Origin of the sequence: Mycobacterium sp. 1081908.1 (assembly GCF_001673535.1) — a bacterium.
Lineage (GTDB): Bacteria > Actinomycetota > Actinomycetes > Mycobacteriales > Mycobacteriaceae > Mycobacterium.
Genome location: NZ_LZLY01000020.1, coordinates 1 through 51220 on the forward strand (window position 1 = coordinate 1; position 51220 = coordinate 51220).

General features: G+C 68.8%; 38 protein-coding genes and 1 tRNA gene. 17 read left to right on the plus strand and 22 right to left on the minus strand.

The annotated features are described in order from the left end of the window. Positions 1 to 836: PirG (locus A5655_RS03295; RefSeq protein ID WP_197508579.1), on the minus strand; the 836-nt coding region annotated here is incomplete at its 3' end. A 268-nt stretch (positions 837 to 1104) separates the two neighbouring features. Between A5655_RS03295 and glf the strand changes: the two genes are divergently transcribed. The 11 genes from glf to A5655_RS03350 all read left to right on the plus strand — a co-directional run bounded on the left by glf (position 1105) and on the right by A5655_RS03350 (position 20271). Next, entirely contained in the window at positions 1105 to 2304 is a 1200-nt protein-coding gene (gene glf, locus A5655_RS03300; protein WP_067005613.1) for a UDP-galactopyranose mutase, read from the plus strand. Further along, complete coding sequence (locus tag A5655_RS03305) at positions 2301 to 4193, plus strand: glycosyltransferase (protein WP_067005543.1); 1893 nt, start codon at positions 2301 to 2303, stop codon at positions 4191 to 4193. The genes glf and A5655_RS03305 overlap by 4 nt, the downstream gene beginning before the upstream one ends. Further along, entirely contained in the window at positions 4186 to 4731 is a 546-nt protein-coding gene (locus A5655_RS03310) for a phosphatase PAP2 family protein (protein WP_067005545.1), read from the plus strand. Before A5655_RS03305 ends, A5655_RS03310 begins: the two co-directional genes overlap by 8 nt. Further along, positions 4728 to 5636: a decaprenyl-phosphate phosphoribosyltransferase gene (locus tag A5655_RS03315; RefSeq protein ID WP_067005547.1), complete on the plus strand. Its 909-nt coding sequence runs from the start codon at positions 4728 to 4730 to the stop codon at positions 5634 to 5636. Before A5655_RS03310 ends, A5655_RS03315 begins: the two co-directional genes overlap by 4 nt. Continuing rightward, entirely contained in the window at positions 5623 to 7599 is a 1977-nt protein-coding gene (aftB, locus tag A5655_RS03320; protein WP_304441641.1) for a terminal beta-(1->2)-arabinofuranosyltransferase, read from the plus strand. Before A5655_RS03315 ends, aftB begins: the two co-directional genes overlap by 14 nt. A gap of 344 nt (positions 7600 to 7943) precedes the next feature. After that, complete coding sequence (gene ag85A / locus A5655_RS03325; protein WP_067005559.1) at positions 7944 to 8984, plus strand: diacylglycerol acyltransferase/mycolyltransferase Ag85A; 1041 nt, start codon at positions 7944 to 7946, stop codon at positions 8982 to 8984. A 160-nt stretch (positions 8985 to 9144) separates the two neighbouring features. Next, on the plus strand, positions 9145 to 10023 hold the full coding sequence (locus A5655_RS03330) for an alpha/beta hydrolase-fold protein (RefSeq protein ID WP_369807161.1): 879 nt from the start codon (positions 9145 to 9147) through the stop codon (positions 10021 to 10023). 129 nt (positions 10024 to 10152) lie between these two features. Then, positions 10153 to 11163, plus strand: coding sequence for a cutinase family protein (locus A5655_RS03335; protein ID WP_067005563.1), 1011 nt, complete (start codon positions 10153 to 10155; stop codon positions 11161 to 11163). Positions 11164 to 11439: 276 nt separating this feature from the next. Then, a complete protein-coding gene (gene fadD32 / locus A5655_RS03340; protein WP_067005565.1) occupies positions 11440 to 13338 on the plus strand; it encodes a long-chain-fatty-acid--AMP ligase FadD32 in 1899 nt (632 codons plus the stop codon). An 11-nt stretch (positions 13339 to 13349) separates the two neighbouring features. After that, a complete protein-coding gene (gene pks13 / locus A5655_RS03345) occupies positions 13350 to 18683 on the plus strand; it encodes a polyketide synthase Pks13 (protein WP_067005567.1) in 5334 nt (1777 codons plus the stop codon). After that, on the plus strand, positions 18643 to 20271 hold the full coding sequence (locus tag A5655_RS03350; protein ID WP_231999054.1) for an acyl-CoA carboxylase subunit beta: 1629 nt from the start codon (positions 18643 to 18645) through the stop codon (positions 20269 to 20271). Before pks13 ends, A5655_RS03350 begins: the two co-directional genes overlap by 41 nt. 39 nt (positions 20272 to 20310) lie before the next feature. On the opposite strand, the gene A5655_RS03355 is transcribed toward A5655_RS03350, so the two are convergent. Further along, complete coding sequence (locus tag A5655_RS03355; protein WP_067005569.1) at positions 20311 to 22095, minus strand: acyl-CoA dehydrogenase family protein; 1785 nt, start codon at positions 22093 to 22095, stop codon at positions 20311 to 20313. Between the two features lie 117 nt (positions 22096 to 22212). Between A5655_RS03355 and A5655_RS03360 the strand changes: the two genes are divergently transcribed. After that, positions 22213 to 22446 (plus strand): DUF1918 domain-containing protein, encoded by a 234-nt coding sequence (locus A5655_RS03360; protein WP_067005616.1) that lies wholly within the window; start codon positions 22213 to 22215, stop codon positions 22444 to 22446. A 15-nt stretch (positions 22447 to 22461) separates the two neighbouring features. Here the strand turns inward: A5655_RS03360 and A5655_RS03365 are convergent, their stop codons facing one another. The 3 genes from A5655_RS03365 to A5655_RS03375 form a co-directional block, all read right to left on the minus strand. Then, on the minus strand, positions 22462 to 22929 hold the full coding sequence (locus tag A5655_RS03365) for a hypothetical protein (protein ID WP_231999055.1): 468 nt from the start codon (positions 22927 to 22929) through the stop codon (positions 22462 to 22464). A gap of 223 nt (positions 22930 to 23152) precedes the next feature. Beyond that, positions 23153 to 26401, minus strand: a complete 3249-nt coding sequence (locus tag A5655_RS03370; protein WP_067005573.1) for an arabinosyltransferase domain-containing protein — start codon at positions 26399 to 26401, stop codon at positions 23153 to 23155. Next, entirely contained in the window at positions 26398 to 29724 is a 3327-nt protein-coding gene (locus tag A5655_RS03375) for an arabinosyltransferase domain-containing protein (RefSeq protein ID WP_067005575.1), read from the minus strand. Before A5655_RS03375 ends, A5655_RS03370 begins: the two co-directional genes overlap by 4 nt. 141 nt (positions 29725 to 29865) lie before the next feature. On the opposite strand from A5655_RS03375, the gene A5655_RS03380 reads away from it, so the two are divergent. Beyond that, complete coding sequence (locus A5655_RS03380; RefSeq protein ID WP_067005577.1) at positions 29866 to 31005, plus strand: BTAD domain-containing putative transcriptional regulator; 1140 nt, start codon at positions 29866 to 29868, stop codon at positions 31003 to 31005. A gap of 2 nt (positions 31006 to 31007) precedes the next feature. Here the strand turns inward: A5655_RS03380 and A5655_RS03385 are convergent, their stop codons facing one another. Genes A5655_RS03385 through A5655_RS03395 form a run of 3 tightly spaced genes read right to left on the minus strand, consistent with a single transcriptional unit; the run spans position 31008 to position 32439 of the window. Then, positions 31008 to 31631 (minus strand): maleylpyruvate isomerase family mycothiol-dependent enzyme, encoded by a 624-nt coding sequence (locus A5655_RS03385; RefSeq protein WP_067005579.1) that lies wholly within the window; start codon positions 31629 to 31631, stop codon positions 31008 to 31010. Then, positions 31628 to 32110 carry an SRPBCC family protein gene (locus A5655_RS03390; RefSeq protein ID WP_067005581.1) on the minus strand — a complete coding sequence of 161 codons (483 nt, stop codon included), beginning with the start codon at positions 32108 to 32110 and terminating at the stop codon, positions 31628 to 31630. The genes A5655_RS03385 and A5655_RS03390 overlap by 4 nt, the downstream gene beginning before the upstream one ends. Beyond that, the gene (locus A5655_RS03395; protein ID WP_067005583.1) at positions 32107 to 32439 is read right to left on the minus strand and encodes a helix-turn-helix transcriptional regulator; all 333 of its coding nucleotides are present in this window, start codon (positions 32437 to 32439) and stop codon (positions 32107 to 32109) included. Before A5655_RS03395 ends, A5655_RS03390 begins: the two co-directional genes overlap by 4 nt. 75 nt (positions 32440 to 32514) lie before the next feature. Here A5655_RS03395 and A5655_RS26855 point away from each other — a divergent pair, with 75 nt between their 5' ends. Further along, complete coding sequence (locus A5655_RS26855) at positions 32515 to 33150, plus strand: PASTA domain-containing protein (protein ID WP_082978453.1); 636 nt, start codon at positions 32515 to 32517, stop codon at positions 33148 to 33150. 37 nt (positions 33151 to 33187) lie between these two features. Here A5655_RS26855 and A5655_RS03405 read toward each other — a convergent pair whose 3' ends face one another. The 7 genes from A5655_RS03405 to A5655_RS03435 form a co-directional block, all read right to left on the minus strand. Then, positions 33188 to 36454, minus strand: a complete 3267-nt coding sequence (locus A5655_RS03405) for an arabinosyltransferase domain-containing protein (protein WP_067005585.1) — start codon at positions 36452 to 36454, stop codon at positions 33188 to 33190. Between the two features lie 6 nt (positions 36455 to 36460). Next, the gene (locus A5655_RS03410; protein ID WP_067005587.1) at positions 36461 to 38392 is read right to left on the minus strand and encodes a galactan 5-O-arabinofuranosyltransferase; all 1932 of its coding nucleotides are present in this window, start codon (positions 38390 to 38392) and stop codon (positions 36461 to 36463) included. A gap of 2 nt (positions 38393 to 38394) precedes the next feature. Beyond that, the gene (locus A5655_RS03415; RefSeq protein ID WP_067005589.1) at positions 38395 to 39159 is read right to left on the minus strand and encodes a decaprenylphospho-beta-D-erythro-pentofuranosid-2-ulose 2-reductase; all 765 of its coding nucleotides are present in this window, start codon (positions 39157 to 39159) and stop codon (positions 38395 to 38397) included. After that, positions 39160 to 40524, minus strand: a complete 1365-nt coding sequence (locus tag A5655_RS03420) for an FAD-binding oxidoreductase (RefSeq protein ID WP_067005591.1) — start codon at positions 40522 to 40524, stop codon at positions 39160 to 39162. 31 nt (positions 40525 to 40555) lie between these two features. Further along, positions 40556 to 40921, minus strand: a complete 366-nt coding sequence (locus A5655_RS03425; RefSeq protein ID WP_156764672.1) for a GtrA family protein — start codon at positions 40919 to 40921, stop codon at positions 40556 to 40558. A gap of 104 nt (positions 40922 to 41025) precedes the next feature. Beyond that, positions 41026 to 41505, minus strand: coding sequence for a GreA/GreB family elongation factor (locus A5655_RS03430; RefSeq protein ID WP_067005595.1), 480 nt, complete (start codon positions 41503 to 41505; stop codon positions 41026 to 41028). Between the two features lie 183 nt (positions 41506 to 41688). Beyond that, positions 41689 to 42228 (minus strand): 6-carboxytetrahydropterin synthase, encoded by a 540-nt coding sequence (locus tag A5655_RS03435; RefSeq protein ID WP_197508580.1) that lies wholly within the window; start codon positions 42226 to 42228, stop codon positions 41689 to 41691. A 159-nt stretch (positions 42229 to 42387) separates the two neighbouring features. On the opposite strand from A5655_RS03435, the gene A5655_RS03440 reads away from it, so the two are divergent. Then, a complete protein-coding gene (locus A5655_RS03440; protein ID WP_067005597.1) occupies positions 42388 to 43140 on the plus strand; it encodes an SHOCT domain-containing protein in 753 nt (250 codons plus the stop codon). Positions 43141 to 43164: 24 nt separating this feature from the next. Here A5655_RS03440 and A5655_RS03445 read toward each other — a convergent pair whose 3' ends face one another. From A5655_RS03445 to A5655_RS03470, 6 genes are read right to left on the minus strand one after another with little or no spacing between them, the layout of a single operon-like run. After that, on the minus strand, positions 43165 to 43494 hold the full coding sequence (locus A5655_RS03445) for a hypothetical protein (RefSeq protein WP_067005599.1): 330 nt from the start codon (positions 43492 to 43494) through the stop codon (positions 43165 to 43167). Positions 43495 to 43538: 44 nt separating this feature from the next. After that, positions 43539 to 44369, minus strand: a complete 831-nt coding sequence (locus A5655_RS03450; protein ID WP_067005601.1) for an ABC transporter permease — start codon at positions 44367 to 44369, stop codon at positions 43539 to 43541. Next, positions 44366 to 45280, minus strand: a complete 915-nt coding sequence (locus A5655_RS03455) for a glycosyltransferase (protein ID WP_067005603.1) — start codon at positions 45278 to 45280, stop codon at positions 44366 to 44368. The genes A5655_RS03450 and A5655_RS03455 overlap by 4 nt, the downstream gene beginning before the upstream one ends. Next, positions 45277 to 46086: an ABC transporter ATP-binding protein gene (locus A5655_RS03460; protein WP_067005605.1), complete on the minus strand. Its 810-nt coding sequence runs from the start codon at positions 46084 to 46086 to the stop codon at positions 45277 to 45279. The genes A5655_RS03455 and A5655_RS03460 overlap by 4 nt, the downstream gene beginning before the upstream one ends. A gap of 4 nt (positions 46087 to 46090) precedes the next feature. Next, complete coding sequence (locus A5655_RS03465) at positions 46091 to 46630, minus strand: bacterial proteasome activator family protein (protein ID WP_156764671.1); 540 nt, start codon at positions 46628 to 46630, stop codon at positions 46091 to 46093. 12 nt (positions 46631 to 46642) lie between these two features. Beyond that, the gene (locus tag A5655_RS03470) at positions 46643 to 48613 is read right to left on the minus strand and encodes a DUF6541 family protein (protein WP_067005607.1); all 1971 of its coding nucleotides are present in this window, start codon (positions 48611 to 48613) and stop codon (positions 46643 to 46645) included. 122 nt (positions 48614 to 48735) lie between these two features. Here A5655_RS03470 and A5655_RS03475 point away from each other — a divergent pair, with 122 nt between their 5' ends. Continuing rightward, on the plus strand, positions 48736 to 49932 hold the full coding sequence (locus A5655_RS03475) for a cysteine desulfurase-like protein (RefSeq protein WP_067005609.1): 1197 nt from the start codon (positions 48736 to 48738) through the stop codon (positions 49930 to 49932). Positions 49933 to 50046: 114 nt separating this feature from the next. On the opposite strand, the gene A5655_RS03480 is transcribed toward A5655_RS03475, so the two are convergent. Then, a complete protein-coding gene (locus A5655_RS03480; protein ID WP_067005611.1) occupies positions 50047 to 51015 on the minus strand; it encodes an NAD(P)H-quinone oxidoreductase in 969 nt (322 codons plus the stop codon). A 37-nt stretch (positions 51016 to 51052) separates the two neighbouring features. On the opposite strand from A5655_RS03480, the gene A5655_RS03485 reads away from it, so the two are divergent. Beyond that, positions 51053 to 51139: transfer RNA gene (locus A5655_RS03485), tRNA-Ser, on the plus strand. Positions 51140 to 51220: the final 81 nt, after the last annotated feature.

A 51220-nucleotide genomic window follows, 5' to 3' on the forward strand; every position in this document is an offset into this window, starting at 1 on the left:
GGCGCGGCGCCCGCGGCGCTCTGCTGGATACCTTGCGTGATGGCCGGCATCACCAGGCCCTTGAGCAGGTCGATGGCCTGGTTCGCGCCCAGCTGGTTGGCGGCCTGCATCAGGTCGTTCATCAGGCCGCCGCCCCCGCCGGAGGTACCCCCGGTGCCGCCGGACGCGATCGGCGAAGTGCCGCCCAGCGTCGACGGGTCACCCAGGATCGGGTAGGTGCCGCCGGCGCCCGGGTCCAATCCGGCCGTCGAGTCGATCGGCACCTCGCTGGGCGAAAGGCCAGGACTCGCCACCCCGGGCGTGAGTCCGGCCGGGCTGGTCAGCCCCGGGTTGGCGAGCGCGGGGTTGAGCCCGGCGGCCGGCGTCGTCGGCACCGCGCCCGGAGCGGTGACCCCGGGCGTACCCGGCGTCGTGGGCGGCAGGCCCGGGTTCGCCAACGCCGGGCTCGTCAAGCCCGGGCTGGTCAGCGCCGGACTGGTCAGACCCGGGCTGGTCAAGCCAGGGCTCGTCAAGCCAGGACTGGTCAGCCCCGGGCTCGTCAGGCCCGGGCTGGTCAGGCCAGGGCTGGCCAGACCCGAAGTGGTGGCACCGGTGCCACTCAAGGCGGGCACCGGCGGCAGGTTGATCCCGAACTGCGACAGCCCCTGCGACAGCGCGCCCATCAGCTCGCCGGGCAGGTCGGACATCACCGCGGCCTGCTTGAACTCGTGGTGCTCGGCCGGCTTGCTGCCGGCGGTCGATTCGTAGACCAGGAAGTATGCGCAAGGACTCGCCACTGCCACAGCGGCGACCGCGCTCATGGCTGTCGAAAGCTTGCGTCGGCGTCGATTCGGCACGGAAGTCTCCTCGTATCTGGACAACTATTCGAACTGCTTGTTGTGTCGGCGTGCCGTGCCCGTCCTATCCGGCATGAAGCACACAGAGTCGATGGTACGAGTGAGATTGCTGTGACTAGAGTGCCGATATTGAATCGTGAGGTAATTGGGACTCCGACCGTGACCGCCGATACCGGCCCCGCCAAAGCGGTCGTTATCTGGACCAAGCCCGACGCCGTGGCCTCGCCAAATGGGTAAGGCCCGCGCGGTCGGATACCCTAAGCAACCGATGACAGCTCGTTTCGACCTCCTCGTCGTCGGCTCCGGATTCTTCGGCCTGACCATTGCCGAGCGCGCGGCTACCCAACTCGGGAAGCGCGTGCTCATCCTCGAACGGCGCCCGCATCTGGGCGGCAATGCGTACTCCGAGGCCGAGCCCCAGACCGGCATCGAGGTGCACAAGTACGGCGCCCACCTGTTCCACACCTCTAATAAGAGGGTCTGGGACTACGTGCGCCAGTTCACCGACTTCACCGACTACCGCCACCGGGTGTTCGCGATGCACAACGGGCAGGCCTACCAGTTCCCGATGGGGCTGGGCCTGGTGTCGCAGTTCTTCGGCCGGTACTTCACCCCGGACGAGGCACGGCGGCTGATCGCCGAGCAGGCCGCCGAGATCAACACTGCGGACGCGCAAAACCTGGAGGAGAAGGCGATCTCGCTGATCGGCCGGCCCCTGTACGAGGCGTTCGTCAAGGGCTACACCGCCAAGCAGTGGCAGACCGACCCCGCCACGCTCCCGGCCGCCGTCATCAATCGGCTGCCGGTGCGCTACACGTTCGACAATCGCTACTTCAGCGACACCTACGAGGGCCTGCCGGTCGACGGCTACACCGCGTGGCTGGAGCGGATGGCCGACGACGACCGCATCGAGGTCCGGCTGAACACCGACTGGTTCGACGTGCGCGACCAGCTGCGCGCGGAATCCCCGGACGCTCCCGTCGTGTACACGGGCCCGCTGGACCGCTACTTCGACTATGCCGAAGGCCGGCTCGGCTGGCGCACACTGGACTTCGAGGTGGAAGTGCTGCCGATCGGGGATTTCCAGGGAACGCCGGTGATGAACTACAACGATCCCGACGTGCCCTACACCCGAATCCACGAGTTCCGGCACTTCCACACCGAGCGCGACTATCCGACCGACAAGACGGTCATCATGCGCGAGTACTCCCGCTTCGCCGAAGACGACGACGAGCCCTACTACCCGATCAACACCGAGGCCGACCGCGCCCTGTTGGCCGCGTATCGCGAACGGGCGAAGGCCGAGACCGCGTCGTCGAAGGTGCTGTTCGGTGGCCGATTGGGTACCTACCAATACCTGGATATGCACATGGCCATCGCGAGCGCGCTGAGCATGTATGAAAACACCCTTGCGCCGCACCTGCGTGACGGCGCGCCACTAGTCGAAGAGGAGGGCGCGCGGGCATGAGCGCCGTTAGCCTGCTGTCCCGAATCATCCTGCCCCGTCCGGGCGAACCCCTCGACGTGCGCAAGCTTTACCTCGAGGAGTCGACCACCAACGCGCGGCGTGCGCACGCGACGACGCGCACCTCGCTGCAGATCGGCGCCGAGTCCGAGGTGTCGTTCGCGACGTACTTCAACGCGTTCCCGGCCAGCTACTGGCGGCGCTGGTCGATTTGTCAGTCGGTGGTGTTGCGGGTAGAGCTGACCGGAACCGGACGCGTCGACATGTACCGGACCAAGGCCACCGGGGTGCGGATCTCGGTGGAGGGCCGCCAATTCGTCGGCACCGACGATCAGCCGGCCGTCGTCGAGATCGAGGTTCCCCTCAAGCCTTTCGAGGACGGCGGCTGGATCTGGTTCGACATCACCACCGACACCGCGGTCGGCCTGCTCAGCGGCGGCTGGTACGCGACCGAGCCCGCCCCGGGTACGGCCAACGTGGCCGTCGGCATCCCCACGTTCAACCGTCCCGCGGACTGTGTCAACGCGCTGGCCGACCTCACCACGGATCCATTGGTGGACAAGGTGATTGGCGCGGTGATCGTGCCCGACCAGGGCGTCCGCAAGGTGCGCGACCACCCGGACTTCCCCGCGGCGGCCGCCGGGCTGGGCGACCGGCTGTCCATCCACGACCAGCCGAACCTCGGCGGTTCCGGCGGATACAGCCGGGTGATGTACGAGGCGCTGAAAAACACCGATTGCCAACAGATCCTGTTCATGGACGACGACATTCGCATCGAGCCGGACACGATCCTTCGGGTGCTGGCGCTCGACCGCTTCGCCAAGACGCCGATGCTGATCGGCGGTCAGATGCTCAACCTGCAGGAGCCGTCGCACCTGCACATCATGGGGGAGGTGGTCAACCAGTCGAACTTCATGTGGACCGCAGCGCCCCACGCCGAGTACGACCACGACTTCGCCGAATTCCCGTTGAACGACAACAACGACCGAAGCGCGTTGCTGCACCGGCGCATCGACGTCGACTTCAACGGCTGGTGGACGTGCATGATCCCGCGCCAGGTCGCCGAGGAGCTCGGACAGCCGGTGCCGTTGTTCATCAAATGGGACGACGCCGAATATGGTCTGCGCGCCGGCGAGCACGGCTATCCGACGGTCACCCTGCCCGGGGCCGCGATCTGGCACATGGCCTGGAGCGACAAGGACGACGCGATCGACTGGCAGGCCTACTTCCACCTGCGCAACCGGCTGGTGGTCGCGGCGCTGCACTGGGACGGCGACATCACCGGATTGGTTCGCAGCCACCTGAAGGCGACGCTGAAACACCTTGCGTGCCTTGAATACTCGACGGTCGCGATCCAGAACAGGGCGATCGACGACTTCCTGGCCGGCCCCGAGCACATCTTCTCGATCCTGGAATCGGCGCTGCCGGAAGTGCACCGCATCCGCAAGCAGTACCCGGACGCGGTAGTGCTGCCGGCCGCGAGCGAACTGCCGTCGCCGCAGAACAAAACCAAGGCGATGAAGCCGCCGGTGAACCCCGTTTCCATCGGCTACCGGCTGGCGCGCGGGATTTTGCACAACATGACCGCGGCCGACCCGGAAGCCCACACGCGCCCGGAGTACAACGTGCCGACCCAGGACGCGCGCTGGTTCCGGCTGTGCACGGTGGACGGCGTGACCGTCACGACCGCCGACGGGTGCGGCGTGGTGTACCGGCAGCGCGACCGGCGAAAGATGATGTCGCTGTTGCTGAAATCGCTGCGCCGTCAGCGCCGGCTGCTGAGCCGGTTCGACGAGATGCGCCGGGTCTACCGGGAGGCGCTGCCCGCGCTGTCGAGCAAGCAGAAGTGGGAGACGGCGTTGTTGCCAGCCGGCGAACCCAAACATGGTTGAATCGGCCACCCCGCGCGGTGAGGTGGCCGCGCTGGTGGCCGTCCAGTCCGCGCTGGCGGATCGGCCCGGCGCGTTGGGCGCGGCCCGGGGGCTGTCCCACTTCGGTGAGCACAGCCTCGGCTGGCTGGTTGTGGCCCTGCTCGGTGCGGTGCTGAGTCCGAGCCGGCGCCGCGAGTGGCTGGTGGCCGGGGCCGGCGCGTTCGTCGCGCACGCCGCCGCCGTGCTGGTCAAGCGCGTGGTGCGGCGCAAGCGGCCCCACCACCCGTCCGTCGCGGTGAACGTCGGCACGCCGAGCCAACTGAGCTTTCCCTCCGCGCATGCCACCTCCACCACCGCCGCGGCGATCCTGATGAGTCGCGCCACCGGGCTGCCAAGAGGAATATTCGCCGTGTTGCTAATTCCCCCGATGGCGCTGTCGCGGATACTGCTGGGCGTGCACTATCCCAGCGACGTAGCCTTCGGCATCGCCCTCGGTGCCGCCGTCGCGGGAGTCGCGGACCGCGGCGACAAGAGGTGCCGGAAGAGGTGCGCCGAATGAGCGAAGACGTGGTGGTCGGGCCTCCGGCGAACTTGATCGTCGGGGTGGTCAAGGCGATCCGCCCGCGGCAATGGGTGAAGAACGTGCTCGTCCTGGCCGCGCCGCTGAGCGCGGCCGGTCGCGGCCACCGGTATGACTACGCCCAGCTGGCAATTCAGGTGTCGGTGGCCTTCGTGGTGTTCAGCTTGGCGGCCTCCGCCATCTACCTGATCAACGACGTCCGCGACGTCGAGGCCGACCGCGAACACCCCACCAAGAGGTTCCGCCCTATCGCGGCCGGCGTGGTGCCCGAATGGCTGGCCTATGCCCTGGCCGTGGCGCTCGCGGTGGCATCACTCGGCCTGGCCTGGTGGCTGACGCCCAACCTCGCGGTGGTGATGGCGGTCTACATCGGCATGCAGCTGGGCTACTGCTTCGGCCTCAAGCACCAGGCGGTGATGGACATCTGCTTCGTGTCGTCGGGGTTCTTACTCCGCGCCATCGCCGGGGGCGCGGCCACCGATACCCGGCTGTCGCAATGGTTCTTGCTGATCATGGCGTTCGGGTCGCTGTTCATGGCGGCCGGCAAGCGCTACGCCGAGCTGCAACTGGCCGAGCGCACCGGCGCGCAGATTCGCAAGGCGCTGGAAAGCTACACCGGGACTTACCTGCGGTTCGTCTGGACGTTGTCGGCGACCGCGGTGGTGATGTGCTACGGGCTGTGGGCCTTCGAGCGCGACCACGGCTCGGCCGGCTGGTTCTCGGTGTCGATGGTTCCGTGGACCATCGCGATCCTGCGCTACGCGGTCGACGTCGACGGCGGGCTGGCCGGGGAGCCCGAAGACATTGCGTTGCGCGACCGGGTGCTGCAGCTGCTGGCGCTGGCGTGGATCGCAACACTGGGTGCCGCCGTTGCCTTCGGCTAGCCCCCAACTGAAGGCAATGGGGGCGGGGGTGCTGCGCCGCCGGCCGGTGATCCGGCGGGCCGGCCGGCCGCTGTTCCCCTACGTCACCGCGGTGCGGGTCAGCCTGTGGATCAGCGTGGCGGTGGTGGCCGTCCTGTTCGGGTGGGGCGCGTGGCAGCGGCGTTGGATCGCCGACGACGGGCTGATCGTGCTGCGCACGGTGCGCAATTTGCTGGCCGGCAACGGCCCGGTCTTCAACCAGGGCGAGCGGGTCGAGGCGAACACCTCAACCGCGTGGACCTACCTGATGTACCTGGGCAGCTGGGTCGGCGGGCCGGTGCGCATGGAGTACGTGGCGTTGGCGCTGGCCCTGACGCTTTCGGTGCTCGGCGTGGCCTTGTTGATGCTGGGCGCCGGCCGGTTGTACGCGCCCAGCCTGCGCGGCCGCAGGGCGATCATGCTGCCCGCCGGCGCGCTGGTCTACGTCGCGCTGCCGCCGGCGCGTGACTTTGCCACCTCCGGCCTGGAGAGCGGCCTGACGCTGGCGTACCTCGGGCTGCTGTGGTGGATGATGGTGTGCTGGGCCCAGCCGGTGCGCGGGCGCCCGGGCGGCCCCGTCTTCATCGGCGCGCTGGCCTTCGTGGCCGGGTTCAGCGTTCTCGTCCGGCCGGAGCTGGCCCTGATGGGCGGGCTGGCGCTGATCATGATGCTGGTCGCCGCCCGCAGCTGGCGGCGCCGGGTGCTGATCGTGGTGGCCGGCGGATTCCTGCCGGTCGCCTACGAGATCTTCCGGATGGGCTACTACGGCCTGCTGGTGCCCGGCACGGCGCTGGCCAAGGACGCGGCCGGCGACAAGTGGTCGCAGGGGATGATCTACCTCTCGAACTTCAACGCGCCCTACGCCGTGTGGGTGCCGGTGCTGCTGCTGGTGCCGCTGGGCGTGCTGTTGGTGGTCGCCCGGCGGCGCCCGTCATTCCTGCGCCCGGCGTTGTCGCCGGATTACGGGCGCTTGGCCCGCGCGGTGCAGAGCCCGTCGGCGGTCGTCGCATTCGTCCTCGTCAGCGGGCTGCTGCAGGGGCTTTATTGGATCCGGCAGGGCGGCGATTTCATGCACGCGAGGGTGTTGCTGGCGCCGCTATTTTGTTTGCTGGCGCCGGTCGCGGTCGTTCCGCTCGCCCTTCCCGACGGCCAGGACTATTCCCGGGAGACCGGCTACTGGGCGGCCGGTGCCGCCGCCGCGCTGTGGCTGGGCGTGGCGGGCTGGTCGCTGTGGGCAGCAAACTCACCCGGGATGGGCGACGACGCCACCCACGTCACCTATTCGGGCATCGTCGACGAGCGCCGCTTCTACGCCCAGGCCACCGGGCACGCGCACCCGCTGACGGCCGCCGACTACCTGGACTACCCGAGGATGGCCGCCGTCCTGACCGCGCTCGACAACACCCCGGAGGGGGCGTTGTTGCTGCCGTCCGGCAACTACACCCAGTGGGACCTGGTGCCGATGCTGCAGCCCGCGCCCGGGGACGCCAAGGCGCCGCAAAAGCCGCAGCACGCGGTGTTTTTCACCAACCTGGGCATGCTCGGGATGAACGTGGGCCTCGACGTCAGGGTGATCGACCAGATCGGTCTGGCAAACCCGCTGGCCCAGCACACCGAGCGGCTGAAGCACGGCCGGATCGGGCACGACAAGAACCTCTTCCCGGACTGGGTGATCGCCGACGGTCCGTGGGTCAAGCTGTATCCGGGGATTCCGGGCTATTTGGACGTGAATTGGGTCGCCCAGGCCGTGGCGGCCCTGAAATGTCCCGAGACCCAGGCGGTGCTCAGCTCGGTGCGAGCCCCAATGACCTTGCACCGCTTCGTCTCCAACGTCGTGCACTCCTTCGAGTTCACCAAGTACCGAATCGATCGCGTTCCGCTCTACGAGCTCGCGCGGTGCGGGCTGCCGGTGCCGGCGGCAATCCCGCCGCCTCCGCGCGAGTAGAGGACCCGGAGGCGAAATTTTTTTCCGCCGGTGTCGAATTCGGCTCCGCCGGGGTGTCTCCAGACATTGCCAGCAATCTCACATCTGTGCTCTCACCAGTGCGCACCCGGGGGCAAGCACATGCGGAAACGCGGTTCTCCCCGCCGGAGTTTGGGCCCAAAATCGTTGGGTAGGAGCGTCAAATCGTGGTTTGCCCCAGCCTCTCGATGAGAGGGGACACACCAACGTGTGGTTGACTACACGAGCACTGCTGCGCGCGATGCGTATGCAGTCGGACCCAATTCGGGGATGCGTCCAATCGGAGAAATGCGCCGAAAGGCCGAAAGAAGGATGAGGAAGCAAGGATGACGCTTGTCGACAGGTTTCGCGGCGCCGTGGCCGGTATGCCACGACGGCTCGTGGTGGGGGCCGTTGGCGCGGCCCTGCTCTCGGGTCTGATTGGCGCCGTGGGGGGATCGGCGACCGCCGGGGCGTTCTCGCGCCCGGGTCTGCCGGTGGAGTACCTGCAGGTTCCCTCGGCCGCAATGGGCCGCGACATCAAGATTCAGTTCCAGAGCGGCGGCGCCAACGCGCCCGCGCTCTACCTGCTCGACGGCATGCGCGCGCAGGACGACTTCAACGGCTGGGACATCAACACCCCGGCGTTCGAGTGGTACAACCAGTCGGGCATCGCCGTGGTCATGCCGGTCGGCGGTCAGTCCAGCTTCTACTCCGACTGGTACAAGCCCGCCTGCGGTAAGGCCGGTTGCACCACCTACAAGTGGGAGACCTTCCTGACCAGCGAGCTGCCCGCGTACCTGCAGGCCAACAAGCAGGTCAAGCCGACCGGCAGCGCCGCCGTCGGTCTGTCGATGGCCGGTTCGTCGGCGCTGATCCTGGCGGCCTACCACCCGAACCAGTTCGTCTACGCCGGCTCGCTGTCGGCGCTGCTGGACCCGTCGCAGGGCATGGGGCCGTCGCTGATCGGCCTGGCCATGGGCGACGCCGGCGGCTACAAGAAGGACGACATGTGGGGTCCGTCGAGCGACCCGGCCTGGCAGCGCAACGACCCGTCGCTGCAGGTTGGCAAGCTCGTCGCGAACAACACCCGCATCTGGATCTACTGCGGTAACGGCAAGCCGTCCGACCTCGGTGGCGACAACCTGCCCGCCAAGTTCCTCGAGGGCTTCGTGCGGACCAGCAACCTGAAGTTCCAGGACGCCTACAACCAGGCCGGTGGCCACAACGCGGTGTTCAACTTCGACGCCAACGGCACGCACGACTGGCCGTACTGGGGCGCGCAGTTGCAGGCGATGAAGCCTGACCTGCAGTCCACGCTGGGCGCCACGCCCGGCGCCGGCCCGGCTACCGCCGCGGCCGCGGGCAACCAGGGCACCGGCACCTAAACCGAGCAGCAACGCAACTAGCGGCGGGCGCCTTTCGGGGTTCCCGCCGCTAGTTGTTCGCGGGCTGTGTGATCTGTTTCACTACCCGCGGGACGGGACGCTTGCGTCGCTGGTTAATGTGCAGACAGCGACTAGACGATGGAGGGTGGACATGAGGGTCGTGCGGGGTCTGTCAACGTTGCTGTTCGGAGTGGTGCTGGCCTTGGGGATGACGGGTCCCGTCGGGACGGCCCGGGCGGCGGGCTACGAAACCCTGATGGTCCCCTCGGCGGCGATGGGCCGCGACATTCCGGTGGCCTTCCTGGCGGGCGGTCCGCACATGGTCGTGTTGCTGGATCCGTTCGACGCCGCGCCGGACGTCAGCAACTGGGTCACCGCGGGCAACGCGATGAACACGCTGGCCGGCAAGGGCATCTCGGTCGCGGCGCCCGCGGGCGGCGCCTACAGCATGTACACCAACTGGGAGAACGACGGCAGCAAGCAGTGGGACACCTTCCTGTCCAGCGAGCTGCCCAACTGGCTGGCCGCCAACAAGGGCCTCGCGCCCGGCGGCCACGCCGCCGTCGGCGCCTCCCAGGGCGGCTACGCCGCGATGGCGCTGGCCGCCTTCCACCCCGACCGCTACGGCTTCGCCGGCTCGCTGTCCGGCTTCCTGTACCCGTCGAACACCACCACCAACGGTGCGATCCTGGCCGGCCTGCAGCAGTTCGGCGGCGTCGACGGCAACGGCATGTGGGGGGCGCCGCAGCTGGGCCGGTGGAAGTGGCACGACCCCTGGGTGCACGCCTCCCTGCTGGCGCAGAACAACACCCGGGTGTGGGTCTTCAGCCCGACCACCGACGCCGCCAGCGATCCGGCCGCCATGATCGGGCAGGCCGGCGAGGCGATGGGCAACAGTCGGATGTTCTACCAGCAGTACCGCAGCGTCGGCGGGCACAACGGCCACTTCGACTTCCCCGGCGGCGGCGACAACGGCTGGGGCTCGTGGTCGGGTCAGCTCGGGGCCATGTCGGGCGACATCGTGGGCGCGATCCGCTAGTACGGCACCGCTTGCTGGCCCGGGGCCCCGCCCCGAAACGCCGGTACCGTGTAGGGAGTGCAGCAGGGGGCGGGACGTCCGCTTGCCTGGAACCGAGCTGCGATCCACCAACTCTGCTAGCAGGAGAACATGACGACGAGCGCGCGGCGCAAGCGCCACCGAACCCTCGCCTGGATCGCCGCCCTCGCCGTGGCCGGTGTCGTGTTGCTGGTCGTCGTGGCCGTCATCATGCTGCTGCGCAACCCCGAAACGCCGCCCAGCGCGGTGCCCCCCGGCGTCCTGCCGCCGCCCTCCACCACGACCCACCCCCACAAGCCGCGGCCCGCGTCCCAGGACGCCTCGTGCCCCGACGTGCAGCTGATCAACGTCCCGGGGACCTGGGAGTCCGCCCCGCAGGACGACCCGCTCAACCCGGGGCAGTTCCCGAATGCGTTGCTGCACAAGGTGACCGCGGACATCTCCCAGCAGTTCCCGTCGTCGCGGGTGCAGACGTTCACCACCCCCTACACGGCGCAGTTCCACAATCCGCTGAGCGGCGACACGCAGATGTCCTACAACGAAAGCCGGGCCGAAGGCACCCGCGCGACCGTCCAGGCGATGACGGACATGAACGCCAAGTGCCCGTTGACGAGTTACGTGCTGATGGGCTTCTCCCAGGGCGCGGTGATCATCGGCGACATCGCCAGCGACATCGGCAACGGCCGCGGACCCGTCGACGACGACCTGGTGCTCGGTGTGACATTGATCGCCGACGGCCGTCGCCAGGACGGCGTGGGCAACGACGTCGGGCCCAACCCGCCGGGCGAGGGCGCCGAGATCACCCTGCACGAGGTGCCGGTGCTGTCCGGGCTGGGCCTGACCATGACGGGCGCGCGGCCGGGTGGCTTCGGCGCACTGAACGGCAAGACCAACGAGATCTGCGCGCCGGGCGATCTCATCTGCGCCGCACCGAACGAGGCGTTCAGCGTCGCCAAGCTGCCCGACACCCTGAACACGCTGGCCGGAGGCGCCGGGCAGCCGGTCCACGCGCTTTACGCCACCACCCAGTTCTGGAATCTCGACGGGGCGCCGGCGACCGATTGGACGCTGAATTGGGCCCGCGGGCTGATCGAGAACGCGCCGCATCCCAAACATGGGTGACACAGCGACGACGTAGGCGATCCGTGACGCGATCGGCGGTACCTTGTGATTTGGTCTGCCGCCAGGCGGCCCTTAACATTAAGAGAAATTTAAGAGCAACCAGAACTTCGTTGCGGCCCCTATTGGGGGTCGAGCCGGCTGGGACAGGCACGGACCGGCGCTGCCAGGCGGGTGCGTGCATAGGCGGCTCGTGTATAGAGGACGCGTCGGCGAAGCCGGCCAGAGGTATTGAGTCGGCGAAGCCGACCAGACATGGTTGTGACAGGAGAGGGCGGCATGGCGTACCACAACCCGTTCATCGTGAATGGAAAAATCAGGTTCCCGGACAACACGAACCTGGTTCGTCACGTTGAGAAGTGGGCGAAGGTTCGCGGCGACAAGCTCGCCTACCGCTTCGTCGACTTCTCCACCGAGCGCGACGGTGAGTACCGCGACATCTCGTGGTCGGAGTTCAGCGCCCGCAACCGCGCCGTGGGGGCGCGCCTGCAGCAGGTCACCCAACCCGGTGACCGCATCGCGATCCTGTGCCCGCAGAACCTCAACTACCTGATCGCCTTCTTCGGGGCGCTTTACGCCGGCAGGATCGCCGTGCCCCTGTTCGACCCGAGCGAACCGGGCCACGTCGGCCGTTTGCACGCCGTGCTCGACGACTGCGCCCCGTCGACGATCCTGACCACCACGGAGGCCGCCGAGGGGGTCCGCAAGTTCATCCGCGCCCGCGCGGCCAAGGAACGGCCCCGGGTGATCGCCGTCGACGCGGTGCCGGCGGAGGTCGCCTCCACCTGGCAGGAGCCGGTCGCCGACGAGAACACCATCGCCTACCTGCAGTACACCTCCGGATCCACGCGCACCCCGACCGGTGTGCAGATCACTCACCTGAACCTGCCCACCAACGTGCTGCAGGTGCTCAACGGCCTCGAGGGCAAGGAGGGCGACCGCGGGTTGTCGTGGCTGCCGTTCTTCCATGACATGGGCCTGATCACCGCGCTGCTGTCGCCGGTCCTCGGCCACAACTTCACCTTCATGACCCCGGCCGCGTTCGTGCGGCGGCCCGGCCGGTGGATCCGCGAGATGGCGCGCAAGCCCGACGACGCCCCGGACTGCGAGGTCTTCACCGTCGCACCGAACTTCGCCTTCGAGCACGCCGCCGTGCGCGGGGTGCCCAAGGAAGGCGAGCCGCCGCTGGACCTGAGCAACGTCAAAGGCATCCTCAACGGCAGCGAGCCGGTGTCGCCGGCGTCGATGCGCAAGTTCTACGAGGCGTTCGCGCCCTACGGCCTGCGCGAGACCGCGATCAAGCCGTCCTACGGCCTGGCGGAGGCGACTTTGTTCGTCTCCACGACGCCGATGGACGAGGCGCCCCGGGTCATCTACGTCGACCGCGACGAGATGAACAACCAACGCTTCGTCGAGGTGGCCCCGGACTCACCCAAGGCCGTCGCGCAGGTGTCCGCGGGCGTCATCGGCGTCGACGAGTGGGCGGTCATCGTCGACCCCGACACGGCCACCGAGTTGCCCGACGGTCAGGTCGGCGAGATCTGGTTGCACGGCAACAACCTGGGCACCGGCTACTGGGGCAAGGAAGCCGAGACCAACACGACCTTCCGCAACATCCTCAAGTCGCGGATCAGCGAGTCGCACGCCGAGGGCGCCGCGGACGACGGGATGTGGGTGCGCACCGGCGACTACGGCACCTACTACGACGGCCACCTCTATATCGTCGGCCGCATCAAGGACCTGGTCATCATCGACGGCCGCAACCACTACCCGCAGGACCTCGAGTACTCGGCGCAGGAAGCCAGCCGGGCGCTGCGGACCGGCTATGTGGCCGCCTTCTCGGTGCCGGCCAACCAGCTGCCCCAGGAGGTCTTCGACAACCCGCACGCCGGCCTCAAGTACGACGCCGAGGACGGCTCCGAGCAGCTGGTGATCGTCGCCGAGCGCGCCGCCGGCACGCACAAGCTGGACTACCAGCCCATCGCCGACGACATCCGGGCCGCCATCGCCGTGCGGCACGGCGTCACGGTGCGTGACCTGCTGCTGGTGCAGGCCGGAACCATTCCGCGCACCTCCAGCGGCAAGATCGGGCGCCGCGCGTGCCGCGCCGCCTACCTCGACGGAAGCCTGCGCAGCGGCGTCGGTTCCCCGACCGCCTTCGCGGGCGAAAACGACTGAACCCAGGAACCATGACTGACATAGACGAACCCCAGGAGAATCTGCCCGCCAAGAAGACCGAGATGACGGTCCCCGAGATGCGCCAATGGCTGCGTAACTACGTCGCCAAGGCCACCGGGCAGTCACCCGATTCGATCGACGAGTCGGTGCCGATGGTCGAGCTGGGCCTGTCGTCGCGCGACGCGGTGGCGATGGCCGCCGACATCGAGGACATGACCGGTGTCACGCTGTCGGTCGCGGTGGCGTTCCAGCACCCGACCATCGAATCGCTGGCAACGCGGATCATCGAGGGCGAACCCGAACCGGACCTGACGGGCGACGACGTCGTCGACTGGTCGCGCAAGGGACCGGCCGAGCGCGTCGACATCGCGGTCGTGGGGCTGGCCACCCGGCTGCCGGGCGACATGAACAGCCCCGACGAAACCTGGCAGGCGCTGATCGAGGGCCGCGACGCCATCACCGACCTGCCCGAGGGCCGCTGGGAGGAATTCCTGGAGGAGCCGCGGCTGGCCGAGCGTGTCGCGAAGGCCCGCACCCGCGGCGGCTACCTGAAGGACATCAAGGGCTTCGACTCCGAGTTCTTCGCGATCGCCAAGACCGAGGCCGACAACATCGACCCGCAGCAGCGGATGGCGCTGGAGCTCACCTGGGAGGCGCTCGAGCACGCGCGCATCCCGGCGTCGAGCCTGCGCGGCGAGGCGGTCGGCGTGTACGTCGGCGTCTCCAATCATGACTACGGCTTCCTGGCCATCTCCGACCCGACCGTCGCGCACCCCTACGCGATCACCGGTAACTCGCCGTCGATCATCGCCAACCGGGTGTCCTACTTCTACGACTTCCGCGGGCCTTCCGTCGCCGTCGACACCGCGTGCTCGAGCTCGCTGGTGGCGATCCACCAGGCCGTGCAGGCGCTGCGCAACGGCGAGGCCGACGTCGCGGTGGCCGGCGGCGTCAACGCGCTGATCACACCCGCGGTGACGCTGGGCTTCGACGAGATCGGCGCGGTGCTGGCCCCCGACGGCCGGATCAAGTCGTTCTCCTCCGACGCCGACGGCTACACCCGCTCGGAGGGCGCCGGCATGCTGGTGCTCAAGCGGGTCGATGACGCCCGCCGCGACGGCGACCAGATCCTGGCCGTGATCGCCGGCACCGCGGTCAACCACGACGGTCGGTCCAACGGCCTGATCGCGCCGAACCAGGACGCGCAGGCCGACGTGCTGCGCCGGGCCTACAAGGACGCCGGCATCGATCCGCGCACCGTCGACTACATCGAGGCGCACGGCACCGGCACCGTCCTGGGCGACCCCATCGAGGCCGAGGCGCTGGGCCGGGTCATCGGCAGGGGCCGTCCGGCCGACCGTCCGGCGCTGCTGGGCGCGGTGAAAACCAATGTGGGACACATGGAGTCGGCCGCCGGGGCGGCCAGCATGGCCAAGGTGGTGCTGGCGCTGCAGCACGACAAGCTGCCGCCGTCGCTGAACTTCGCGGGCCCCAGCCCGTACATCGACTTCGACGCGATGCGCCTGAAAGTCATTGACACGGCGACCGATTGGCCGCGCTACGGCGGCTACGCGCTGGCGGGCGTGTCGAGCTTCGGCTTCGGCGGGGCCAACGCGCACGTGGTGGTGCGCGAGGTGCTGCCCCGCGACGTGGTCGAAAAAGAGCCGGAGCCCCAGGCCGAGGCCACGGCGGCCACCGAAGCGGCCGAAGCGCCCACCTTCGAGGCGCACTCGCTGCGGTTCGACGACTTCGGCAACATCATCCCCGACGCCTCCGCGGCGGTCGAGGTGGGGGCACCTCCCGCTTGCGGGGGAGAAGAGCCCGACCTTCCGGAGGTCACCGAAGAGGCACTGAGCCTCAAGGAGGCCGCGCTGGAAGAGCTTGCGGCGCAGGAGCTTCCGCCGCCGGTTATCCCGCTTGTCGTCTCGGCGTTTTTGACCTCGCGGAAGAAGGCCGCGGCCGCCGAGCTCGCGGACTGGATGGAAAGCCCCGAGGGCCAGGCGTCGTCGCTGGAATCGATCGGGCGGTCGCTGTCGCGCCGCAACCACGGCCGCTCGCGCGCGGTTGTGCTGGCGCATGACCACGAGGAGGCCATCAAGGGCCTGCGCGCGATCGCCGAGGGCAAGCAACGGCCGAACGTGTTCAGCGTCGACGGGCCGGTGAGCAACGGGCCGGTCTGGGTGCTGGCCGGTTTCGGTGCGCAGCACCGCAAGATGGGCAAGAGCCTGTATCTGCGCAACGACGTCTTCGCGCAGTGGATCGAGAAGGTCGACGCGCTGGTCCAGGACGAGCTGGGCTACTCGGTGCTCGAGCTGATCCTGGACGACTCGCAGGACTACGGCATCGAGACCACCCAGGTCACCATCTTCGCGATCCAGATCGCGCTGGGCGAGCTGCTCAAGCATCACGGCGCCAAGCCCGCCGCGGTGGTCGGCCAGTCGCTGGGTGAGGCCGCGTCGGCGTACTTCGCCGGCGGCCTGTCGCTGCGCGACGCGACCCGGGCCATCTGCTCGCGCTCCCATCTGATGGGCGAGGGCGAGGCGATGCTGTTCGGCGAGTACATCCGGCTAATGGCCCTGGTGGAGTACTCCGCCGAGGAGATCAAGACGGTGTTCTCCGACTTCCCCGACCTGGAGGTGTGCGTCTACGCCGCGCCCACCCAGACCGTCATCGGCGGCCCGCCCGAGCAGGTGGACGCGATCATCGCCCGCGCGGAATCCGAGGGCAAGTTCGCGCGCAAGTTCCAGACGAAGGGCGCCAGCCACACCTCGCAGATGGACCCGCTGCTGGGCGAGCTCGCCGCGGAACTGCAGGGCATCAAGCCGATGAGCCCGACGTGCGGGATCTACTCGACCGTGCACGAGGGCAGCTACATCAAGCCCGGCGCCGAGCCCATCCACGACGTCGACTACTGGAAGAAGGGGCTGCGCCACAGCGTCTACTTCACCCACGGCATCCGCAACGCCGTCGACAGCGGGCACACCACCTTCGTCGAGCTGGCCCCCAACCCGGTGGCGCTGATGCAGGTGGGCCTGACGACGGCGGACGCCGGCCTGCACGACGCCCAGCTGATCCCGACGCTGGCGCGCAAGCAGGACGAGGTCGAGTCGATCGTCTCGACCCTGGCGCAGCTGTACGTCTACGGGCATGACCTGGATCCCCGGACCCTGTTCACCCGCGCCGCCGGGCCCCAGGACTACGCGAACATCCCGCCGACCCGGTTCAAGCGCAAGGAGCACTGGCTGGACGTGCACGTCGCCACCAGCAGCGGCTCGGTGCTCATGCCGGGCAACCACGTCGCGCTGCCGGACGGCCGGCACGTCTGGGAGTACGCGCCCCGCGGCCTGACGGACCTGGCGGCGCTGGTGAAAGCCGCTGCGGCCGAAGTCCTTCCGGACGCGCAGCTGACCGCCGCGGAGGAGCGCGCCAAGCCGGGCGAGGGCTCCCGGCTGGTGACCACGCTGACCCGGCATCCCGGCGGCGCGTCGGTCCAGGTGCACGCCCGCATCGACGAGTCGTTCACGTTGGTGTACGACGCGCTGGTGACCCGGGGCGGCACCGAGTCGGTGCTGCCGGTCGCGGTGGGCGCCGGCACGGCGATCGCGGCCCCGAGCAACGGGGCCGTCGCGGAGGCTCCCTCCGATGGTCCGGAGGAGGAGGCGCTCGGCGACAGCTTGACCAACCGCTACATGCCGGCCGGATTCACCAAGTGGTCACCGGATTCGGGCGAGACCGTCGCCGACCGGCTGGGCGCGATCGTCGGCGCCGCAATGGGTTACGAGCCCGAGGACCTGCCGTGGGAGGTGCCGCTGATCGAGCTGGGCCTGGACTCGCTGATGGCGGTGCGGATCAAGAACCGCGTCGAGTACGACTTCGACCTGCCGCCCATCCAGTTGACGGCCGTGCGCGACGCCAACCTCTACGCCATCGAGAAGCTGATCGAGTACGCGGTCGAGCACCGCGACGAGGTCGAGCAGCTGGCCGAGCACCAGAAGACGCAGACGGCGGAGGAAATCGCCAGGGAGCAGGCCGAATTGCTCAGTGGCGCCACGCCCGCCTCGGTGGCGGCGCCGGCCCCCGATCCTCAGGCCGAGCCGGCGACGCAAGCGCCCTCGGCCTCCGACGTTCCCGTCCCGCCGCCGCCGACCGACCCGTCGGGCCCGGCCGGCGGCACCAATGGCGCGCAGCCGAACCTGGCCGGGGCGGCCGAGGCGCTCAACTCCGAGGCGGTCGCCAAGGCGCTCAACTCCGACGTGCCCCCGCGCGACGCGGCCGAGCGGGTCACCTTCGCCACGTGGGCGATCGTGACGGGCAAGTCCCCGGGCGGCATCTTCAACCCGCTGCCCAAGCTGGACGCCGACACGGCCGCCAAGATGGCGCAACGGCTTTCGGAGCGCGCCGAGGGTCCGATCACCGCCGAGGACGTGCTGACTTCGGAGAACATCGAGGCGCTGGCCGACAAGGTGCGCGAGCACCTGGAGGCCGGGGTGGTCGACGGGTTCGTGCGCACGCTGCGGGCGCGCCCCGAGGGCAGCACCCGGACACCGGTGTTCGTGTTCCACCCGGCCGGTGGTTCGACGGTGGTCTACGAGCCGCTGCTCAACCGGTTGCCGGCGGACACGCCGATGTACGGCCTCGAGCGCGTCGAGGGCACGATCGAAGAGCGTGCGGCGCAATACGTTCCGAAGCTGATCGAGATGCAGGGCGACGGGCCCTACATCCTGGCCGGCTGGTCTCTGGGCGGCGTGTTGGCCTACGCGTGCGCGATCGGGCTCAAGCGGATGGGCAAGGACGTCGAGTGGGTCGGATTGATCGACGCGGTGCGCGCCGGCGAGGAGATCCCCCAGACCAAGGAGGAGATCCGCAAGCGCTGGGACCGTTACGCCCGGTTCGCCGAGAAGACGTTCAACGTCACCGTCCCGGCGATCCCCTACGAGCACCTCGAGCAGCTCGACGACGAGGGCCAGGTCCGGTTCGTGCTGGAGGCGATCAGCCAGAGCGGGGTGCAGATCCCGGCCGGGATCATCGAGCACCAGCGCACGTCGTACCTGGACAACCGGGCCATCGACACCGCCCAGATCCAGCCGTACGACGGGCACGTCACGCTCTACATGGCCGATCGCTACCATGACGACGCGATCACGTTCGAGCCGCGCTACGCGGTGCGGCAACCGGACGGCGGCTGGGGAGAGTACGTGTCCGACCTCGAGATCGTGCCCATCGGTGGCGAGCACATCCAGGCCATCGACGAGCCGATCATCGCCAAGGTCGGCGCGCACATGACCCAGGCGCTGAACCAGATCGATGCCGAACGGCAGCAGGACAAGTCCGAACAGGTTAGGTAGGCAAGCAGTGACGGAGACCGTGCCAGCTCCAGCGCCCGTTCAGCACACGACCGCGGAGAAGTTGGCCGAGCTGCACGCTCGCCTCGAGCTGGCCAAGGAGCCCGGCGGCGAAAAGGCCGCCGCCAAGCGCGACAAGAAGGGCATCCCGAGCGCCCGCGCCCGGGTGCACGCGCTGGTCGATCCCGGCACGTTCTTCGAAGTCGGGGCGCTCGCCAAGACCCCGAACGACCCGAACGCGCTCTACGGCGACGGGTGCGTCACCGGCCACGCCATGATCGACGGCCGCCCGGTCGGGGTGTTCTCCCACGACCAGACCGTGTTCCAGGGCACCGTCGGCGAGATGTTCGGCCGCAAGGTGGCCCGGTTGATGGAATGGTGCGCGATGGTCGGGTGCCCGATCATCGGCATCCAGGACTCCGGCGGCGCCCGCATCCAGGACGCGGTCACCTCGCTGGCGTGGTACGCCGAGCTGGGCCGACGCCACGAAGCGCTGTCCGGGCTGGTGCCGCAGATCTCCCTAATCTTCGGCAAATGCGCTGGGGGAGCGGTGTATTCGCCGATCCAGGACGACCTGCTCGTTTCGGTGCGCGACCAGGGCTACTTCTTCGTGACAGGACCCGACGTGATCCGCGAGGTCACCGGCGAGGACGTCACCCTCGACGAGCTCGGCGGCTCCGACGCGCAGGCCCGCTACGGCAACATCCACCAGGTCGTCGACTCCGAGGCCGAGGCGTTCCAGTACGTGCGCGACTTCCTGTCGTTCCTGCCGTCCAACTGCTTCGACAAGCCGCCGATCGTCAACCCCGGGCTGGAGCCGGAGATCACGCCGACCGATCTGGAGCTCGACTCGATCGTGCCGGACTCCGACAACATGGCCTACGACATGCACGAGATCCTGCTGCGCATCTTCGACGACGGCGACTTCCTCGAGGTCGCCGCGCAGCACGGCCCCGCCATCATCACCGGCTACGCCCGGGTCGACGGGCGCCCGGTCGGCGTGGTCGCCAACCAGCCGATGCACCTGTCCGGGTCCATCGACAACGAGGCCTCGGACAAGGCGGCCCGGTTCATCCGGTTCTGCGACGCGTTCGACGTCCCGCTGGTCTTCGTGGTGGACACCCCCGGCTTCCTGCCGGGCGCCGAGGAGGAGAAGCGGGGCATCATCAAGCGCGGCGGCCGCTTCCTCTACTCGGTGGTCGAGGCCGACGTCCCGAAGGTGACGATCACGATCCGCAAGTCCTACGGCGGCGCGTACGCCGTGATGGGCTCGCGGCAGCTGACCGCCGACTTCAACTTCGCCTGGCCGACCGCGCGCATCGCGGTGATCGGCGCCGAGGGCGCCGCACAGCTGCTGATGAAGCGGTTCCCCGACCCGACCACGCCCGAGGCGCAGCAGATCAAGAAGGACTTCATCGAGGGCTACAACCTCAACATGGCGATCCCGTGGACCGCCGCCGAGCGGGGCTTCATCGACGCGGTCATCGATCCGCACCAGACCCGGCTGCTGCTGCGCAAGTCGATGCACCTGCTGCGGGACAAGCAGTTGTGGTTCCGCGTCGCGCGCAAGCACGGGCTGATCCCGGTCTAGTTTTTACCGCGAGCTGAGGTGCCCCCAGCTCGCGAGTGACTAGAGCGCCAGCGCGCCGGCGGCCAACTCGTCGAAACGCTCCAGCGCCTCGTCCGATTCGTCCTCGATCCCGCGCAGCGGGCCCCGATCGGCGAGGTAGCGCCGCGCATGCAGCCGGGCGACGAGCGCCTTGCGGTCACCGCCACGGGTCTCCCGTTCCCACGCGGCCTGCTCGGTGAGCAGCGCGCCCGCATAGACGTCACCCATGAACTGGGCCAGCGGGAACAGCCGCGCCTCGGCGACCTCCCGGTCGAGCTTGCTCCAGGCCGTGATCGCCGCGTCGAGGTCCTCGATGCGCCCGGCCACCAGGCGCGTTGACGCGTCGTCGTCGGAAACCGACACCGCATCGCGCAGCCGCGCCAGCAGCGTCTCGTGCGCGCGGGACTGCTCGATGCCGCGCCGCACGTCGAGGCACAGGATGTTGTCGGGGCCCTCCCAGATCGTGTTGACCTGCGCGTCGCGCAGCAGCCTGGCCACCGGCCACGTCTCGATATAGCCGTTGCCGCCGTGGATTTCGATCGCGTCGGACGCCGCGGTGATGCCCAGCCGGCATACCCTGAGCTTGCTGACGGGCACGGCGATGCGCTGGCGGATGGCGCGGGGTTGGCGGTGGTTGGCGGCCCCGGTGCCGTCGAACACGAGCGCCAGCGCCGCCTCGACGTCGACGATCATCTCGGCGAGCTTGCGCCGCATCAGCGGCTTGTCGATGAGCGCCCCGCCGAACGCATGCCGCTGCCGGGCGTAACACAGCGATTCCACCAGGGCGCGACGGGCGTTGGCGAGCCCGAACAGGGCGATGCCGAGGCGCGCGGCGTTGGTCAGCTCCATCATGCGGCCCAGCCCCTTGCCGTCGGACGGGCCCGCCTCCTCGCTCGGGTCGCCGGACAGCAGGAACGCCTCGGCGTCGACGAACTCGACCTCGCCGGAGGCCACCGAGCGGGTGCCGAGCTTGTCCTTGAGCCGCCGCACCCGCACCCCGTTGCGCGACCCGTCGCGGCGGTTGCGCAGCACGAGGAAGTTCGCGACACCGCGCGAGGAGTCCGGGGCGCCTTCCGGTTTGGCCAGCACGACGAACGCCTCGCCCGCGCAATTCGACGCGAACCACTTGAACCCGTTGAGAATCCAGGCGTCACCGGCGCGCGTCGCCGTCGTCTCCAGCGCGCCCAGGTCGGAGCCGCCGGTGCGTTCGGTCAGCAGCTGCGCCGTTTCCCCCGCCCACTCACCCGAGGCGAACTTGGCCAGCACGTGCTCGCGGACGTCGGCCGGCGCGTAGGCGGCCACCAGCGACTGCACCATGCCGCCCCCGGTACCCAGCGCGCAGCCCATCCCGATATCGGCCTGATTGAGCAAATAGTTGGACGCGAACAGGGGCAGGCCCGAACTCACCTTGGCCGCCCGCGCGTCGTCGCGCAGGGCCTGCTGGGCATCCAGCACCGCGCGCTTGGACTGCGTGAACGACGCCGGCATGACCACCTCGCTGACGTCGTGTCCCCACCGGTCGTAGCGTTCCAGCCGCGGCGGGTTGCGGTCGGTCGCCTCGGCCCACCGCGCCACCGGACCGCCCATCAGTTCGCCCATGCCCGCCAAATGCGGCTCCACCACGGCCAATTCGTCGGGTTGTAGGTAGTAGGCCATCGTGAACTGCAGGGTCGGATCGGTGCGATACCAGTTCAGGCCCACGGCGCCGCGGTAGTTCTCGGTCCGGTAGCGCTGCGACTTTTCTTGGGTGGAGAAGGGTAGCCGGTCGACGGCTTCCGATCCGTAGCGCGGATTGCACTCGCTCATTACGCGACGGTATTACAGCTGGAATGAGGAGCGAAAGACGCTCGCGGTAGCCCCTTCCCTGGAGGACGGCCGCGGCGGATGATCGGCTCAGAAGCTGACGATCGAGGGGAGTCGATGATGAAAGCCGGCGTGGGTGATTGGCTCGTGATCAAGGGCACGACGACCGAATTGGCGGATCAGTGGGGCGAAATCACGGAGGTTCGCGGGCCCGACGGCGCGCCGCCGTACGTGGTGCGCTGGCTGACGAACGGCCACGTGACGACGGTCTTCCCCGGCCCGGACGCCCTCGTCGTCACCGCGGCCGAACACCAACGGGTGGAGGATAAGGCGCGGCACCGGGTCGGGAACTGACCAAGCCGAAAGCGCTTAGACCGGCGCCAGGAATTCGGACGCATAGGACTCGGCCGGGTTTTGCGAGTTCGGGTTCGCGCGCTGGACAACCACCCAGACGCCCGTCGTGCCCTGCCGAATGCCGTCCGCGACGGTCACCGTCGCATTGCCCGCCGCGTCGGTGTCCATTCCGGTGAATGCGGTGCCCGGGTCGCCGGGGCCACAGGTGGCCGCGGACGAGCGGGGCTCCTGGATCAGGCCGACGTCGTAATGGGTGCCCGGCCGGTCGGGAATTGTGACGTGCACTTGCGCGACGGCTTTTGAGCCCGAAGTGCTGATAACGGCGGAGCCGTCGCCCAGGAGGGCCCGGGGCACCATCGGCGTCGTTGTCACCAGGCTGAAATCGCAACGCCGCTGCTCGGCGTCCAGGGCGACCCGGGTGCCGCTTTCGGCGGCCGCGTTGGCGATTTTGAAGGTCGCCGCCGGGAAGATCGCCACGGTCATTGCCGCGGTGCAAGTCCCTAATCGTGTCAGCGTGTGCATTGGGCCGCCTTTTAACGTTTGTGTTAGTTACCTCACAGGGGGAGTAGTTATTGACCGGCGGTATGCGAAATTAAACATTCGCTCTGGAATTACTCAAACGTCAATTCCGGACGCTATTCGACCGATGACAAATTAATGGCGCGCGCGACCATAAAATGGATGCAATTACAGTATCCGCGTTTAATTACGGCTTGATTCGGATCGGTCCGGGCGACCACAATCCGCTGCGGGTCGCCGTGCCCAGCTCCAGTTGCGCGGGATGCGCGTCGGCGATGGTTTCGAACTGGCGCAGCGAGCCCCAGTCGCGGCCCCAGTCCCGGGACAGGTAGGTCGACATCACGTGGGCCCGCAGCAGCAGGTCCGTGATGCCCAGCAGGCCGCCGTTGACACCGTCCTCCCAGGTGTCGGTGTCCTGCTTCTTGGCGTTGTAGTCGGGCGTGATTCGGAACTTCGGGATCTCGGTGACGCCGTCGGCGTGCAGCATCGGGTGCTGGCACGGGAACGCCAGCCCGACGGCCCAGTCCATCAGCACCGGCTGCGACGAGCCGACATACTCCTGCAGGGAACGCAGCTCCGGCACCCGCGGCGGGGTCACCGCGATCCAGTCGTCCGGCGTCAGGGAGAGGTCCTCGGCGACCACCCGGACCGCGACCGCGTCCGCGGCCATCTTGTCGCGGGCGAAGCGCAGGTTGCGCCACGCCTTGGGCTGTTCGCCGTTCAGGTCGTACGGCACCAGCCGCCCGGACGGCACGATCTCACCGCCGGGTCCGGGCCGGCCGTATTCGAGCACGACGGTCTGTCCGCTGGTGTGCCCGTGCAACACGCTGTTGCCGGCGATAGTGCCGGCTGCGGTCACCACGAGCAGGGGATGGCCGTCGTCGGGTTTGGGCAGCTGGTACCACGCCGAGGTGAGCCTGCTCTGTTGCTGGGCGCCGGTGGTGTAGCTGCCGGCCAGCGGAACCTGGTCGGGGTTGAGGCCGTAGGGCAGCGGAACCAGGGATCCGTTGACGCCCGGCGCCTTCAGCTTGGTCGGCGCGCGCCAGTCGTAGGCGTACCAGTCGTAATCGGTGCCGGGCTGAGGCACCGACGTCTCCTGCACCGCCTCGGCCACGGTGTGGTCGGGTACGCCGTTGGGGGAGAACCCGGCGGGGTTGACGCCGCCGAGCGGCCCGAGTGGGCCGTAATCGCCGGGCAGCGGAGCCATGAAGCCGGCGTTGCTGTCCGGCTCGACGAGCACGTCGTCGGCCAGTGCGCAGCCGCCGGCGAACTCGCGCAGGTTGTCCCAGCCGTTGGAGTAGGTGGGGTACTGCCGCACGATCCCGGCGACCATCGAGGCGATGAACACCAGCACCATGAATCCGGCAGCGATCGGCACCGGCGCCGCCGTCACCGCCCGCGCCAGCCGACCCTCGCCGTGTTCCCGCGACGCGAAATGCAGCCAGAACGCCCAGACCGCCGCGATCGCGAACATGACGAAAAACACTGTGCTGACGCTGATTCCGGCGAACCGCGGCATGACGTTGTTGAACGGCACGCCGTAACTGGACACGTACCACCAGCCGTTGGTGGTGGCGAAACACAGCGCCAGGAGGAACAGCACCGCGGCCGCGAACGTCATCCGGTTGCGCGACCAGCGCAGCACCTTCGGCGAAACCAGCACCGTGGTCAGCGCGGCCATCGCCGCCCCCACCGCGGCGAACAGCCCGAAGTGGTGCACCCACTTGGTGGGCGTGAACATCAGGAAGAACATGGTGGCGAAGATGACGCCCATCAGCCGCCACGCCGGGCCGCGGGCCACACCCGGGATTCGCTTGCGGCGCAACATGATGAACACGGCGGTGAACAGGCACAGGGCGCTGATCAGGAAGCCGAATCGGCGCGACAGCGAGCCGTCGACGGTCGGCAGGATCAGGTAGTAGTAGCGCAGGTTCTCGGTGTACCAGGCCTGGCTCGGGCCGATCGCGGTGCGAATCCTGGTGGCCTCCAACACCGTTGCCAGCGTCTGGTCGGCGAACACCACGGTGAGGATGACGAAACCGGCCGCCAGCATCGGGGCCACCAGGGGCCAGGTGCCGACCAGGCGATGCCTGCGCACCAGGATCCGGAGGATCGGCCGGCCGCCGGCGACCAGGGCGGCGACCGCGATCAGGCCGGTGGGCTGGACGCCGAGCGTGAACGCCGCGGTGATCACCGCCAGCGCCGCCGGCGTCAGCCGGGAGGCGCACATCGAGCGCTCGATCAGCACGTAGGTGATCAGCGAGCCCAGCGCGATGATCGGCTCAGGGCGCAGGCCGTTGTTGAACGGCATCCACCCGGTCAGCAGGACCATGCCGGCCGCCCAGTTGGCGGCGGTGCTGGACGTCACCGCCGGCCCCAGCCGCGGCAGCACCTCACGCGACAGCAGCAGCCAGCAGACCAGCCCGGCGACCAGGTCGGGCAGCCGCATCCACAGGCTGCCGTCGCTTACGTGGGTCATCAGCGCCAGCAGGTTGTAGTACCAGCCGAACGGGTCCTCCGGGCTGCCGAACCAGCGGAAGTAGTTGGACATGTAACCGGCGTGGTCGGCGACCCGGGCCATGCCGAGGATGTAGCCGTCGTCGGAGGAGTTGGCGCCGATCAGGTGCCACAGCAAGAAGCCGAATATCACCGCGGCGTCGACGAGGGTGAACTTGCGCCAGCGCGTCGGGATCAACCGGTGCATGCGCCGGCCGTCGAGCTGGTCGAGGCGCCACAGCGCCACCAGCGCGACGATGGTGGACACGATCGCCAGCACCATCGCCACCAGCTTCAAAGTCGTTGGCGTGGTGGAGAACCGGGTGTCGATGGTCGCCGAGAACCGCAGGCCGGGCGGCGCCGGACCGGTCAGATCCGTGAACACCCCCACGATCTGGGGGCGCAGGTTGGGATCGGGGAAGCCACCGCGCACCGGCTTGCCCGCCGGATCGCTCAGCCCGACGAAGGTGGCGAAGGTGCCGGCGAGCGTGGACGTGATCTCGATGCGCTGGCATTGCGGCGACGCCGCCTGGTCGCGGGGCACGCTGGCGATGACCACGTTGCGGTCGGTGACGTCGACGCGCTTGCTGCTGACGACCACGAACAACGCGTTGAGCGCGGCGTCCTTGCCCTTCTTGGGCGCCGTGCTCAGCACCACCCCACCCTCGGGCGGCAGGTCGCGCACCACCGAGCACGGCACGGTCACCGCCACGTCGACCGGCGTCAGCGAGATCAGCGGCGCCGTAACGTTATTCAATTGGCCATTCTGCGGCCAGTTCAGCATCGCGGTGGTCTGCACGACGGGCAGCAGCGGCGTGGCGACCGACAGGATGAAACCGATCAGCCCGGCGATCGTCGCGACCCAGCGCGTCACCCGCACGTCCCGAAGGGCCTCCGACGGCGCGGTGGCCGCTTGGCGTTCGTGGTCGGTGATGCTCATGGCAGCGCCCGGATCGGTCCCGGCCGGCTCCAGCCGCGCACGGTGGTGACGCCCTGTTCGACGACGGCGACCGGCGCCTGATCGGGCGGCACCAACGCGTAATACTTCTCGACCGATCCCCAGTCGCGATACCAGTCACCGCGCAGATACGTGGCGATCGTCGAGGTGCGCAGCATCGCCTGGGTGATCAGGAACGGGCCGCCGGTCTCGCTGGCCTCCCAGCCGTTCGACGACGACGCGGTCTGCTTGTGATCGGGCAGGAGGCGGTACTGCGGAAGTTCGGCAACGCCAAGGTGTTCGGAGAACGGGCGCTGGCAGGGGAAGTTGGCGGCGGTCGCGATGTCCATCAGCACCGGGGCCTGCGACCCGATCAGCTGTTGCAGGGTCTGCAGCACCGGGACGCGCGGCGGCGTGAACGCAAACCACTGCTCGGAACTCAGATTCGGGTCGTAGGCGACGATGCGTGCCACATTAGCCTCCGGCGGCGCCCAGGCCAGCGGGAACCGCAGGTTGCGCCACGCCGGCTCGGGACCGATGTCGATCGGCTGCACCTCGCCGAGCGGCTGGGTGCTGCCGTCGGGGCGACTAATACCCCATTGCAGTTTGAGCGATTGGCCGTAGGTGAAGGTGCCGTCCTCCTTGTACGACCAGATGGCGCCCGCGGCCGAGACCACCACCAGCGGCCGGTCGCCCGTCCGCGGCGGCAGCTGGTACCAGGCCGACGTGGCGGTGGCGGCCAAGGAGTTTTCGCCGTAGCTGCCCATCACCGGGGTGCGGGCCGGATCCAGGCCGAACGGCAGCGCCGCGTGCGATCCGTTCATTCCGGCCGGGCCCTTCCCGCCTGCCGTGCCCGCGGAGTCACTCATGGCGGCGTTGGGCTTGTTGGGTGAGGCGTCTGAATTCACCACACCGGGTTTGGTGACCACGGGGTTCGACCTCAGGTCGTCGCCCACCCCCTCGGGTTTGAAGCCGACGGGGTTTTGTCCGCCGAGCGGTCCGTCGGGCCCGAACGTCTGGCCCGGAATCGGTTGGAGCAGACCGGCATTGGGATCGGGCTCGGTCAGCACGTCGTCGGCCAGCGCGCAGCTGGCCGGCGACAGCCCCGAGGTGATGGCGGCCAGGTTGGCCTTGCCGATGGTAAAGAGCGGGTAGCGGACCGCGGCCCCCTTGGCCAGCGAGCCGACCTCACCGAGCACCATGATCGTCGCCACCACGAGCAGCGGTGTGGAGGCCAGCACGCGGTTGCGCCGGCTGTCCTTGACCTCGGTGTGCCCGGCGTAGTCCATCCGGAAGTGCTGCCAGGCGGCCAGCAGCCCGGTCAGGATCGACAACGTCAGGAACATCGACGTCACCGGGTGGCTGGCGATCACGGGCTGGATGTCCCACCAGGGCACCCCGTAATTGCCGACATAGAACCAGCCGTTGATCCCGGAAGTGGCCACCGCCAGCACGAAAAGCAGCGCCGTCACGTACAGCGTCAGGTTGCGGCGGTTGTGCAGCCCGATCCGGGCGAAGGCGAACGCGGTGACCGCACCCAGGGCGCCGGCCAGGCTGGCGAACGCGCCGAACTGCACGGCCCACTTCGTCGGAGTGAACGTCAACAGCAGCAGGCCGGCCGCGGTGGTGCCGATCAGCCGCCACGCCGGTCCGCTGGCCAGCCCGGGCACCCGGCCGCGCCGCAGCAGCACCACCAGCATGCCGAACATGCACAGCAGCAGCACCAGCACCGCGAATCGCCGCGCCATCGACCCGTCGGGGTTGGACTCCACGGTGAGGAAGTAGTAGCGCAGCCAGTCCTGGTACCAGGCGATGGTCGGGCCGACCTTGTACTTGATGCGCGCCGACTCGGCGACCGTGGCCAGCGTCTGGCTGCGGAACACCACCACGGTGATCAGCGACAGGGACGCCGCCAGCACCACCACCGGGGCCAGCAGCCCGTCCGTCGCCCGGCGGCGCCGGATCGCCTGGGCGATCGCCCGCGCCCCGGTCAGCAGCGCGCCGACGGCGATCAGCCCCTGCGGGGCCAGCGTCGCGGTCAGCATCGCGACGATGATCGCGACGGCCGCGGGCGCCAGCCGGCTCAGTGCGATCGCGCGTTCCACCAGCATCCAGGTCACGATGACGCCCAGCGCGATGATCGGCTCCGGTCGCAGGCCGTTGTTGAACGGCAGCCACGCGGCCAGGAAGACCGCGCCCGCGGTCAACACCGCCACCCGGTTACCGGCCAGGCCGCCGCGTCCCGGCCCCAGCCGCCGCAGCACCCAGTGGCCGATGATCAGCCAGCAGGCGATGCCGGCCAGCGTCGCCGGCAGCCGCATCCATACCCCGGCGGTGCTGACCGACGCCAGCTTGGCCAGCACCGCGAGGTACCAGTCGAACGGCGCGTCCGTCGTGCCGAAGTAGCGGTAGTAGTCGGCGACGTATCCGGCCTTCGGCGCGACCCTGGCGATGGTCAGGTTGTAGCCGTCGTCCGACGACGTCGCGCCGATGACGTGCCAGACCAGCAGCGTCCCGATCACGCCGACGTCGGCGAGCCACGTCGCCGCCCCGACGCGCCACCAGGTGGCCCGATGGGCCCGCGGGCGGTACCGGGACAGCCAAGCGATCGGCGAACGCCAATTGATCCCGATGTCGCCGCCGCGGCTGCGCCGATCCAGCGCCGCCATCGCCGCGATGGCAGCCAGGACCGCCAGCGTGCCCACGGCCATCGCCAGGGTCTTCAGCGCGGTGGGCGCCGTGATGAACCGGGTGTCGATGTCGACGCGGGCCGACAGTCCCGGCTGCGGCGGCACCTTCAAATCGGTGAAGATGCCGCCGACCTGAGGCTTCTTCTCCGACGACAGAGTCCCCGCGGCGCCGGGGATGCCGACGAAATCGGCGCCCGCCGCACCCGCGTCGGCCCAGATGTGCAGGACGCTGCAGCCGCCGGCCGCGACGGCCGGTCGCTTCGCCACCGCGGCCACGGTGTCGCGGAACGCGACGACCACGATGTCCTTGTCGGCGCGCACGAACAGCCCGTTCTTGCCCGTGTCCACACCACCGGCCGGCAGCGTCGAGACGACCAATCCGCCGTTGGGAGGCAACGTGGCGATCGCCGAACACGGGATCGAGATGTCCAGGGCCCGCGGCGCCCCCGACACCAACGGGGCGGTGATCTGGGTGACGTGCCCGTCGGCCACGCCCTGGGGCCAGAGGATCGTCGCGGTCGTCTGCTTCACCGGAAGCAGCGGAACGATCAGGCAGAGCAGCAGTCCGGCCAGACCCGCGACGACGGCGATCAACCGCGGGACGCGCAGCGATCGCTCATTCCGGTCGGGGGGCACGAGGCTCGATCGTAAGGGACGCGACTGAGTGACTTGAGGACGCAGGGCCGCGCGGGCGGCGCGGTGATTTGCCGCGCCCAACCCACGAAATAAACTCTCGTGACAAGAACGGCCCCGATCCCCCTGGAGGCTGGCAGCGCGATGACGAACACAGGTCTCGGCTTCGGCGTCTTGGGACCGTTGCTGATGACCAGCCACGGGGTGCGGGTGCCGGTGGGCGCGCCTAAGCAACGGGCGGTGCTGGCGATGCTGCTGATCAACCGCAACCGGCCGGTGTCCGTCGACTCGTTGATCAACGCGGTGTGGGACGAGGACCCGGTGCCCGCCGCGCGCACCAGCATCCAGGCCCACGTGTCGAACCTGCGCCGGCTGCTTCGCGACGCCGGGGCCGACCCGTACCAGGTGCTGGCGAGCGCCCCGCCGGGATACCAGCTCAGCGTCGCCGACGCCGACTGCGACCTGGGGCGCTTCGCGGCCGCGAAGCTCGCGGGAAATCAGGCCGCGGCGGCGGGCCGCTTCGAGGAGGCCAGCAGGAATTTCTCGTTGGCGTTGGGCGAGTGGCGCGGGCCGGTGCTCGACGACCTGCGCGGCTTCGCCTTCGTCGAAGCCTTCGCCACCGCGCTGATGGAAGAAAACGTGGCCACCCACACCGCCCGCGCCGAGGCCGAGATCGCCTGCGGACGCGCCGGTGAGGTCATCGCCGAGCTCGAGGCGCTGACCGCCGAACATCCCTACCGCGAACCGCTGTGGGCGCAGCTGATCACCGCCTACTACGTCACCGAGCGCCAGTCCGATGCGCTCGGCGCCTACCGGCGGCTCAAGACGGCGCTCGCCGAGGGGCTCGGAATCGACCCCGGCCGCACCGTGAGCGCGCTGCACGAGCGGATCCTGCGCCAGGAACCGCTGGGTCTGAAGCGGGCCGACCTGACCACCCACAAGCGCGGCGCCTACAAGCAGGAGTCCACGACCGCGGGGATCCAGCTGGCGGAGTCCGCCGTTGCGCGGCTGCGTGACCGGACCGGGCGGGTTCATCCGCTGACCGGCGCGACCACCAGGATCGGGCGATTCACCGACAACGACGTCGTTCTCGACGACACCGATGTCAGCCGCCACCACGCCGTCATCACCGACACGGGAACCGGTTTCATGATGACCGACCTGCGGTCCACCAACGGGGTGGAGGTGCAGGGCCAGCGCATCCGCGGCAGCGCCACCCTGGCGAACGGCGACCGCATCCGCATCGGCGGCCACGAGTTCACCTTCGAAATCGGCCCGGTCTGAGGCTATTTCGTCAGCCGGCGCGCCAGCGTGTCCCGGCCGGGACCGCCGAGCTCCGCGAGTGCCGCGGGCCGGCCGGTCATCGCCATGAGCAGCGCCTCGCCCGGGCCGCTGACCTCGGGCCCCGTGCCGTGTGTCCAATCGACATCGGTGGCGCGCAAGCGCAGACCCCTGATCCGGCGCCCCGCCCCGAGCCGGGGGTTGCCGGGCACCAGGCCGAGGACCCGCTGCAGCCGATCGGCGGGGACGGTCCGCGGCCGGCCCAGCGAGCGGCGGATGTCCTGGTGATGGACGGTGCCGTCGACGAGCGCGATCATCCCGCCGAAACCCGCTGTCAGACCGCGTGGTTCGAGATGGTCGCGGAGGAACTCGAGGAGCTGTTCGGGGCTGAGCGCGGAGAACTCGTCGACACCCACCTGGTTGGCCCGGACGACCCAGCCCTTCACGAACCGTTTCAGCAGCCCCGCGGCGCCCAGTTCTTCGTAGCTGATCACATGCGCGACAACGTCTTTCACGGTCCATTTGGTGCACAGGCTGGGAGTCTGCCAGTCCTGTGGCGTGAGGGTGGCCAGGAAGTCGGCGAGGTCGGCCCGCTCGGCGCGCGCCATGGTCATCAGCGTCGCCGTCATCGATGCGCCTCGACGCTGACCAGGCGGCCGTAGCGATCCAGATACAGCGGCCAGCCGGCGTCGCCGTCGATGCCATCGGCGACGGACTCCCAGCCCGGACCGTGCCGGTCGAGGTGGCGGTGTTCGAGCTCGACGCGCGTGCGGTCGTCGGACTCGGCGGTGAAGCGGACCTCGACCTCGCTGGTCCTGGACGGATCGGACTCCACCTGCCAGGTCGGGCCGATGTCCCAACTGAAGATCACGCGGTGCGGCGGCTCGTAGGACAGGATGCGCGCCCACCGGCAGACGCTGCCGTCCGCGCCGCGGTCGAAGATGTGCCCGCCGACTCGAGGCTCGAATACGGTCTCGGCGATCGGGACGGCGAGCAGGTTGTGTTCGCGCGGCTTGAAGTCGCCGAACCGCTCGGTGAAGACGGCGAACGCGCGCTCGATCGGGGCGTTGACGACGACCTGGTGCGTGACGTTCGGTGTTCGGGTCATGACGGGTCCCCCTTGCTCTCATCGATCGTTTTCGCGTAGGCGGCCAGCGCCTGGGCCCAGAACCGGTCGAGCTCGGCGCGCAACGCCTCGAGGCCGGTCGGGTCGAGTTGGTAGACGCGACGTGTTCCCGCGGCGCGGTCGCGGACCAGGCCCGCGGACTTGAGGACCTTCAGGTGCTGCGAAACCGCCGGCCGGCTGACGGGCAGGTCGCGGGCCAGCTCGCCGACCGCCGCCGGGCCGTGCGCGAGGCGCTCCACGATGGAGCGCCGCGTCCCGTCGGCCAGCGCCAGCCAGGCATCACCGTTGCCGGCGGCTCGGTAAGTGGCCACGAACCGTAAGTCTAGACTTACCAATTGGGCGCGGCAAGGGTTTTCCGCCGGGCGCTGTCAGGCTATCCTGACAACATGAGCCTCGCCGAAGCGTGGGAGCAGGCCCAACAGGCCTGGCGCCGGCTCGGCGCACGAAGCGGGCGTCCCAGCGGCGACGGGCTGGAGGCGCTGTCCGACATCGGCATGGTGCGCCGGATGCTCGATCAGGCAGAGTTGGCCGCGGTGCGGGCCGCCCGACGGCACGGAAAATCCTGGGCCGAGATCGCCACTGAACTGGGCATCACGCGCCAATCCGCATGGGAACGCTGGCGGGACGTCGACGACTCCCCGGGCGGTTCCGAGTCGACGGCTGTCGGTGACGCGGCCGCCGAGGCGGTGCGGGTGCGCTTCCGGGAGGCGCCCTGGAGCGCGAAGGTGACGGTGCCCAACGTCGTCGGCCTCGAATGGACCGCGGCCCGCGAGGCGCTCAACGACGCGGGGCTGGTCGCCATGAACGTCCAACCGGACTTCCCATCCGCGCCCGGGGACAGGGGCTGGATCGTCACCGATCAGGTTCCCGAGTCGGGCGCGCGGGTCAAGCCGGGAACCGCGGTCCGGTTGTGGCTCAGCGGCGACGGGGGCGCGGGCGTCCGCGAACCGCGCCGGCCGCGCCCGACGCCCATCTCGTCCCGCGCGATGCGGCCTGAACCGCGCGACCAGGCAGTCGGATAGACGTCTCGCGGCCCGCCGCGTCACGCATCTCCCGCGGCTAGGTGCGGCGCAGCGGCGCCGGGTTCCACAGGCCGCTGCGCGTCGCGATCCCGAGCTGCAACTGGGCGGGCTGGGCGCTGGGATAGTAGGGCGTCAGCCGTTGCAGGGATCCCCAGTCGCGCGACCAGTCGTCCTTCAGGTACGTCGCCATCGTGGTCGCCTTCACCAGCAACTCGGTGACGCCCAGCGGGCCACCGCCGTTGTTGTCCATCACGGGTGAATTCGCCTCGGCGCCGAAGCGGTCCGGCAGGATGCGCCATTTCGGCGTCTCGTCCACGCCGTTTTGATGGCCGAACGGGCGCTGGCACGGAAACGCCAGGCCGACAAGCCAATCCAGGAACACCGGGTCTTTGGACCCGACGACGTCCTGCAGCGTGCGCAGTTGCGGAATCCGCGGCGGCGTCAGCGCGATCCAGTGCTGCGGAGCCAGGTCTTCGTCGTCGGCGACCAGGCGGATCTGGGTCGCGTCGCTCGGGATGGCCGACAGCGGCAGCCGCAGGTTGCGCCAGGCCGGGGAGGCGCCGACGTCCGACAACTGCAACGACCCGCCGGAGTGGCCCCCGGCGGCTTGGTCGTCGGTGGCCCACTGCACCTGGACCTCGCGGGGGTCGAATCGGCCCGCCGCGCTGACCACCAGCAGCGGCCGCGCCTTCTCGCGGGCGGGCAGCCGATACCAGCCCGAGCGCAGGTGCGCGGGAACCTGGATGCCGGCGCGCCAGCTGCCGAGCACCGGTGTGCGGGCCGGGTCGAGGTTGTAGGGCAGCTGGGCGACCGAACCGTTGATGCCCGGGGCCGGGTTGGTGCCGCCCTCGGTGCCGGGCTCGGCGCCGGTGGTCAGCCTGTCCTCGTTGATGAAGCTGCGGTCGCCGGGACGTTCCATCACCGGGTCGGCGCGCACGTCGGCCGGAATGCCGTTGGGGGTGAAGGCCTCCGACAGGCCCGCTCCCAGCGCGTCGGCCACTTGCCCCGTCATCGGGGTCAACATGCCGGCGTTGGGGTCCTGCTCCACCAGCACGTCCTCGGCCAGCCCGCAGGACTTGCCGGTCAGCGCCTCGAGGTTGGAGCGGCCGACCGACCACGCCGGGTATTGGGCGGTCATCGCCAGGGTCAGGGATGCGACCTCGAACACCACCAGGATCCACGCCGCAATTGCCAAGGGAGACTGGACGATTCCGGCCATGCGCGCGCCGTAGCGGGTCTTGGGCGGCCCGTTGTCCGGTTTGACGAAGTGGAACCACGCCGCCAGCAGGAGCACCAACAGCGTCAGCCCGAGCAGGGCGGTGGCGAAGGCGTAATGCCACGCGGGGAACGAATTCGACCACGGCACACCGAAGTTCGACACGTACCACCAGCCGTTGACGCTGGCGAACGACAGTGCCACCAAGAACACCACGACGGCGGCGTATACGGTGCGGTTGCGACGGGATCGCATGGCAACGGAGGTCACGGCGACCGCGGCCAGCGCGCCGAGCGGCCCGGCCAGTCCGGCGAACACCCCGAAGTGGTGGGTCCACTTGGTGGGGGTGAACATCATCGCGACGAACGAGATGATGGTGATCCCGACGATCCGGCGGCTCGGCCCGGCCGCCGTCCCGGGAATTCGGCCCTTGCGCAACGACATTGCCACCGTTATCGCCAGCGCCAGAACCAGGGCCAGCACGGCGAAACGGCGGGCGACCGAGCCGTCGGGGCTGGCCATGAACAGCCGCTCGTAGCGGAGGTGTTCGTCGAACCAGCTCAGGCTGGGTCCGAGCGCGCGCTTGAGCGCGGTCGCCTGCATTTCGCCGGCCAGGGTCTGGTCACGGAAGATCAGGATCGCGGTGACGGTGACCGCGGCCAGGATGGGCGCCAGCAACGGCAGCACCCCGAACTGTCTGGATCGTCGGTGGATGATGGTGCGCAGCGGCCCGATCGCGACCAGCAGCGCGCCGATCGAGGCGATGCCCGTCGGACCGGAGAACAGGGTCAGCGCGCCGATGATGCAGGCAATCGCCACCGGCAGCAGCCGGTTGGTCGCCACCGCCCGCTCCACCGAGCACCAGGTCAGCAGGATGCCCAGGGCGATGATCGGTTCGGGCCGAAGCCCGTTGTCCAGCGGCAGCCACGTCGCCAGGAACAGCCCCGCCGCCGTCCACGCCGCCGCCCGGTTGGTCTTCACGGCGTGACCCAGGCGGGGCATGACCTCGCGGCTGATCACCCACCAGCACGTCAGCGCCATCGCCAGGGTGGGCAACCGCATCCAGATGCTGCTGGTGCTGACGTGGGCCCACACCGCCAGCAGGTCGTAGTACCAGCCGAACGGGGCCTCGGGCGTGCCCAGCCAGCGGTAGTAGTTGGCCATGTAGCCGGCGTGCTCGGACACCCGGGCCATGGTCAGGATGTAGCCGTCGTCGGAGGTGTTGGCGCCCACGAAATGCCACCACGTCAGGACCGCGATGACGAGGGCGTCCAGGCCGCCGATCGACCACCAGCGGGCGGGCAGGAAGCGTCGGTGCCGGGTGCCGTCGGCGGTGTCGAGGACGTGCAGCGCCACCAGGGCGGCGGCGGTCAGCACCACCCCGAGGATCATCGCCGCCATCTTCAGCTGGGTGGGGCTGCTGCTGTAGCGGGTGTCGACGGTCGCCGAGAAGCTCAGGCCCGGCGGCGCCGGCCCGGCGAGATCGGTGAACACGCCGACGATCTGCGGCCGGAAGTCGTAGCCGCTCTTTTCGCCGCGCAGCGGCGCGCCGGGGTGCTCGGCGTTGGGCCCCTGGGTCAGGCCGACGAACTCGGCGGTGACGCGGTCGGCGTGCGCGGTGAAGGTCAGCCGCTGGCAGGCCGGGCTGAGCACCTGGCTCAACGGGGCGGTGACCACCGCGACGTTGCGCACCACCAGCACCAGATAGTCGTTGGCGCGCTGGATCAGCAGTCCGCGGTCGACGGCCTTGGGGGCCTGTTTGGGCACGGTCGACAACAGCACCGTCTTGCCGGCGTTCTGCGGGCCCGCCAGCCCGGCGGCGGCCTGGCATGGCACGGCGACGTTCAAATCCGTTGCCACATAACCGATCAGCGGCGCATCGACGCTGTCGAATGTGCCGTTCTGCGGCCAGTTCAGTTGGGCGGTGGTCTGGTTGACCGGCAGCACCGGGGTGGCGATCGCCAGCAGGGCGCCCAGCAGACCGGCGACGATAGCGACAAGCCGGGCGATCCGGTGGTTACCTCCCGCGTCGTCCACGGGGGTTGATGGTAGTTGTGCGGCCAAGTCAGCCGTGGTTTCGGTGGGCATCGGCCGTTACACCGCCGGCTTGCGGACGGCCAGCACGAAGGGGCCGACGGTGTCGACGACGAAACGGGGATCGGCGAACAGCGCGGCCGGCAAGTCCACGGTGTAGCGGCGGACGTTGGGCTGGTTGGGGTACACGTCCTGGGCCAGCCGCAACGTGTAGTTGCTGTTCGCGCCGCGGCGCATCAGAAACACCGTCGGCGGCGGCCACGGCGAGGTGTCCAGCGCGTGGAGGAACTCGTCGGGGGTCTTGAGCTTGGACCACTTCTCGATCTGCGCGGCCCGCAGGTCGAACTGCGCCAGCGGGTTGGCGTAATGCGACGTCAGCCCCTGGAATCCCCAATAGGGGTAGTACGACAGGAAGCTGTAGTCGGCGGTCATCACCACGATCTGGTCGCGCGGCTTGCCGGTCACCTTGAGGATGGCCGCGTCGATCTCGGCGTAGAACTTCTCGGAGCTCGGCGGGCGGCGATCGCCGCGCTGGCCGTGGCCATCGGTGTCCGTGTAGGCAATGGTCAGGTCCGGCCGCAGCACGTCGGGGATGTCCTGGCTGAACGCGATCGCGGCGGCCAGGCCGATGGCGCCGGCCACGGGGGCGAGGGCGCGGCTGCGCGGGGCGAGGTGTTTGACGGCCTCCACGAAGCCGAATGCCCCCGCGGCGACCAGCAGGACGGTCAGCGTGGGCTGCAGCCGGAACGACAACAGCGTCGTGCGCGCCAGCGTGGTCAGCATCGACAAGAGCGACCACAGGTAGACGGCCAACACGCCGATAGCCAGGGCGCCCGCCCGCACCGACGATCGCGCACGCACCACGAGCCACAGGGCGCCCAGCATGCAGATCGCTCCCAGCAGCGAGAACTGCAGCATCGGGAATGTCAGCTCGGCGCCGTCGGCCGGGAGGTAGTGCAGGGCACTGCCGCTGTTGCTGACCGGGCTGCTCGCCACGCGCAACAGGAACGGCAGCCAGGTGGTGCTGGCGATGGCCGCCGCGATGGCCGCGATCACCGCGAGCCGGCGAAGCGGGTCCAGCGCGGCGCCGAAGCCGCGGCTCCGCCAGCGCGCGCTGGCCAACAGCATCCCCATCAGCGCGATCGTGAACGCGCTCAAGCCGAACAGCAGCGTGTACCAGGTGGCCGTCCAGCCGAGGAACAACCCGGCGCCGACGACCGCGGCCCAGCCTTGCGCCGCCGGCGGTGCGCCGAGCGTGCGGCCAGCTTCACGCTCGGGCTCGAGTGTGCGGCCAGCCGCACGCTCGCCGGCGCGCAACCCCGACCACGTCAGCACCAGCACCGGCGGAAAGAGCACCGTGATCATCGCGGAGTAGGGCTCCGGCGAGCCGTAGGCCAGCGTCACCGCGGCGGTGGCGGTGGTGACGATCAGCGCGTACTCGAAGCGGATCATCCGCCACCACAGCACCAGCGCGACGGCCACCGCGATGGTGATCGAGGTGATCGCCCACGGTTTGTACATCTCCCAGGCCGGCGTTCCCGTCAGCGCCGCGACGCGACCGCCGATCCAGAACCAGCCCGGCGGATAGAACGTCGGCAGCCCGAGGTAGGTCATGTCGTGCAGCGCGGGGCTGTCGGCGAGCCGGGTCAGGTATTCGGTGCGGAACTGCTGATCCACCGAGATGCCGAACAGATACAGCTTGGTGGCACCCAGCGGCATGCCGAGCGTCACGACCGTGAAGGCGGAGACGAAGACCAGCCCGCCCAGCTGGACGAGGGTCCGATGCCGTCCGCGGCGCCACAGCCAGGCGACGGCGACCAGCCCGGCCAGGCAGCCCACCTGCCCGACGGTGGTCAGCGCGTGCAGCTGGTTCGACGACGGGTAGGCGGGCCATTGCACGCCGGCGATCGCGATCAGCGACGGCACCGCCGCGGCGACGGCGACCGCCACCGCGGCGACCATCTGGCCGAGGGTGGCCAGCGCGTTACGCATGGTTAGATTGGCAGCTTGCGGAAAACGCTCCGCGGGATGTGCCGCAACACCATCATCACGTACCTGAATGCCGCTGGCGCCCAAACCAATTCCTTACCTTTTGCGGACGCGGTCACCGCGAGGTTGGCGACGTACTCCTTGTCGACGGTGAGCGGCGCCTCCTTGACGTGCGCGCTCATCCGGGTTCGCACCTGGCCCGGGCGGATCACCAGCACGCGGACCCCGTACTCGCGCAGCGCTTCTCCCAGTCCCAGGTAGAAGCCATCCAGGCCGGCCTTGGTGGAGCCGTAGACGAAGTTGGACCGCCGCACCCGCTCGCCGGCCACCGTGCTCATCGCGATGATCTGGCCGAAGCCCTGCGCGCGCATCTTCCCGCCCAGCAGCACGCCGACGGAAACGGCTGCGGTGTAGTTGATTTCGGCGGCCAGCACGGCCTTGTGCTGGTTCTGCCAGAGCTCCTCGGCGTCGCCGAGGATGCCGAACGCCACGATGGCCACGTCGACGTCACCGTCGGAGAAGGCCTGGTCGATCATCTTCGGGTGGGTTTCGGTGTCGGTGGCCTCGAAGTCGATCAGCTGCACCGACCGGGCGCCCGCGGCCTTCATCTGGGCCACCGCGTCGTCGCGGCCCGGGTCGTTCGGCATGGCCGCCAAGATGATTCGCGCGTGCGCGTTCTGCAGGTAGCGTTCGCAGATGGCCAGGCCGATCTCGGAGGTGCCACCGAGCAGGAGGATGGTCTGCGGATTTCCCACGGCGTCGAGCACCATCTACAACAACTCCAAGCGTCGGGCCATGTCGGAGGCGAACACCCGCAGGGGATCGACCTTGCGGCGCACGGCGATCCATTCGTCGATGCGCGGATACATGGCGTGGAAGGTTTCGGCGGTGGTGCGCGAATCCTTGGCCGTATAGACCCGGCCACCGAATTCCAGGACCCTGCGGTCGAGTTCGTTGAGGAACTCGTTCAGACCCGGCTTGACCCGGAAGTCGACGCACACGTTCCAGCCGGGAATTGGAAAGCTCAGGGGCGCCCGGTTACCCGGTCCGAATAGCTTGAACACGTTGAGCCACGAGTAGTGCCCGGACTTCTGGATGTCGCCGATTATTCGCTTGAATTCATCGACCGCATTGGTGGGTACCACGAATTGGTACTGAGTAAAGCCGGCCGGCCCGTAGGCCCGATTCCACTCGCCGACCATGTCGAGCGGGTGGTAGAACTGCGTCAGGTTCTGTGCCTTGCCCCGGTAAGTGCTGCCCGTGCGGTACCACAGCCGGGTAGCCGCGCCGAAGATCAGCTTGTTGCCGAGGCCGTTCGGGAATATGTCGGGTGTCGTGAAGTACTGCGGCGCATCGAATTTGAGGGGGTTCTTTCGCAGCTTGTCCGGGAGTTGGTCGAGTGTGGCCAGCGATCCCCGCGATATCACTGCCCGCCCCAATTTGGGTGGTGCGCTGATCGCATCGAACCACGCGCTGGAGTATGTGTAGTTGGCCTCGCTGCCGTCGCTGTGAAATGCGATGGTTTCCTCGAGGCTGTTGGTGACGTCGCCGTCGGCGATGAAATAGGCGGTCTCCGTTGGTGTCATCTCGACGGTCGCCCTGAGGATGATTCCCGTGAGGCCGTTGCCCCCAACCGTGGCCCAGAACAGCTCGGAATCCTCACCGGTCGGGGTGAGGTGGCGTACCTGGCCGTCGGCGGTCAGCAGGTCCATGCTGCGCACGTGGTTGCCGAAGCTGCCCGCGCTGTGATGATTCTTGCCGTGTATGTCGCAGGCGATCGCGCCGCCGATGGTGACCTGGCGAGTGCCCGGCAGCACCGGCACCCACAAGCCGAACGGCAGCGCCGCCCTCATCAGTTGGTCGAGGTTGACACCGGCATCGAGGTCGGCCAGCTTGGTGTCGGCGCTGAGGGAATGAATGGTGTTCAGCGCGGTCATGTCGATCACCAGGCCCCCGCCGTTTTGGGCGTTGTCGCCGTAGGAACGGCCCAGGCCGCGGGCGATCACGCCGCGCCCGCCCGAGTCGGCCGTGTTGGCCACGGCTTTGGCGATCTCCTCCGGGTCTGGCGTGGAAAGCACCGTCGCCACGGAGGGCGCGGTGCGGCCCCAGCCCGCGAGCCGCTTGGTGGTGAACATCGTCAAAGAGGGTACCGCTTGGCCGGTTCGGTCAGCGGATGCGGAAGATAACGGCTCGCTGCACGATGAAGTTGATCACCGTCGCCGTGCCCTGTGCGATCACGAACGCGACGGGTATGGCCCAGCTCCGGTAGTGCAGAAGCGCGAGGCTGAGGTGGTTGAGGCCGACCTGCACCGAGAAGGTGACGGCGTAGAGCACCATGACCGCGACGAAGCGCGCGGTGCTCGGCGCTGCCTGAAACGTCCAGCGCCGGTTGATCAGGTAGGCGGTGATGGTGCCGACGATGAAACTGGTCGCTTTCGAAAGGTCGACCTGCAGCCCCACCGCTTTGTAGAGCACCAGGTAGAGACCGAAGTCGACGATCCCGGCCAGACCGCCGGTGACGACGAAACGCATCACCTGTGTCGTCAGACCCAGGTGTGGGCGCGCGGCAGCGGCGCCAGGTTCTGGGGGGATCATTGCGGCGAGTCTATCGGGGCCGCGCCGACGGCATGGATCAGTTAGCGGGGCAGCTTCACCGAGATGAGCTCGACCTGGTTTTCCCCTTGCGGCGTCGTGTAGGTCACGGTGTCGCCGGCCTTGTGCCCCGCCAGGGCCTGCCCCAACGGGCTGCGCGCGGTCAACGTCTCGGCCTCGCGGCCGATGGGGGTCTCTTCGACGATGGAAATCACGTGCATGGTGACGACTTCCCCGTCGGGGAACCGCAGCGTGACCTCGGTGCCGCCGGGCAGCGTTTCGGAGTCGTCCGAGGGCGCCGGTCCGCTGCGCAGGCGCCGGTCCAGTTCGTTGATCCGATCGCCGAGGACGACGAGCTCGTCGGCGCGTTGTATGGCCTCGGCCGCGTCTCCGTGGTCGCCAACCATGCCGCGGTCGTTTTTGACCTCGACCTCGAGGCGATCGCGCCGCTGCTTTAGCCGGTCCAGCTCCGCGGCGAGGTTTTCCCGCGCCGCGTCCGCCGCCGACTTTGCTTTTTTGCTCACGTCAGTCGACCCGATCCTGTCTGCCGTCACTTGCTGACCTGTAGCGCTACAGTGTTGCACCACCACCAGGGCAGCCGCCACCTTACGCGCAGGTGAACTTGGGTGTTGTACACATACCCAGTAGCGCGGCCGATCTATCCTCGTTTGCTAGCGCGCGCCGGACGGCATCGGAGGCCCGCGCCGCTACGCCCAGCCCCGGGCCGTCACCGGCCCCGCGGTCAGGGTGACGACATTGTTGCGGCTCTCGCGCGCCTCGACCGCGGACACCCACACCCGGCCGCCGGTCGCCAGGGCGACGATCCGCTCGGCGGTCTCGAACACCCAGGCCGCCGAACCCTCCATGCCGGTGTTGTCCATGATCCGCAGATCGACGACGCCCCGCTCGGCGAGCAGCTCGAACAGGTCGCGCTGCGGGTCGTCCTGTGCGATCAGAGTGGTGTGGTCGAACTGGTATCGCAGCGCCGACCGCACTTCGGCGACGGCGCCGCCGTCGACCACCAGGCCGGTGCCGGGTTCGGTTTCGGCGCAAGCGAACTCGACCTGGAAGCTCCGCTCGTAGCCGTGCAGGAAGAAACGCTTCCCCCGATTGGCCCACGAACGATGGCAGCACGGGAGCTCGTCGAAGAGCTTGCGCATGTGGAACCGCGCCGCCCTGCCGATCGGTGTGTCGGCGCGATGAATGGTGGCGACGTACACGTCGTCGTCGAAGGCAATGTGACTCATGAGTGCAGCGTCGGGTCGGCGCCTTGACGGATCCTTGAAAGATCCTTGGCGCATCGAGCAGGCGCCGACCAGAGGTGGTCGGCGGCGTTGTCGATTCCGGCCGCTACGCGACTTGCGCGTGAGACCATTCGCTGATCGAGGAGTACCGCAGGAGTCGACATGAAGGCGTTATCCGAGGAAGAACTACTGATCAACCAGCAGGCCGCCAGCGTCGCCGCAACGGTCGTTCCCGAAGCTGTGGTGGCAGCAACACGATTCGAGCAGGTGACGGACGCCATGACGGCCGAGGCGGTCGGTGTCGGCGCGGTCACCCGCTGGGGGATGCGCGTGAGCCGGAAGATGAGTCGGGCGATGCCCGCCATGACGAACGTCGGCGGGATGGCGAAGTACATGGAGATGGCCGGCCTGCCGGACAGCTTCATCCTCGCCGTCACGGCGGCCCGCGTGTACGCGCTCGAGGACAAACGCAACGGGGGCCAGCTCGTCCCGGGCAACGTCCTCAAAGTCTGGGACCGCGGCTTTCGCGCCAGCTTCGGTACTCCGCAGATGCAACGCAGCATGGGGGTGCCCGACGACCGGCAAATGCTGATCCTCTTCCTGCCGATCGAAGGTGGCGGGAACCGCTACCTGTCGGCTGCGGCGCGCAACAATCCGGGCGCAGGGTTCCCGCACAAGTTCATGGTCGCGCGGGACGCTCCGAGCCAGCGCGTGATCGACGAGCTGCGCCCGACCACCCCGACGGTGATCACCGGGGGCAAGATCACGGGCGGCATGGCCGGCGGCGCGCCGTTCGCACCACCGCAACCTTCGGCCGCCCAGCGCCTGCAGGAGCTGGAGGCGCTGCGCGCCTCGGGCGTGATCTCCGACGCCGAATACGCGGCCAAGCGAGAGAAGATCATCGGCGAAATATGAGGCGCCGCGCTTGGCGGCGCCGGCTTACGGTCCCGGATCGCCTTCGATGATCATGGGAGCAACCTGACGATTGACTCCGCCGTTGCTGACCCACGGCTGGGAATTCGGGCTCATGATGCCGAACATGAAGTGGTGACAAGCGTTCATGTCCCAATTCGGCGTCCCCCCGCTGGGCTGCGGCAAGGGCATGTCCGGGCACCAGATATAGCTGCACGCGTGGTAGTTGCAGATCGACTTCGGATAGGTGAAGGCGTGGGCCGTTCCCGTGGCGAGCCCAAGGGCGGCGAGCGCGGTGCCACCCGACAGCAGCGTGCCGGCGGCTAACCGCTTGATCCGGTGAGCGTTGGTGTTCATGCCGCCATTAAACGGCGACGGGCCGCCTACCGATCGCAAAAAGACTAAACCCAGTACGGCACCCGGGCGCGGTACTGCCGCATTCCGAAGGCCGCCAGCAGCCACCCGACGACGGTCAGCACCAGCACCACCACCCAGTGCCGCAGTTCCTGATGGGAGCCCAGCAGCGGGGCGCGGACGATATCGAGGTAGTGCAGCAGCGGGTTGAGTTCGACGATGCTCGCCCAGCGGCCGGCGCCCTGCTGCCGCAGCGTGTCGTCGTTCCAGATGATCGGCGTCATGAAGAACAGCAGCTGCACGATCGAGAACAGCAACGGACCGATGTCGCGGTAACGGGTGGCCAGGATGCCGAAACACAGTGACACCCAGATGGAATTGAGCACGATCAGCGCCAGCGCCGGGATGACCGAGAGGTCGGCCCACGACCACGGCTTGGGAAAGATGATCGCGACGACGACGTAGATGACGATGTTGTGCGCGAACAGTAACGTCTGCCGCCACACCAGCCGGTAGACGTGCACGGACAGCGGCGTGGGCAGCTGCTTGATCAGCCCCTCGTTGGCGACGAACACGTCGGCGCCCTCCAGGATCGAGGCGTTGATCAGGTTCCAGATGATCAGACCGAGCGTCACGTAGGGCAGGTGCACCGCCAGGTCCAGGTGGAACAGCTTCGAGTACAGGCCACCCATCGCGACGGCCGTGGTGCCGGTGGCGATGGTGATCCAGAACGGTCCCAGCACCGAGCGGCGGTAGCGCTGCTTGATGTCCTGCCAGCCCAGGTGCAGCCATAGCTCGTGCCGGCGGAAGCCGTCGACCAGGTCGTTGCGCGCGCGGGTGAAGGTCCGCGATTGCGCGGCGGCGTCAATGAACGTCAACGGGTTCCTCCAGGCTTGCCGAAGCGCTCGCGACGGCCCAAGCGGCGCAACTGAATCCAATCAGAAAGACCCTTGGGGTCGCGACGGGTCACCAGGAAGAACCAGCCGAATCGGACCCACTCCTGGAACAAGAGCTTGCGCAGGCCCGGCTGCGCCATCAGGTAGCCGCGGTTGCGGTAGGTGAAGAACCGCTTGGTGGGGTCGTCGGGATACTGCGTATGCATCCGGCCGCCCAGGATCGGCTTGAACTCGTCGGACCCGCACGGATGCAGATAGACCGCGTCGAGGCAGGTGCCGAACGGCAGGCCGGAGCGAACCAGGCGGCGGTGCATTTCCACCTCGTCGCCGCGAACGAACAGCCGCAGGTCCGGCACGCCGATCGATTCCAGCGTCGACGCCTTGAACAGCGCGCCGTTGAACAACGACGCGATCCCGCGCAGCAGATCCTGCCCATCTTCGGTGCGCAATTCGCTTGCGCGCCTACGCCATACCAGTCCGCGTCGCAGCGGGAACGCCAGCCGCTCCGGGTCGTCCATGTTGCACACCATCGGCGACACCTCGGCCAGCCCATACTTCTCGGCGCAGGCCAGCAGCGTGGCCAGCACGTGCGAGTCCTGCGGTCGCCCGTCGTCGTCGGCGAGCCACACCCAGTCGGCGCCCTGCGCCAGCGCGTGCAGCATGCCCAGCGCGAAACCGCCGGCGCCGCCGAGGTTTCGGCGTGAGCTCAAATAGGTCGTCGAAATCGGTTGGCCGGCAACCAGATCCCGGACCCGGTTATCGCCGGGCCCGTCGTTGTCGACAACGATCAGGTGATCGGGTAACCGGGATTGCGTGCTGAGCACATCCAACGATTTGGCGAGCTCGTCGGGTCGCCGGTGGGTGACCACGACGGCGAAGATCGTCTCGCTCATGGCTGCCCGGCGGTCTCGGCCAGCACCTCGCGCACGTGCCGCGCCGCGTCCTCGCCCTCGTACGCGCGCACCACGTCCTCGATGCCGCCGGACATGCGGATGACGCCGTGATCGATCCACATCGCCGTCTTGCACAGCCGGGCCAGGAATTCGTTGGAATGGCTTGCGAACACCAGGATTCCGGAGCGCTCCACCAGGCGCTGCAGCCGGGTCTGCGCCTTCTTCAGGAAGTCGGCGTCCACCGCGCCGATGCCCTCGTCGAGCAGCAGGATCTCGGGGTCGATGCTGGTGACCACGCCCATCGCCAGCCGGACCCGCATCCCGGTGGAGTAGGTGCGCAGCGGCATCGACAGGTAGTCGCCCAGCTCGGTGAACTCGGCGATCTCGTCGACCTTGGACAGCATCTGCTTTCGGGTCTGCCCGAGGAACAGGCCGCGGATGATGATGTTCTCGTAGCCCGAGATCTCCGGGTCCATGCCGACCCCGAGGTCGAAGACCGGCGCGACCCGGCCGGTGACCTTCGCCCACCCGCGGGTGGGCTCGTAGATGCCCGAAAGTAGGCGCAGCAGCGTCGATTTCCCGGCCCCGTTGTGGCCGACGAGGCCGACCCGGTCGCCCAACTCGAGCTTCATGGTGATGTCGCGCAACGCCTCGACGACGACGACGTTGGAACTGTTACGACCGATCGTGCCGCCCGCCTTGCCCAGGAACGCCTTCTTCAACGACCGCGACTTGGCGTCGAAGATGGGAAATTCCACCCACGCGTCGCGCGTCTCGATGTGCGGGCCCGGCTCCGGCAGCGTCATGTGCTTACAGGTATTGCCCGGTGCCCGAACCCGGGCCGTGGCCCGACCGGATGCCCGGGGGAAGCGCCCCCTGGCGCATCTGCTCCAGTTGCGCACGCGCGGCCATCTGCTGAGCGAACAGCGCGGTCTGGATACCGTGGAACAGCCCTTCCAACCAGCCGACCAGCTGAGCCTGCGCGATGCGCAACTCGGCGTCCGACGGCGCGGAGTCCTCGCTGAACGGCAGGGTGAGCCGGTCGAGCTCCTCGCGCAGCTCCGGCGCCAGGCCGTCCTCGAGCTCGCGGATGCTGGTGGCGTGGATGTCGCGCAGCCGGTTGCGGCTGGCCTCGTCCAGCGGGGCGGCGCGCACCTCCTCGAGCAGTTGCTTGATCATCGTGCCGATCCGCATCACCTTGGCGGGCTGCTCGACCAGGTCGGTCAGGGAGCGCTCGTCCGAGTCGTCGTCGGCGTCACGCAGCGCCATGATCCGCGGATCGACGCCCCCGATCACCTCGATGCCGTCGGCGTCCGGGCCGTCGTTGCCGTTAGTCAATCCGTTCACCATCCTCTTGTGCGTCTAAGGGTGTGGCGCCGCGGTGTCATCGCGCCACTCGTAGATTCGGGCCCCGCCATTGTCGTAGATCAGCGTCCACGACTTCGACCTATCCAGAGACACTAGTCCTTCGGGTGTGGCAAACCCTCTGACGTTGGGCGTGCTGGTCAGTATGTACCTGATATTGAGCGCCTTAATCGCCTCGGCGACCTTCGGATCGGAATCGCCCTTACGCGCGGAGATCCAGAAGATGTAGCGGTAGTAGCCCGGACCGGTCTGCTGCGGGAAGTCGTAGTGGGTCCAGAGTGGGTGCAGGTCGGCCACCGCGTACATCCACGCGGTGCCGTCGACGTTGGAGTTGCCGATCACGGTGTCGCGGGCACCCGGCTGCTTGGCGAGATAGGCCATCGCCATCAGGTCTCGCTGGTCGATGATCACCGAGTCGTACTTGTCGCCGAACAACACCAGGTGCCGGTAGAGGTATTGCCGGCCGGCGAGCACTACGGCCACCAGCAGAAGGACCGCCGTGGCGGCGGTCCACAAGGGCTCGGGAAGCCGTTTGAATCGGTCGGTCAGCCGCTTGGCCAGGGCGACAGCGCCCACGACGATCGCGAACAGGGCGATGCCCGCCATCGGCGTCGCCAGCATCGTCACCACCGCCGAGAGCCGGCGCGGATCGTTGTAGAAGAACTGGCTGAACTCTTCGATGGCGCGGCCGAGGGGATTGCGAAACGGCGCCCCGGAGTAGATGGTCGCGACGGTCAGCACCACCCAGACGGCGGGCGGCCACCAGATCCGCTTGTACAGCAGGATCGCCATGCCGATGGCCGCCAGCGCGACCAGGCTGTATTGGGTCGGGAAGTCGTTGAGGTGGCGGGTGTGCAGCAGCAACGCGTCGATGATCCCCTGCTTCACGCTCTTGAAGCTGGGGAACGCGTGCCCGGCGATGATGTCGGCCTGCCGCAGCACGCCGATGAACTGCGGCGCCAGGATCGCGGCGGTGGGCACGGCCACGGCCGCCAGCGTCAGCACGTCGGTGAGGCGCCCGCGCACGGGACGCCACAGGGCATCCAGGAGCCACCAGGCCAGCAGGAACAGGATGACGATGAAGCCGCCGGTCAGGTGCACGGACAGGACGCCGACCAGCGCCAGCACGGCCGCCGGGATGCGGTCGCGGTGCCGCAGGGTCGAGGCGATCAGCACGAACGTGGGGATCGCGACGCCGTAGGCGGCCAGGTTGGGCATCGCCGCGACGCCGAACTCGACGTAGGGCACCGACGTGAACGACGCCGACAGCGCGGCGGCGGTGGCGGACACGCTCGCCGCGCGCCACTGGCTGCTGATGGGGCGCAGCAGGAACCAGGTGAGGGTGGCCGCGCTCGAGGGGAACAGCCAGACCGACGCGGCCAGCGAGTTCAGCGTGTAGCCGGTAGTGGGCGCCGCGCCGGTGAGCTGGCAGTAGACCGCCGTCAACGCGTGGAACACCGAGGGGTAGTACAGCGGTTGGTGGGTCTCGACGTTGCGGAGCTCGCCCATGTGCGTCGAGGACGCCTGGCCGGTGTCGAGCATGAAGCGCACCTCGTTCGCGTGCCAGACCGCGTCCCAGGTGCTCGGGATGGACTGCCAGTGCGTGAGGCCGCGATAGCCCGCCCACATGATCAGCGCCGCGCCCAGCAACACACCGGCGGCCACCGTCACCGCGGGCCATCGACTGACCCCGCGAGCTTCCGCCTCGGTGTCGCGGTACCGGGCGAGCGCCAGCTGCAAGCCCGTCGCCACCACGCACACCACCGCCAACGCGGCGAGCGCGGTCCATCCGTTCCACGGGATCCCGAGCGCGCCGAGGGGGATAATCGCCAGCGCCACAACGCCGTACGTCAGCGCTGGCCCAACCGCGATGGCCACCGGCCACGTCAGCTGGGTGATGCGCGCGACGATCACACCCGGCGCGATCAGCAAGAACAGTGCGATCAGCGTTCCGGTCCAAAGGCCCACTGGACTAGTATGGCTGCCCGGGTGACTCGGCTCGCCAAGCCACCATCCGGCTTGGATTGCCGAGGGGGCACCCGCTACCGTCACAATTTTCGCTGAATTGCGGAAGCTTTAAGGTGGCTGTCATGGCTTACGACGTCGCCCGGGTGCGCGGACTGCATCCGTCGCTGGGTGACGGGTGGGTGCACTTCGACGCGCCGGTCGGCATGCTCATCCCGGATTCCGTCGCGACCACCGTGTCGACGGCGTTTCGCCGGTCCGGCGCCACCACCGTCGGGGCGCACCCGTCGGCGCGGCGCAGCGCCGCCGTGCTGGAGGCCGCGCGGGCGGCCGTCGCCGACCTGTTCAACGCCGACCCGGCGGGCGTCGTGCTGGGCGCCGACCGCGCCATCCTGTTGTCGTCGCTGGCCGAGGCGTCGTCGTCAAGGGCCGGCCTGGGCTACGAGGTGATCGTCAGCCGGCTCGACGATGAGGCCAACATCGCCCCGTGGCTGCGCGCCGCGCATCGCTACGGCGCCAAGGTGAAATGGGCCGAGATCGACATCGAGACCGGTGAGCTGCCGACGTGGCAGTGGGAGAGCCTGATCGGGAAGTCGACGCGCCTGGTCGCCGTCGCGTCGGCGTCGGCGACGCTGGGCACGGTCACCGATCTGCGCGCGATGACCAAGCTGGTGCACGAGGTGGGCGGGCTGGTGGTGGTCGACCATTCCGCGGCGGCGCCGTTCCGGCTGCTCGACGTCAAGGAGACCGACGCCGACATCGTCGCGGTGAACGCCCTGGCGTGGGGCGGTCCCCCGATCGGCGCGATGGTCTTTCGTGATCCGGCGCTGATCAACTCGTTCAGCGCGGTGTCGTCCGATCCACAGGCCGTCGGCCCGGCGCGTCTCGAGGTCGGCGCTCATCAGTTCGGCCTGCTGGCCGGGTTGGTCGCCAGCATCGAGTACCTCGCGTCGCTCGACGAGTCGGCCCGCGGCAGCCGGCGCGAACGCCTGTCGGTCTCGACGCAGTCGGCCACTGCGTATCTGAACCGGGTCTTCGACTACCTGATGGTGTCGTTGCGGTCGCTGCCCCTGGTGATGGTGATCGGCCGCCCGGAGGCGCGGATTCCGGTGGTCAGCTTCGCGCTGCAGGACGTGCCCGCGGAACGCGTGGTGCAGCGCCTGGCGGACAACGGCATCCTGGCCATCTCGAACGAAAGCTCGCGCGCGCTGGACGTGCTGGGCGTCAACGACGTCGGCGGCGCCGTCACGGTCGGCCTGGCGCATTACTCGACGACGGCCGAGGTCGACCAGCTGGTGCGCGCCCTGGCGTCGCTGGGCTGAATCGCTTTTCGTGTGCGCTCAGGGCTTTTGCGTGTGCACTGTGGGCGGCCCTCGTCGGCGTGTCGCCGCCGTGAGCGCACACGCAACGCCCTGGATTCACACGCAATGCCCTGACTAGACCGTCAGCACGATCTTCCCGGTCACTTCGCCCGCGACCAACTTCTTGTGCGCCTCACCGGCCTGCCGGATGGGCACGCGCGCGCCGATGATCGGCCGGACCTTGCCCTCGGCGATCATCGGCCACACCGACGCCGCCACGGCCTGCACGATCTCGGTCTTGCTGTTCGGCCCGGTCACCGGCCGGGCCCGCAGCGTGGTGCCGATCACCCGCGCCCGCTTCATCAGCAGCTTGGCGATGTTGAGCTCGCCCTTGATCCCGCCCTGCATGCCGATGATGACCAGCTGCCCGTCGGTGGCCAGGGCGTCGATGTTGCGATCCAGGTACGCGGCGCCCATGATGTCGAAAATCACGTCAGCCCCGCCGTTTTCCTGCAGGCGCTCGACGAAGTCCTCGTCGCGGTAGTTGATGGTGATCTCCGCGCCCAGCTCGCGGCAGAACTCCAGCTTCTCCGCCGACCCGGCGGTGACGGCCACCCGGGCGCCCAGCGCCCGCGCGACCTGGATCGCGTGGGTGCCGATGCCGCTGGCCCCGCCGTGCATCAGCAGCAGCTGGCCTTTACCCAAGTGCGCGACCATCACCAGGTTCGACCACACCGTGCACGCCACCTCCGGCAGGCCGGCGGCGTCGACCAGGTCCACCCCGTCGGGGACGGGCATCACCTGGCCGGCGGGCACGGCGACGTATTCGGCGTAGCCGCCGCCGGCCAGCAGCGCGCAAACCTCTTGTCCGGCAGGCCAATCCGTGACGCCCTCGCCCGCATCGGCGACGACGCCGGACACCTCCATGCCGATGGTTTCGCTGGCCCCCGGCGGCGGCGGGTACTTGCCGGCGGCCTGCAGCACGTCGGCGCGGTTGACGCCGGCCGCGGTGACCTTGATCAGCACCTCGCCGGGCCCGGCGGTGACGTCGGGCACCTCTTGCCAGGACAGTTGATCGGGGGATTCGGCGACAATCGCGCGCATGGCGGCGACGTTACTAGTCCCGGTTACCCTTAGCAGCGGTGGCGTGGCAGAGCGGCCTAATGCACTCGCCTTGAAAGCGAGAGACGGCTAAAACCGTCCGGGGGTTCAAATCCCTCCGCCACCGCCGTGTGATGTCGCGAGACATCGAGGACAGATGTCTCGCGACATAGTGAACACCTTCAGTTGTTGGCTGGGGGTGTTTTCT

Bases quoted from the DNA above. Each gene is read 5' to 3' on its own strand.
- glf (WP_067005613.1), top strand. From the start codon at position 1,105: ATGACAGCTCGTTTCGACCTCCTCGTCGTCGGCTCCGGATTCTTCGGC.
- A5655_RS03305 (WP_067005543.1), top strand. From the start codon at position 2,301: ATGAGCGCCGTTAGCCTGCTGTCCCGAATCATCCTGCCCCGTCCGGGC.
- A5655_RS03310 (WP_067005545.1), top strand. From the start codon at position 4,186: ATGGTTGAATCGGCCACCCCGCGCGGTGAGGTGGCCGCGCTGGTGGCC.
- A5655_RS03315 (WP_067005547.1), top strand. From the start codon at position 4,728: ATGAGCGAAGACGTGGTGGTCGGGCCTCCGGCGAACTTGATCGTCGGG.
- ag85A (WP_067005559.1), top strand. From the start codon at position 7,944: ATGACGCTTGTCGACAGGTTTCGCGGCGCCGTGGCCGGTATGCCACGA.
- A5655_RS03335 (WP_067005563.1), top strand. From the start codon at position 10,153: ATGACGACGAGCGCGCGGCGCAAGCGCCACCGAACCCTCGCCTGGATC.
- fadD32 (WP_067005565.1), top strand. From the start codon at position 11,440: ATGGCGTACCACAACCCGTTCATCGTGAATGGAAAAATCAGGTTCCCG.
- pks13 (WP_067005567.1), top strand. From the start codon at position 13,350: ATGACTGACATAGACGAACCCCAGGAGAATCTGCCCGCCAAGAAGACC.
- A5655_RS03350 (WP_231999054.1), top strand. From the start codon at position 18,643: ATGCCGAACGGCAGCAGGACAAGTCCGAACAGGTTAGGTAGGCAAGCA.
- A5655_RS03355 (WP_067005569.1), bottom strand. From the start codon at position 22,095: ATGAGCGAGTGCAATCCGCGCTACGGATCGGAAGCCGTCGACCGGCTA.
- A5655_RS03360 (WP_067005616.1), top strand. From the start codon at position 22,213: ATGAAAGCCGGCGTGGGTGATTGGCTCGTGATCAAGGGCACGACGACC.
- A5655_RS03365 (WP_231999055.1), bottom strand. From the start codon at position 22,929: ATGACCGTGGCGATCTTCCCGGCGGCGACCTTCAAAATCGCCAACGCG.
- A5655_RS03370 (WP_067005573.1), bottom strand. From the start codon at position 26,401: ATGAGCATCACCGACCACGAACGCCAAGCGGCCACCGCGCCGTCGGAG.
- A5655_RS03380 (WP_067005577.1), top strand. From the start codon at position 29,866: ATGACGAACACAGGTCTCGGCTTCGGCGTCTTGGGACCGTTGCTGATG.
- A5655_RS03385 (WP_067005579.1), bottom strand. From the start codon at position 31,631: ATGACGGCGACGCTGATGACCATGGCGCGCGCCGAGCGGGCCGACCTC.
- A5655_RS03390 (WP_067005581.1), bottom strand. From the start codon at position 32,110: ATGACCCGAACACCGAACGTCACGCACCAGGTCGTCGTCAACGCCCCG.
- A5655_RS26855 (WP_082978453.1), top strand. From the start codon at position 32,515: ATGAGCCTCGCCGAAGCGTGGGAGCAGGCCCAACAGGCCTGGCGCCGG.
- A5655_RS03405 (WP_067005585.1), bottom strand. From the start codon at position 36,454: ATGCCCACCGAAACCACGGCTGACTTGGCCGCACAACTACCATCAACC.
- A5655_RS03410 (WP_067005587.1), bottom strand. From the start codon at position 38,392: ATGCGTAACGCGCTGGCCACCCTCGGCCAGATGGTCGCCGCGGTGGCG.
- A5655_RS03415 (WP_067005589.1), bottom strand. From the start codon at position 39,159: ATGGTGCTCGACGCCGTGGGAAATCCGCAGACCATCCTCCTGCTCGGT.
- A5655_RS03420 (WP_067005591.1), bottom strand. From the start codon at position 40,524: ATGTTCACCACCAAGCGGCTCGCGGGCTGGGGCCGCACCGCGCCCTCC.
- A5655_RS03425 (WP_156764672.1), bottom strand. From the start codon at position 40,921: ATGCGTTTCGTCGTCACCGGCGGTCTGGCCGGGATCGTCGACTTCGGT.
- A5655_RS03435 (WP_197508580.1), bottom strand. From the start codon at position 42,228: ATGAGTCACATTGCCTTCGACGACGACGTGTACGTCGCCACCATTCAT.
- A5655_RS03440 (WP_067005597.1), top strand. From the start codon at position 42,388: ATGAAGGCGTTATCCGAGGAAGAACTACTGATCAACCAGCAGGCCGCC.
- A5655_RS03445 (WP_067005599.1), bottom strand. From the start codon at position 43,494: ATGAACACCAACGCTCACCGGATCAAGCGGTTAGCCGCCGGCACGCTG.
- A5655_RS03455 (WP_067005603.1), bottom strand. From the start codon at position 45,280: ATGAGCGAGACGATCTTCGCCGTCGTGGTCACCCACCGGCGACCCGAC.
- A5655_RS03460 (WP_067005605.1), bottom strand. From the start codon at position 46,086: ATGACGCTGCCGGAGCCGGGCCCGCACATCGAGACGCGCGACGCGTGG.
- A5655_RS03465 (WP_156764671.1), bottom strand. From the start codon at position 46,630: ATGGTGAACGGATTGACTAACGGCAACGACGGCCCGGACGCCGACGGC.
- A5655_RS03475 (WP_067005609.1), top strand. From the start codon at position 48,736: ATGGCTTACGACGTCGCCCGGGTGCGCGGACTGCATCCGTCGCTGGGT.
- A5655_RS03480 (WP_067005611.1), bottom strand. From the start codon at position 51,015: ATGCGCGCGATTGTCGCCGAATCCCCCGATCAACTGTCCTGGCAAGAG.